This is a genomic window from Pseudomonas rhizozeae (genome assembly GCF_031583775.1).
Taxonomy (GTDB): domain Bacteria; phylum Pseudomonadota; class Gammaproteobacteria; order Pseudomonadales; family Pseudomonadaceae; genus Aquipseudomonas.
Genome location: NZ_JAVLSB010000035.1, coordinates 1 through 56,628, shown reverse-complemented (window position 1 = coordinate 56,628; position 56,628 = coordinate 1). Strand labels below are relative to the sequence as shown.

45 protein-coding genes and 1 pseudogene are annotated in these 56,628 nt (G+C 61.6%); 24 read left to right on the top strand and 22 right to left on the bottom strand.

The genetic code is table 11. The features are described from left to right. From RG836_RS11135 to RG836_RS11110, 6 genes and pseudogenes are all read right to left on the bottom strand, one after another. A pseudogene (locus RG836_RS11135) lies at positions 1–799 on the bottom strand (hypothetical protein); the annotation flags it as partial. Between the two features lie 15 nt (positions 800–814). After that, a complete protein-coding gene (locus RG836_RS11130) occupies positions 815–2,689 on the bottom strand; it encodes a hypothetical protein (protein WP_310845408.1) in 1,875 nt (624 codons plus the stop codon). A 113-nt stretch (positions 2,690–2,802) separates the two neighbouring features. After that, entirely contained in the window at positions 2,803–9,039 is a 6,237-nt protein-coding gene (locus RG836_RS11125; protein ID WP_310845406.1) for a hypothetical protein, read from the bottom strand. Between the two features lie 172 nt (positions 9,040–9,211). Beyond that, positions 9,212–13,219, bottom strand: a complete 4,008-nt coding sequence (locus tag RG836_RS11120) for an RCC1 domain-containing protein (RefSeq protein ID WP_310845405.1) — start codon at positions 13,217–13,219, stop codon at positions 9,212–9,214. Between the two features lie 230 nt (positions 13,220–13,449). Then, positions 13,450–13,845 (bottom strand): YbaN family protein, encoded by a 396-nt coding sequence (locus tag RG836_RS11115; protein ID WP_310845403.1) that lies wholly within the window; start codon positions 13,843–13,845, stop codon positions 13,450–13,452. 7 nt (positions 13,846–13,852) lie between these two features. Then, positions 13,853–14,440, bottom strand: coding sequence for a YecA family protein (locus tag RG836_RS11110; RefSeq protein WP_310845402.1), 588 nt, complete (start codon positions 14,438–14,440; stop codon positions 13,853–13,855). A 292-nt stretch (positions 14,441–14,732) separates the two neighbouring features. Here RG836_RS11110 and recQ point away from each other — a divergent pair, with 292 nt between their 5' ends. The 4 genes from recQ to RG836_RS11090 all read left to right on the top strand — a co-directional run bounded on the left by recQ (position 14,733) and on the right by RG836_RS11090 (position 19,770). Beyond that, the gene (recQ, locus tag RG836_RS11105) at positions 14,733–16,859 is read left to right on the top strand and encodes a DNA helicase RecQ (protein WP_310845401.1); all 2,127 of its coding nucleotides are present in this window, start codon (positions 14,733–14,735) and stop codon (positions 16,857–16,859) included. 118 nt (positions 16,860–16,977) lie between these two features. Beyond that, positions 16,978–17,412: a MarR family transcriptional regulator gene (locus RG836_RS11100; protein WP_310845400.1), complete on the top strand. Its 435-nt coding sequence runs from the start codon at positions 16,978–16,980 to the stop codon at positions 17,410–17,412. 126 nt (positions 17,413–17,538) lie between these two features. Beyond that, positions 17,539–19,419: a motility hub landmark protein FimV gene (locus RG836_RS11095; protein WP_310845398.1), complete on the top strand. Its 1,881-nt coding sequence runs from the start codon at positions 17,539–17,541 to the stop codon at positions 19,417–19,419. 63 nt (positions 19,420–19,482) lie between these two features. Then, on the top strand, positions 19,483–19,770 hold the full coding sequence (locus RG836_RS11090) for an Rdx family protein (protein WP_310845397.1): 288 nt from the start codon (positions 19,483–19,485) through the stop codon (positions 19,768–19,770). On the opposite strand, the gene RG836_RS11085 is transcribed toward RG836_RS11090, so the two are convergent. Then, on the bottom strand, positions 19,764–20,657 hold the full coding sequence (locus tag RG836_RS11085; protein WP_310845396.1) for a DMT family transporter: 894 nt from the start codon (positions 20,655–20,657) through the stop codon (positions 19,764–19,766). The genes RG836_RS11090 and RG836_RS11085 overlap by 7 nt on opposite strands. Before the next feature lie 164 nt (positions 20,658–20,821). On the opposite strand from RG836_RS11085, the gene RG836_RS11080 reads away from it, so the two are divergent. After that, positions 20,822–21,637, top strand: a complete 816-nt coding sequence (locus RG836_RS11080; protein ID WP_310845394.1) for a UDP-2,3-diacylglucosamine diphosphatase — start codon at positions 20,822–20,824, stop codon at positions 21,635–21,637. A gap of 37 nt (positions 21,638–21,674) precedes the next feature. On the opposite strand, the gene RG836_RS11075 is transcribed toward RG836_RS11080, so the two are convergent. Beyond that, positions 21,675–22,265, bottom strand: a complete 591-nt coding sequence (locus RG836_RS11075; protein WP_310845393.1) for an HD domain-containing protein — start codon at positions 22,263–22,265, stop codon at positions 21,675–21,677. Between the two features lie 118 nt (positions 22,266–22,383). Then, positions 22,384–22,695, bottom strand: coding sequence for an Mpo1-like protein (locus tag RG836_RS11070; RefSeq protein ID WP_310845392.1), 312 nt, complete (start codon positions 22,693–22,695; stop codon positions 22,384–22,386). 159 nt (positions 22,696–22,854) lie between these two features. Between RG836_RS11070 and RG836_RS11065 the strand changes: the two genes are divergently transcribed. Then, positions 22,855–23,916, top strand: coding sequence for an AraC family transcriptional regulator (locus tag RG836_RS11065; RefSeq protein ID WP_310845390.1), 1,062 nt, complete (start codon positions 22,855–22,857; stop codon positions 23,914–23,916). On the opposite strand, the gene RG836_RS11060 is transcribed toward RG836_RS11065, so the two are convergent. Further along, on the bottom strand, positions 23,873–25,327 hold the full coding sequence (locus tag RG836_RS11060) for a TrkH family potassium uptake protein (protein WP_310845389.1): 1,455 nt from the start codon (positions 25,325–25,327) through the stop codon (positions 23,873–23,875). The genes RG836_RS11065 and RG836_RS11060 overlap by 44 nt on opposite strands. A gap of 121 nt (positions 25,328–25,448) precedes the next feature. Between RG836_RS11060 and RG836_RS11055 the strand changes: the two genes are divergently transcribed. Next, on the top strand, positions 25,449–26,015 hold the full coding sequence (locus tag RG836_RS11055) for an NAD(P)H nitroreductase (RefSeq protein WP_310845388.1): 567 nt from the start codon (positions 25,449–25,451) through the stop codon (positions 26,013–26,015). Positions 26,016–26,124: 109 nt separating this feature from the next. Here RG836_RS11055 and RG836_RS11050 read toward each other — a convergent pair whose 3' ends face one another. The 6 genes from RG836_RS11050 to RG836_RS11025 all read right to left on the bottom strand — a co-directional run bounded on the left by RG836_RS11050 (position 26,125) and on the right by RG836_RS11025 (position 30,319). Continuing rightward, positions 26,125–27,465: a sensor histidine kinase gene (locus tag RG836_RS11050; protein ID WP_310845385.1), complete on the bottom strand. Its 1,341-nt coding sequence runs from the start codon at positions 27,463–27,465 to the stop codon at positions 26,125–26,127. A gap of 166 nt (positions 27,466–27,631) precedes the next feature. Then, a complete protein-coding gene (locus RG836_RS11045) occupies positions 27,632–28,084 on the bottom strand; it encodes an LTXXQ domain protein (RefSeq protein WP_310845384.1) in 453 nt (150 codons plus the stop codon). Between the two features lie 131 nt (positions 28,085–28,215). Further along, positions 28,216–28,893 carry a response regulator transcription factor gene (locus RG836_RS11040; RefSeq protein ID WP_310845383.1) on the bottom strand — a complete coding sequence of 226 codons (678 nt, stop codon included), beginning with the start codon at positions 28,891–28,893 and terminating at the stop codon, positions 28,216–28,218. A 7-nt stretch (positions 28,894–28,900) separates the two neighbouring features. Continuing rightward, on the bottom strand, positions 28,901–29,311 hold the full coding sequence (locus tag RG836_RS11035; protein WP_310845415.1) for an SH3 domain-containing protein: 411 nt from the start codon (positions 29,309–29,311) through the stop codon (positions 28,901–28,903). A 110-nt stretch (positions 29,312–29,421) separates the two neighbouring features. Then, positions 29,422–29,721 carry a YciI family protein gene (locus RG836_RS11030; RefSeq protein ID WP_310845382.1) on the bottom strand — a complete coding sequence of 100 codons (300 nt, stop codon included), beginning with the start codon at positions 29,719–29,721 and terminating at the stop codon, positions 29,422–29,424. A 1-nt stretch (position 29,722) separates the two neighbouring features. Next, positions 29,723–30,319 (bottom strand): septation protein A, encoded by a 597-nt coding sequence (locus RG836_RS11025; protein ID WP_310845380.1) that lies wholly within the window; start codon positions 30,317–30,319, stop codon positions 29,723–29,725. An 87-nt stretch (positions 30,320–30,406) separates the two neighbouring features. On the opposite strand from RG836_RS11025, the gene RG836_RS11020 reads away from it, so the two are divergent. The 8 genes from RG836_RS11020 (at position 30,407) to arfB (ending at position 37,551) form a co-directional block, all read left to right on the top strand. Continuing rightward, positions 30,407–31,270 carry a PHP domain-containing protein gene (locus tag RG836_RS11020; protein WP_310845378.1) on the top strand — a complete coding sequence of 288 codons (864 nt, stop codon included), beginning with the start codon at positions 30,407–30,409 and terminating at the stop codon, positions 31,268–31,270. Positions 31,271–31,283: 13 nt separating this feature from the next. Then, complete coding sequence (locus tag RG836_RS11015; RefSeq protein WP_310845376.1) at positions 31,284–31,913, top strand: L-threonylcarbamoyladenylate synthase; 630 nt, start codon at positions 31,284–31,286, stop codon at positions 31,911–31,913. 120 nt (positions 31,914–32,033) lie between these two features. Next, complete coding sequence (locus RG836_RS11010) at positions 32,034–32,732, top strand: segregation and condensation protein A (RefSeq protein WP_310845414.1); 699 nt, start codon at positions 32,034–32,036, stop codon at positions 32,730–32,732. A gap of 12 nt (positions 32,733–32,744) precedes the next feature. Then, complete coding sequence (gene scpB, locus RG836_RS11005; RefSeq protein WP_310845375.1) at positions 32,745–33,785, top strand: SMC-Scp complex subunit ScpB; 1,041 nt, start codon at positions 32,745–32,747, stop codon at positions 33,783–33,785. A gap of 38 nt (positions 33,786–33,823) precedes the next feature. Next, the gene (locus tag RG836_RS11000) at positions 33,824–34,012 is read left to right on the top strand and encodes a DUF1289 domain-containing protein (RefSeq protein WP_310845374.1); all 189 of its coding nucleotides are present in this window, start codon (positions 33,824–33,826) and stop codon (positions 34,010–34,012) included. A 153-nt stretch (positions 34,013–34,165) separates the two neighbouring features. Further along, entirely contained in the window at positions 34,166–35,407 is a 1,242-nt protein-coding gene (gene rluB / locus RG836_RS10995) for a 23S rRNA pseudouridine(2605) synthase RluB (RefSeq protein ID WP_310845373.1), read from the top strand. 247 nt (positions 35,408–35,654) lie between these two features. Continuing rightward, positions 35,655–37,067 carry an amino acid permease gene (locus RG836_RS10990; RefSeq protein WP_310845372.1) on the top strand — a complete coding sequence of 471 codons (1,413 nt, stop codon included), beginning with the start codon at positions 35,655–35,657 and terminating at the stop codon, positions 37,065–37,067. 70 nt (positions 37,068–37,137) lie between these two features. Then, a complete protein-coding gene (arfB, locus tag RG836_RS10985) occupies positions 37,138–37,551 on the top strand; it encodes an alternative ribosome rescue aminoacyl-tRNA hydrolase ArfB (protein WP_310845371.1) in 414 nt (137 codons plus the stop codon). Here arfB and RG836_RS10980 read toward each other — a convergent pair. The 6 genes from RG836_RS10980 to phhA form a co-directional block, all read right to left on the bottom strand. Next, positions 37,548–38,762, bottom strand: coding sequence for an MFS transporter (locus RG836_RS10980; protein WP_310845369.1), 1,215 nt, complete (start codon positions 38,760–38,762; stop codon positions 37,548–37,550). The genes arfB and RG836_RS10980 overlap by 4 nt on opposite strands. Before the next feature lie 104 nt (positions 38,763–38,866). Beyond that, positions 38,867–39,049: a hypothetical protein gene (locus RG836_RS10975; RefSeq protein WP_310845413.1), complete on the bottom strand. Its 183-nt coding sequence runs from the start codon at positions 39,047–39,049 to the stop codon at positions 38,867–38,869. Positions 39,050–39,125: 76 nt separating this feature from the next. Continuing rightward, a complete protein-coding gene (locus tag RG836_RS10970) occupies positions 39,126–39,260 on the bottom strand; it encodes a hypothetical protein (RefSeq protein ID WP_310845368.1) in 135 nt (44 codons plus the stop codon). 303 nt (positions 39,261–39,563) lie between these two features. Further along, complete coding sequence (locus RG836_RS10965) at positions 39,564–40,757, bottom strand: amino acid aminotransferase (protein ID WP_409078074.1); 1,194 nt, start codon at positions 40,755–40,757, stop codon at positions 39,564–39,566. Continuing rightward, positions 40,757–41,113: a 4a-hydroxytetrahydrobiopterin dehydratase gene (locus RG836_RS10960; RefSeq protein ID WP_310845367.1), complete on the bottom strand. Its 357-nt coding sequence runs from the start codon at positions 41,111–41,113 to the stop codon at positions 40,757–40,759. Before RG836_RS10960 ends, RG836_RS10965 begins: the two co-directional genes overlap by 1 nt. 103 nt (positions 41,114–41,216) lie before the next feature. After that, the gene (gene phhA / locus RG836_RS10955; RefSeq protein ID WP_310845366.1) at positions 41,217–42,002 is read right to left on the bottom strand and encodes a phenylalanine 4-monooxygenase; all 786 of its coding nucleotides are present in this window, start codon (positions 42,000–42,002) and stop codon (positions 41,217–41,219) included. 382 nt (positions 42,003–42,384) lie between these two features. On the opposite strand from phhA, the gene RG836_RS10950 reads away from it, so the two are divergent. The 9 genes from RG836_RS10950 (at position 42,385) to RG836_RS10910 (ending at position 56,338) form a co-directional block, all read left to right on the top strand. After that, entirely contained in the window at positions 42,385–43,944 is a 1,560-nt protein-coding gene (locus RG836_RS10950; protein ID WP_310845364.1) for a sigma-54-dependent transcriptional regulator, read from the top strand. Between the two features lie 315 nt (positions 43,945–44,259). Continuing rightward, entirely contained in the window at positions 44,260–45,000 is a 741-nt protein-coding gene (locus RG836_RS10945; RefSeq protein ID WP_310845363.1) for a flagellar basal body rod protein FlgF, read from the top strand. A gap of 45 nt (positions 45,001–45,045) precedes the next feature. Beyond that, on the top strand, positions 45,046–45,831 hold the full coding sequence (flgG, locus tag RG836_RS10940) for a flagellar basal-body rod protein FlgG (protein WP_310845361.1): 786 nt from the start codon (positions 45,046–45,048) through the stop codon (positions 45,829–45,831). Positions 45,832–45,882: 51 nt separating this feature from the next. Next, a complete protein-coding gene (gene flgH / locus RG836_RS10935) occupies positions 45,883–46,578 on the top strand; it encodes a flagellar basal body L-ring protein FlgH (protein WP_310845360.1) in 696 nt (231 codons plus the stop codon). Positions 46,579–46,605: 27 nt separating this feature from the next. Next, on the top strand, positions 46,606–47,694 hold the full coding sequence (locus RG836_RS10930; protein ID WP_310845410.1) for a flagellar basal body P-ring protein FlgI: 1,089 nt from the start codon (positions 46,606–46,608) through the stop codon (positions 47,692–47,694). 11 nt (positions 47,695–47,705) lie between these two features. Beyond that, positions 47,706–49,022 carry a flagellar assembly peptidoglycan hydrolase FlgJ gene (flgJ, locus tag RG836_RS10925; RefSeq protein ID WP_310845359.1) on the top strand — a complete coding sequence of 439 codons (1,317 nt, stop codon included), beginning with the start codon at positions 47,706–47,708 and terminating at the stop codon, positions 49,020–49,022. A gap of 10 nt (positions 49,023–49,032) precedes the next feature. Next, the gene (gene flgK, locus RG836_RS10920; RefSeq protein ID WP_310845358.1) at positions 49,033–51,093 is read left to right on the top strand and encodes a flagellar hook-associated protein FlgK; all 2,061 of its coding nucleotides are present in this window, start codon (positions 49,033–49,035) and stop codon (positions 51,091–51,093) included. Positions 51,094–51,106: 13 nt separating this feature from the next. Beyond that, positions 51,107–52,672, top strand: a complete 1,566-nt coding sequence (locus tag RG836_RS10915) for a flagellar hook-associated protein 3 (protein ID WP_310845356.1) — start codon at positions 51,107–51,109, stop codon at positions 52,670–52,672. A 93-nt stretch (positions 52,673–52,765) separates the two neighbouring features. Then, positions 52,766–56,338 (top strand): glycosyltransferase, encoded by a 3,573-nt coding sequence (locus RG836_RS10910; RefSeq protein ID WP_310845354.1) that lies wholly within the window; start codon positions 52,766–52,768, stop codon positions 56,336–56,338. The last annotated feature ends 290 nt before the right edge of the window (positions 56,339–56,628 follow it).

Here is a 56,628-nt window from a genome sequence, read left to right as displayed (position 1 = left end):
TGTCGACCACGATGCGCGTTTCCTGGCACCAGTCTTCGGATTGGTTGTTCACCAGGTCCCTGATCATGAAGGTCACGGCCAAACCCGCAGGGCCGGTGTCCTGCGCATCGAGAATGGTTTTTTCATCGGCGGTGATGACGATGGGATGGCCGGCAGGATCGTCGATCTGTTCCTGGGTCACGGGTGCCGAGCGTACGAACTGGCCGCCCCAACTCAAGGTGCAGACATCGCCCACGGCGATGTTCGGGTAGGGCCGCGGGCTGTCATTGCCGGGTTTGGCCCGGACGGTAATCTTGACCCCAGCCTTGGCAATGTCCTTGTCGACCCCATCGAGGACAATCTGCGGATCGATGTACATGTGCAACGCCGAGTGCACGCCTGGTTCGGGGTCCAGGTCCTGGCCGCCGGGGAGTTCGAGTTTGACGTAAAGCCTGAGCGGCGGGGTGAAGGTTTCAGGCGCCTGGTTGCGCCGCGTCACTCGGTAGCTCAAGGTATAGGAACCGCTGGGCAAGCGCCCCGGAGCCACCCACAAAATCGTCGGCTCGGTGATTTCGGTGGGGTCGCCGATGCTGTGTTGATCCACCGTGGCGTTATTGAGCAGCAGCTCAACCTTGTCGCCCAGGTCTTTGGTGGACCAGATTGGAATCTGCACCTTCAACCCCCGGTCCGGAAAATTGCCCCGGGCGGCAGCGAAGTTGATGCCCCACTCGCCGGATGGCAGCGCTGGCTCGGTGCGGCCGGGGATCGCGGGTTCGAGCAGGGTGGAGGACGAGCGGTTTTTTTCAGGCTGGATAAGCATGGCCATGCGCCCTCGCTAACGACCCACCGTGAACACTAAAGAATTGGACTGGCTGGTTTTGCCTGTTGCCACGCGCCAGATGCGGTACTTGACTTCCACCGTCTGGCCACGGTTCGCCTCAATGTGCTGCGCGACAAACGCAGCATTCAGCGCGAAATCCACATTCCTGCCTTCAGTCAAAGCGTTGATGGTTCTGGATTGCTCGGTCTCGCCGCTGGCTTCGCCGACCCAGGTGAAGGTCACGATGTCATTGCGTTTGGTCGGATTGTCTGCAGGGTTGGGCACGATCAGTCGGGTGGTGCCACCAGGTAAGTCATCGGGTTCCAGCACGCCATCCTGCTCACCTTGGAGAGTGGGCTTGGCCAGCTCGAATTGGCGCTCACCCACATCCAGCGCTTGAGCTGTGAGTGACGGACGTCGGATTATCTCGTCATCTTCACCGGCACGCAGGTGAGTGTAAGACAGGGTCAGCGTGCCACCTTCCAGTGTCTTGAGGTGCTTGCCCTCCACCGGAATGAAAAAGCCTTCCTCAGCCTGGATTTCATCTTCGCTTGGGAAATACCAATCAAGAAAAGGGTTGTAGGTGCTCAGGTCAGGGCGCAGGCCCAACCAATTGAGTTCGATCGCGTCTAGAAACATAAAATCCTTGTTGAAGGGAATGTTGACTTCAACTGCGGTCAGGTCCGGATCAAGCTTGCCTTCTTGCTCGTCTTCGATGAGGGGGGCAGCCAATTGCTCGACCTCACCGATGATGTTGATAAACCGCGAAGGGGATGTTTGCAAGGGGGTGCCGTTGCGCTCCACCGTGTAAAAAAAGCTCACCTGGGTTTTTGCCAACTCCCGGACCGCAACATTGGGAACACTGAGGAACAACAGAACGGGCGGGGTGTTAGTGATGGTTTTGCGGGTCTGGGTATGGTGGGGTCTGCCACCGTAAGTGGTACCTGTGAGATTCAGGATAATGGTGTCGTCGAGCTTGAATTCATCGACTGACTCCGCCCAGACCATGACCTCCAGGTCTTCACCCGCCAACTCGTCCAGATGCAGGTCAGAGCCATCGGTTCTGCTGATGATGGGGGCCAACAGTGGTGAGTCGCCGAGCTTGACCTTGATGTGCTCCGGGGTGCACCAGTCGGTGGAAACGTTGTTCACTTGATCCAGGACTCTGAACGTGACGGACATGCCCTCGGGTCCGGTGTCCCGGGCATCAAGGATCGCTTGTTTGCTGACGCTGATGACCAGTGGATGGTCATCAGGGCTGTCGATCTGATCCTGTGTCACCGGGTCCGACAACATGTACTGCCCGCCCCAGCTCAAGGTGCAGATGTCGCCCACGGCGATACCCGGGTAAGGGGCCTGGCTAGTAGCGCCCGGTTTGGCCTTGATCGTGACGTCGATGCCGTCACCGACGTTATCTTCGTTCACACCATCGCGCAGAATGTCCGGGTCGATCTCCATATGCAGCTCGGAATGCCGGCCTTCCTCAGGGTCCAGGTCTTCGCCTCCGGGTACATCCAGTTTTACCATGAGCTGCAGCGGCGGTTCGAACAGCTCTGGCGCCTCATTTCGCCGGGTGAAGCGATAGGTCAGCGAGTGCGAGCCGGACTCGATGACCTCGGGCGCAACCCATAACGTCGAGCGCGTTTCCACCTCAACGGCCTCGCTGATGAAGTGCTGGTCGACCACGGTGCCGTTCAGCAACAGCTCGATCCTGTCCCCCAGGCCCTGTCGCGACCAGGCCGGAATCCAGACCTTCAGCCCCTTTTCGGGGTAGTTGCCCTTTGCCGCGGCCAGGTTGATGCCCCATTCTCCGGAGGCCAGTTCCGTGCGATCGGGTACCTCCGGTTCGAGCAGCGCCAGAGAAGCTTTATTCGAGGGTTGAATGAGCATGATCGGAACTCCATTGAGGGGGAAGTCGATAGTGATTTAAAGACTCGTGAAGCCACTTCCGCTACTGTCAGATCTGACAGTAGCGACGAGTGGTTGAGTGTTGCCGCTAGCCACTACCTCAGGCCCATCCCTCGCGCGTGGCCGAAGTTGTCTGCCAACGGTGATTCGTCGCCGCCGCCAACCATTTGTTTGGTGTAGTAACGTCTGGTTATGACGGTGCTATGAACGGTATTGCTCCAGTAGTACCAAGCATTGCCTGGTTGCCAGCGGCCGTTATAAGCGTTGAAAATTTCCCGCAATTCACCAATGGAGGGAACCCGCGCGCCAGCCGCCGTCGCTGCTGCTGTTATCTGCGAGAGCGTGCCGGCGCCCAGGTCAAGGCATTGGATAGCTCCTGTAACGATCACCAAATACTGTTTGGATTGGTTAGCGGTGTCCCTGACCGAAATATAGGCTTGGCCTTTGCCACGCACGGTGACTCGCCCATTGGATTCGACGAAGGCCACTGCCGGGCTACTGGACGCATAGGTGTAAGGCGGGATGCCGCCGGACGCCACATGATGGACCGATGTACTGCCGTCAAAATTCGGCAGGACCCCACTGGGGGACATGTACACTTTCCCCGCCAGCGTCACGGTGTTGGTATTGAAATTAAGCGGCGGGATAGGTGACTCCACGGTAAACGTCCGAGCACCCGAAGTCTGTCCCGTGGTGACGGCTCTCGCGGTGATCGAGTGATTGCCGAGGCCCACTGATAAGTTGGTTGACCAGGTACGCGAGCTGTTGGCTGTGGCATACGGTCCGGCAACATTGTTGTCGTAGATCTGCACCTGATGCGACGGCGTGACCTGGCCTGTGAGGCTCACGGTCCGGTCGGTCGTCTTACCGCCGTTAGCCAGTTCCCCGCGTGAATCCTTGACCGACGTGATCTGCGGCGCAACGTGCGAGGCGACGGTGAATGGCCACGGCCCGCTGGTGCCGGGATTGACGGTGTATTCAGCACGGGCTGTCAGGCTGTAGTACTTGGCCGTCAAGCCACTGTAGACAAAGCTCCAGACCCTGTTTGCACCCACGTCCACCGTGCTTACCGGGGCGCCGCCATCCAGCACGGTGATGCGCTCTCCGGGCGTGCCGCCCCCGGTCGCCGTCACCGAGGTCTGGTAGGTGGTGGCGTTAGGTGAAACGTGCGCGCCCGCGCTGTCGACGACAGAGGTAATGCTCGGCTCAATCATCGCCGCCACGGTGAAGCTTCTTACGCCAGACTCCGGCTCGTTGCCGTACAGCGCTTTGGCGGTCAGTTGGTAAGGCTTGCGCGTCAAGTTCGTCAGCGTGTGAGTCCACGTACCACCGCCGGGCACGGGGATCGGGTTGCCAATCGGTGTGTTGTTATCTCGCAGCTGGATGCGTTCATTGGGGCTGGCCGGGCCGCTCAAGGTCACGCTGGTTTGGTAAGTGCTGCCGCCATTGCCGATGGCGGTGTTCTTGGCATCGATGACTGAAGTGATCTGCGGGGTGACGGCCTGTAAGACGTGAAAAACTCTCTCCACGCTGGAAACCGGATTGGCGTTGTAGAGGGCTTTAGCGGTAATGCGGTGCACGGTATAGGCCAGTCCTGTCAGACGATGCTTCCATACGCCGGCCCCATCGATATTCGCTTTGCCCTTGGACGCCGAGCCATCGAAAATTTCCACCTGCTCGTTCGGGAGGCCGGAACCAACCAGATCCACGAGGTTGTCGTAAGTCAGACCGTTGTGATCGACTTCTTTTTTGGAGTCGCGTACCGAGTGGATCTCCGGCCGCTGGGCCCTTTCCACCGTAAACGTGTGAGGGTCCGATTCCGGTTGGGTACTGTAAAGCGCCTTGACCTTGAGGGTGTGGGTGGCAATGGTCAGCCCGCTCAGCTCTCTGTCCCAGGTGCCGTTGGCTTTCACCGTCGTGACCGGAGACACGGCGGTGGCACCGTTGTACAACTGCACCTGCTGGTTGCGGTTGGCCGTGCCGGAGAGGGTCACGCGGGTTTCGTAGGTTTTGCCATTGTTCGGCACTTCGCCTTTTGAATCCTGTACCGATTTGATGATTGGCTGAACGGCCAACGCCACCTCGAACGTGCGCACCGGCGACTCCAGCCCAGGACCGTAAAGCGCCTTGACCTTGATGGGGTAGGTGGCGATGGCCAGCCCTGTCAGGACTCGGCTCCAAATGCCGTCATTACCTACGGTGGTGGCCGGCGCGATGGCAGTGCTGCCGTTGAATATTTGCACCTGCAGGTTCGGGTAGGCAGTGCCGGTGAGGGTCACGCTGGTTTCGAAGGTCACCCCGTTAGGGACTATCTCGCCTTTGGAGTCCTTCACTGATTCGATAACCGGTGCCTCGGCCCGCGCTACGACAAACCTGCGCACCGCCGATTCCGGTTCGTGGCCATACAGTCCCCGGACCTTGATGAGGTGGGTAGCAATGCTCAGCCCGGTCAGTTGCCGGGCCCAGTTACCTCCGTTGTCGACAGGGGTGACCGGTGGCACGGCGGAGCTACCGTCGTAAATCTGCACTTGGCGGTTCGGGTTGGCCGTGCCGGTGAGGGTGACGCGGTCATCAAAAGTAATACCGTCAGGTGCCAGTTCGCCTTTTGAGTCCGTCACGGTTTTGATAATCGGCTCCTCAGCCAGTTCGACCGTGAACCTGCGAGAGCCTGATTCCGGTTGGGTACTGTAAAGCGCCTTGACCTTGAGGGTGTGGGTGGCAATGGTCAGCCCGCTGAGGTCTCTGTCCCAGGTGCCATCGGCTTTCACCGTCGTGACCGGAGCCACGGCGGTGGCACCGTTGTACAACTGCACTTGCTGGTTCGGGCTGGCCGTTCCGATAAGGCTGACGAGGGTGTCGAAGGTCTGGCCTCCGTCCGCCACTTCGCCTTTTGAATCTTTTACCGAGCTGATCGCCGGCGTCACAGTCACCGCCACCTCGAAGGTGCGTATGGCTGATTCCGGTTCGTGACCATACAGCGCCCTGACCTTGATCGGGTAGATGGCGAAGGCCAGCCCCGTCAGGACTCGGCTCCAAATGCCGTCATCACCCACGGGGGTGGCCGGCGCGATGGCAGTGCTGCCATTGAATATTTGCACCTGCTGCTTTGGATAGGCCCTGCCGGTGAGGGTCACACTGGTTTCGAACGTCACGCCGTCGGGGGCAATTTCACCTTTGGAATCTTTTACGGATTCGATAATGGGCGGCTCGGCTCGCTCCACGCTGAAGCTGTGCACCGCCGATTCCGGTTCGCGACCATAGAGCCCCCGAACCTTGATGGCGTGAGTGGCGATGGCCAGGCCGGTGAGTTCCTGCGTCCAGTTGCCGTCGGTGTCTACCGGAGTGGCCGGTGGCACGGCTGTACCTTCGTCGTAAATCTGCACCTGGCGGTCCGGGTTGGCTCGGCCAGTGAAAGTGACGCGGGTGTCGAAGGTGATGCCGCCGGAGGCCACCGGTCCTTTCGAGTCGGTGACCGAATCAATGATCGGCGGCATCGCAAAGTTCGCGGTGAAGGTCCGGGGGTCGCTGCTGACGGGCACGGCGTCATACAGCGCGGTGGCGGTGATGCTATACAGGCGCTCCGTCAGGTTGACAATCCGCCGCTCCCATTGCCAGTCGGCACTGACATCAGCGATGCCCATTGACAGCGAACCGGCGTCGAAGAGTTCGATGCGTTCACCCCGGGTGCCGGTGCCTTTGAGAGTCAGCTCAGCATCGAAGGTGGTGCCGCCTTCCGCGACCTCCCCGCGAGAGTCGGCGACACGGGTGATTTCCGGCGTCAGGTAGTCATAGCGGGTGCGCACGCGCAGCGGTAAACGAGGGAATTCGATCGCGTCGGATTCCGCCAGGCTACGATCGAAGGCGACTTTACACACGACGACGGCGGGTGAGTCGTGGGCCAGTTTCAGCAGCTCACTGCGCAGCAAGGTTTCGCGCAGGCCATTCGCAGCCTGGGCCGCAGAGATCTCTTCACCCTTGAGCAACTCGATAACGTATGAACCGCCGGACAGAGCATCCCCTACCAATGAGAGCCAGGCCTTCTGCCGGGCCGCAGCGAAGGGCCAGGTGCCGACGGTCACGGTGGCATTGCCCGGGGTTTCCATCAGGTCGAGCACGCCGGCGACCGCTTCCGGCACCTGCGGGCGAGGCAATTCGGTGTCCGGATCCTGGAACGACAAGACGTTCACGCTCCTCGGTTCGGAGGGCGTCCGAATGCCGTAGCGCAACACATCGTAATCGACCAGCACCGTACGCCCGATATTGGCGCCGACCACCGTGGCGGGCAGGTGAAACTGGACGCTGCCGCTGTCATGCCCCGGCAGTTCCAGGTCAACGGAGCTGCCGGCACCGGGCGTGCCGACCCAACGCAAGGCCACGACGTCCAGCGCCGGATTCATGCTCTCGTAGCCGGCCTCGATATCAACGCCACCCAGCGCGGCCATCGGGTTCAGATCGCCGTCCGGGGCCTGCAACACATCGGGTGGCGGCAGTTCACCCACCAATTCGCCGATCAGCAGATCCAGCATTAACGAATAGCTGTAGCGTTTGGTGGCGGCGCGCCACAGGACATAGCGCACTTTGACGCGCCGGCCGATGTTGGTGATCACATAGTCGGCGCGCACCCGGAAAGGTATGCGTTTGCCCGCCGTAAGCGTGGTAATCGGCACTGAGTCCTGCCAACTGCCCCCCGGGCCCGCGCCGAGCCAGTCACACGTGAGGATGTCGCCGGCCGCCGTGCCGAGGTAATCGACCCGGACGGTCACGAAATCACCCACCTGGGTCGGGTCGAGGATGTCGGGCGGATCGGCCTCCACGACGACGGGCACGGGCAATTCGCCACGCATTTGCCCCACTCGCACCAGCAGGTGTTCGGACCTGCTCACTCCATGGCTCGACATCTCATCGTTCGACACCCGATAAGACAGGTCAAGGCTGCCGTCGGCGAGCACGCTGATGTGCTCGCTGCCCACATAAAACTCAATGCTTCCAACGGCTGCTTCATTGGCGCTGACCGTGTGCTGGTCCTCATGCACATACGGTTGCCCATTGGATTTTCGCCCGAGCCAGATCAGGTTGATGAAGTCACCGTTGGTCATGCCAGGGTAGGCGACATCCACGGTCGCGATGCGTGTGCTGGGTTCCAGCGTGTCACCCAGCACTTCGCGGATGACCGGTTGGGGCAGCAACCAGATATCGCCAATAACGTCGGCGTAGGCGCGGTGCGAGCGAATCGGCGGGCTGCCATCCGCTTTGTTCAGGGCGTAAAAGACCGACGCCGAACCCATGGCGGCGGCTCGGACGATGTCGTAAGGCACGTACAGTTCGAGAATGCTATCGGTCTCGTCCACCGTTTTAGACCCGGTGTGATACAGCGGCCGACCTTCGCGAGGTACGCTCGTCCAAGTCAGCATCACCGTGTCGCCCAAGTCAAAATCCGCTGGCCGTGCGCGCACGTAGACCGTGACGTCTTCCTTATCAAGCAGCTCAAGATCAATGATGCCGTCGTCGGCGTTTTTGATGATGGGCGCTTCCAGCTTGGTTTCACCCGCCTCGACCAGCACGGACGCGGTTTTCGACATTTCCATCGCGAAGTTGTTGACCTGGTCGTAGACGTCGTAGCGCACGGTCAGTGCAACGCTATCGCCGGCGGCAAGAATCGTCGCCTGGTCGGCGGTGATGACGATGGGTTCGCGGCCCTCGGCCTGCGCCTGGTTGACCCTGTGGGGCGCTATCCACACGGTGCCCCACTGCACGGCAACCGAGTCGCGCAGGGCGATGCCGCGATAGGCCTCGACGGTCAGGGGCACTCCGTTCTTCGCCCGCTCGGCACTGACGCCGTCGCGGATGACGTCCTCGGGTAACAGCACCGGTTTCAGATGGGAATGACCCGGCAGGTGCGGGTCAGTATCAACACCGGCCGGCCGATCCAGTTTGACCAGCAGCCGCAGCTCGCTCGAGGGCGGCTCCGGCGCGCTCGCGCCGTTGCGGGTCAATTGGTAGTACACCGGTTCGACCCAGCCAAGGGTCTCAAGGACCGGGGCAATTGGCAGGTAAAAAAACAGCGGTTTATCGACCTCGTCCGGCTGCACTTCCAGGTCGAAAACTTTTTTCCCGCCCCAGTAAACGTCGTGCTTGTCACCGGCCTGCATCGGGTTGTAAGCCGGGATGGCACATAACAGTCCTGCCGGTGAATCCTCGACCGCATTGATGTTGATCCCGCCATCGCCGTCGACCACTGGCACGCTCAGGTTGGCAATCTGCAACGGACGCATGGCCAGGGGCGAGGTCTCGGTTTCAATACGCGGAAACAGGTACACGGAGAAGGCTGTCATGTTGCGCACTCCTGGCCAATGCTCAAAGAAAACGGATCGTTTTATTGGGCGGTAAATAGACGCCGAGGACTACTGTCAGATCTGACAGTGCGGACGAGCGGTTGGTGATGTTCATCACGCGGCGTACCGCGGCTCGCTGCCCTGATCGGACAGCGAGCCGCAGCAGGCTGGTTCAGTGTTCCATCAGCCAACGGCTGGCTTGCAACGCCAGGCCTCGTGTGGCGGGTGTGGCGTGATACGACACCTTGCCCGCCAGTCGGTCTTGCACCGCACTGCTGTCGCCACCACCGCCGTCGTGGCCCCAGGTCACGACGCGACCGTCGACGGTCAGCGCGGTGAACCCGTGGGTGTTGGCGTAAAGCGCGCGGACGTCGCTCAACTGGTCGATCACCTTGGCGGTACTGCCGCCTACCGCTTCGTTGCCCCAGGCGACGACCGTGCCGTTCTTGCGCAGCGCCGCGAAAGCCTGGGATGAACCGACGACCTGGACGATGTCGTCGAGGGTGGCAATGTCCGCAGGCACGTTGCCGCCTTCAGCGGGAGTGCCCCAAGCCACGACATGGCCGTTACCCCGGCGGGCGGCGAAGGCGCGCCAGGTGCTGCTGACTTCGACGATATCGGTCAAGGTGCCGATCAGTGGGTCGACGGTGCCGCCGCAGGCGGGAGTGCCCCACGCCACGACTTGCTCGGTTGCGCGCCGGGCGACAAAGGCCTGGGTGTTGGCGCAGCTCAGCTCGATGATGTCGGTCATGGCGGCGATATCGTCCGGTACCTTCGCGCCATAGTTTTCGTGGCCCCAACCGACAATCCTGCCGTTGGCTCGGTAGGCGGCGAATGCGCCGCTGCTGCCCAGCACTTCGCGGATGTCCGTCAGCCCCCCAATGTCGTCAGGCACTTTGGCGCCATGGGTTTCCAGTCCCCAGGCCACCACCTGACCGACGTCTCGGATCGCGGCAAACGCCGAGCCGGCTGCGACGATCTGTTGAATGTCTCTGAGCCCACCAATACCTTCCGGGACCTTGCCTCCATTGGCTTCTGTGCCCCAGGCAGAAACACTGGCGTTTTTTTTCAGCGCGGCGAAGGCCGTGCTGTTGCCGACCACCTGTGCGTAGTCGAGCGTCGCCGGCGTCGGCGTGGTGCCTCCCGTGGTCGGGGTGCCCCAGGCAACGACCGCCCCGTTGGCACGTCGGGCGGCGTAGGCACTGCCGGTGCAGCTGACTTCGACGACGTCGTCCAGAGTGATGATCGTGGAGGGAATAGTGGCGCCGTGCGCGGCGTTTCCCCAACCCGTCACATCGCCCACGTCACGATGCGCGACGAAGGCGGCAGTCCCGGTTATCGTGGTGTCATTGCCGTTGCCAATGATATTGGCCGGGTTGAGCGTGACCAGATCGTCTGCCGTGCGGACCCGCAACGGTAGATGCGGCGCGGTGTCGCGCCAGGTGGCAGCGGTCTGCCAGGTGTCGTCCCCTTCGTATTGCCATTCGGCCTGCAAGGCCTGGCCGGTGGCGGCATTGAAAGCGCTCAGCATTCGCGAGGCGCCGGAAGCGCGGGAGGTGCTGCGATTGAAGCGCGCGCCCATGATCTTCAGTTGACCCGAACCAATCACCTTGCGCACATCGTAGACCGCCGGCAATGACGGACCGTCAGTGGCCCCGGTTTTGCGCTTGATGGTGTATGTCAGCGACACGGTTCCGCCGTCATTGGCGTTGACCACGGCGTAGGGGATTTTGATGACATCCAATTCTTTGTCTTGCTGACTTGCCAGTACGGTATGCGGGTAGGACTGAGTGGTCTTGCCATCCCATTGCACGATCACTTCATCATCGGTTTTCAGCTCGGCCGATGCCCCGATCACCACCGTGGCACCATTGGGATAGACGCCGTCGGGATTCAGTTGGTCGCCCTTGGCTTCCCGGATCCACGGCACGGGCAATCGCACGTTTTGCTGCTCGACGCGCAGGGTGTAATCCTCGCCAAGCGCCTCGCCGCCCTCGGACAATTCCACCCGGTAACTGAGGGTGATGGTTTTGTTGCGACTGTTCAGCACGGTGGAAAAGGGCACCGTGAACTCGACGGGTTTGCCCTTATCGCTGCTTGTCACGGCCTTATCCTGCTCGTGCGTGACTAACTCGTCGGTAGACTGCCACTTCATATAGAAATGGTCGCCGACGTTTTCTTCCCGGTTGGCGGAAATCTGCACGGTGGCGCCGCTGGGCGCGTTGGCCGGATCGAGTACACCGTCGGGCGCCTGCAGTACTTTGGCCGGCGGTAGCAAGGCGCCCTCCGCTGTGCCGATGATCATGGTCAGCGGGTTCGAGTAGCTGGTCTTGCCTGTTTCTGCGCGCAGGATCTCGTAGCGCACGGTGACCTGCTTGCCGCGATTGGGCTCGATGTGCTCAGCGACGAATGCTGTGGTGAGCGTAAAGGGCACATCTCTGTCCGCGATCAGGGCATTGAGCGTGACAGAGTCCGTTTTGAGTCCGCTCACCTCACCTGACCAAAAGTAAGTGACCTTGTCTCTGGCTTTGGTCGGCACGGTGATGGGTCTGGGCGCAGTCAGTTTACTGGCGCCGTTGGGCAGATCGTCCGGCTCCAGTGCGCCGTCTTGCTCTCCCAGGACGATCGGTTTGACCAGCTCGTACTGAGGCTCACCGACGTTCAGCAGTGGCGCATGCCGGGAACTGCGCGTAATGATTTCACCGTCGTCGTCAACGCTCAGCAAGTTATAAGACAGGTCCAATGAGCCGCCTTCCAGCGTTTTCAAGTGCCAGCCATCGACCGTGATGAAGAGGTCTTCCTTGGCCGCTTCATCATCATTGCTCACAACGTACGGCTCCAGCGCTGGATCATGGGTGCTGCCGTCAGGTCGCGAACCCAGCCATTTGAGTTCGATCACCATGCCCGCTTTCATCACCGGGTCAAACGGAATGCGAATTCTCGTGCTAGGCAGGTCGGGGTCAATGGCGCCGTCCAGTGCGTCCTCTGCAAGGGGCGCGTCCAGGCGTTTGGCTTCGCCGACGATGTTGACGAAGCGGGTTTTGGAACGGTTTACGACGCTGCCGTTGCGTTCCACCTCATAGGAAATACTGGCTTGGGATTTGGCCAGGGCGCGCACATCCTGGTTGAGCAGATATCCATCGAGAACCAGTGGGGGCTCCTTTGTGATCACCTCACGAACGCGGGATTCGAACGTGCTTCCAGTTTGCGTGACACCCCTGAGGGTAATGATGATGGTGTCGTTCAGCGCAAAATCCACATCGCCACCATGGTTCACCGCCCAGACCTGGATATGCACGTCGTCATCACCCAGGGCATCCAGGTCGAGAACATTGCCATTGGCTTGATCGACGACCGGCGCTTCAAGCCGCGTGTTGCCGGTGTCCACTTCGATACGGGTTTCTTTGCACCAGTCTTCGGATTCGTTGTGCACCAGGTCCCGAATCATGAACGTCACTGCCAGGCCCTCAACGCCCGTGTCTCCCGCGTCACTGATGGTTTTTGCATCGACTGTGATGAGGATCGGGTTGTCGATCGGATTGCTTATTTGTTGCGCCGTCACCGGGTCGGAATAAACGAGCCATCCGCCCCAGCTCAGCTTGCAGACATCCCCCACGGCAATGTTGGGGTAAGGTTGGGACGAGCCGCTGTCGGGCTTGGCGGTGATTTTGATGTCAACGCCTTTTTCGGCGGCCTCTTTGTCCACGCCACCGTTGACGATTTCGGGGGCGATGAACATATGGAGCTCGGAATGCTGGCCTTCCACGGGATCCAGGTCCTGTCCGCCGGGCAACTCGAGCTTGACATAGAGCTTGATGGGGGGCGTCAGTGTCTCGGGGCCCTGGTTGCGCCGAGTCACCCGGTAGGTGAGGGAGTGCTCACCGGTTGTGAAGTGCCGTGGTGCGACCCATAGGGTGACGCGTTGGTCCACTTCTGTTTCTTCGCTGATGGAGTGTTGATCGACCACGTTACCGTTGAATAGCAGCTCGACCTTGTCGAACAAATCCATGGAACCCCAGGGCAGAATGTGTACCTTCAGGCCTTTTTCCGGAAAGTTGTCCAGGGCCGCTGCCTTGTTGATTCGCCATGCGCCGGAAGGCAAGTCGGGCTCTGTGCGGCCGGGAATTTCAGGTTCCAGCAACGCCAGCGGTGCGGGCTCTTTCTTTGTTTGAACGGTCATGAACGGCACTCCAGTCGAGGAATCGGTGACGGAGTGATTTAAAGTCGCGGGGAGTCGCCGTCGCTACTGTCAGATCTGACAGTAGCGACCAGTGGTTGAGCCGTCGGGTACGATGTCGGGTGTTCAGCAGACTGCTGCTCGACCGCTGCAATTTGTCCGCGGGCGGCAGTTGGCATTCGTCAACTTCCAGAGCAGCAGGGTGCCTGTTTCAGTCGGGAGTCGAGGGATGATCAGGGCTTGCGCAACGTTTTCTGCCTGAGAATGTAGACCGTCACCAGCACCGCGCTGGTCAGCATAAAGGCTCGCGCCCACGGCATCGGCACCAGGTAGCAGGAGAACAGGATGCTCGCCCACATCAGGCCGATGGCGTAGACCTTGCCCTTGAGCGGAATGCCGTTGCCTTCGAGGTAGTCGCGGATCCACGGCCCCAGGCGCGGGTGCTGCACGAGCCATTGGTAGAAACGCGGCGAGCTGCGGGCGAAGCAGGCGGCGGCCAGCAGCAGGAAGGGCGTGGTCGGCAGCACCGGCAGGAAAATCCCGATGACCCCCAGCGCCACGCTCAACCAGCCAACGGCCAGCAGCGCGTAGCGCAAGGTCGGGGAGCGGTTGACCTTGGGCTCAACCACGGCGGACTTAGTGGTGACGTGGCTTGAGGATCGCCGGTTTTTCGTCTGGCGCATTGCACAGCAGGTACAACGCGGTCAGCGCTTCGGGGATCTGCACGATCATGTCGTCCATCAGATTGGCATCGGCGGCGATGTCGGAGAACTCCGGTTGCTCGTCGAACAGGCCGGAACCGACCATGATCGGCAGAAGCATTTCGCTGACTTCGTCTTCGGCGGTTTCGAACCAGGCCGCTTCGCGCAGGAACACACCTTCCATAAAACCGATGCACCAGCCGCGCAGGTCGGAATCATCCGGCTCTTCGCCGAGGTCGAGGTCGCACGGCAGCTCGAATTCTTCATCGGCGGCCAGTTGGCGGGCGATGTGGGCCTTGAGCAGGATCAGCGTTGCTTCGATCGATTCGCGCTGGGCGTCGTCGGCGTAATGCGGCTCTTCGGCAAACAGCGCGTCGATCCACTCACGGTCGGGAACGCTTTCCGAGCAGATCGACAACGCAGTCAGGTAGCCGTGGGCGGCCACGTAGTCCAGCGCCTCGTCATGCAGTTCATCAGCGTCGAGGAAAACTTGCAGGCGGGTTAATTGCTCAGCGAAGGACATTAAAGGGCTACCTTGGGGGAATAAACAATGCGGGAATTCTAGGCCTTCTTGAGCGCTCAGGCCAGCCGCGAGGCAGATTTGCCCTTCAAGCGCCGCTTTATCGAACTTGGTTGCAGGAGCCTTAAGTCTTATCAGCGGCACCCTTTGCAGCAGAGCGCTCGGGTATACTCCCGCGTTTTGCGATGCCCTGGGGGCGCCGCGGCAGTCGTAATGCTCACTTACGATTTGCCCGTGCAGCCTCGGCGCTGGTGTACCAGCCTTGCAGGGATGTTTCGGTGATTTTGGAGTTTTTATGCTCGAACAGGCTCAACGCGTCCTCAAGGACATCTTCGGCTACGACAGTTTTCGTGGCCGCCAGGGTGCAATCATTGAGCGCGTGGCCAATGGCGGTGACGCCCTGGTACTGATGCCGACCGGCGGCGGCAAGTCGCTGTGTTTCCAGGTTCCGGCGCTGTTGCGTGAAGGCCTGGCGGTGGTGGTATCGCCGCTGATCGCGCTGATGGACGACCAGGTCGCCACCCTGGAAGAGCTGGGTGTCGCCGCCGCCGCATTGAACTCGACCCTGAGCGCCGAGCAGCAACGTGACCTGGCGGCGCGGATCAAGCGTGGCGAAGTGAAAATGCTCTACCTGGCGCCTGAACGCCTGGTGCAGCCACGGATGCTGGCGTTTCTGCAAAGCCTGGAAATTGCCCTGTTTGCCATCGACGAAGCCCACTGCGTGTCGCAATGGGGCCACGATTTCCGCCGCGAATACCTGCAACTGGGGCAGTTGGCCGAGCTGTTCCCCAATGTCCCGCGCATTGCCCTGACCGCCACCGCCGACAGGCGCACCCGCGAAGAAATCGTCGAGCGCCTGCAACTGAACAACGCCGAGCGCTTCCTGTCGAGCTTCGACCGGCCGAATATTTTTTACCGCATCGTGCCCAAGGAACAACCGCGCAAGCAGTTGCTGGCGTTCCTCACCGAGCGGCGCAGCGACGCCGGCATCGTCTATTGTCTGTCGCGCAAGAAGGTCGATGAAGTGGCGGTGTTCCTCAGCGAACAGGGCTTCCCGGCGCTGCCGTACCACGCCGGCCTGCCCAATGAAACCCGCGCCCATAACCAGAAGCGCTTCCTCAACGAGGAAGGCCTGATCATGGTCGCCACCGTGGCGTTCGGTATGGGCATCGACAAGCCCAACGTGCGCTTCGTCGCGCACCTCGATTTGCCGAAATCCCTGGAAGCCTATTACCAGGAAACCGGTCGCGGCGGTCGTGATGGCCTGCCGGCGGACGCCTGGATGGCCTACGGCCTGCAAGACGTGGTGATGCTCAAGCAAATGCTGCAAAGCTCCGAAGGCGACGAGCGTCACAAACGCCTGGAACAGCACAAACTCGACGCCATGCTCGCGCTGTGCGAAGAAACCCGCTGCCGCCGCCAGACCCTGCTGGCGTACTTCGACGAAGACATGCCGCAACCCTGCGGCCACTGCGACAACTGCGTCGATGGCGTGCAGACCTGGGACGCTACCGAACCGGCACGGCAAGCACTGTCGGCCATTTATCGCACCGGCCAGCGCTACGGCGTCGGCCATCTGGTGGAAGTGTTGCTGGGCAAGGACACGGAAAAGGTCCGCTCGGCCGGGCATCAGCACCTGGCGGTATTCGGCATCGGCAAGGACCGCGCCGAAGGCGAATGGCGCTCGCTGTTCCGTCAACTGGTGGCCCGTGGCCTGGCCGACATTGACCTCGAAGGCTACGGCGGCCTGCGCCTGAGCGACAGCTGCCGGCCGCTGCTCAAGGGTGAAGTGAGCCTGGAACTGCGCCGCGACCTCAAGCCGCAAACCACCGCCAAAAGCAGTAAAAGCCAGGCGAGCCAACTGGTGCGTGGCGAAGAGCGCGAACAGTGGGAAGCACTGCGCGCCTTGCGCCGCAAACTCGCTGAAGAACACGGCGTGCCGCCTTATGTCATCTTCCCCGATTCGACCCTGCTGGAAATGCTCCGCAGCCAGCCCGGCACCCTGGCCGACATGGCGCGGGTCAGCGGCGTGGGCGCGCGCAAGCTCGAGCGCTATGGCGAGGCCTTCCTCGAAGTGCTCGGCGGCCAGGCCGAGGCGCCGAAAGTGGTGGCCGACCTGCGCCACGAACTGATCACCCTGGCCCGCGCCGGCATGACGCCGATGCAGATCGCCGGCCAGTTGCAGTGCTCGGAAAAGAACGTCTACAGCATGCTCGCCGAGGCGATTGGCAAGCAGCAATTGTCTCTGGAGCAGGCGCTGGACTTGCCGGAAGACTTGATGGGCGAAGTGCAGGACGCGTTTCTCGATGGCGAAGGCGAGCTACCGCCGGTCGCGGAAATCGCCGCGTTGTTCGCTGGTCGCGTGCCGGAGGGCGTGTTGTATTGCGTCAGGGCGGCGCTGCAATCGGAATTCGAAATGTGAAGACCTGTTTCACAGATGTAACGATTCAGTACAGAGCAAGCCTTGCCTCCAGCCATAAGCCATGCTTAGCTGACTAATAATTAGTTTCACTCTATTTCAGTCTAATCATGAGTTTTTTATGCCGTTAACCGATCAACACCGTTTTGGCATGCAACTGGCGCAGATGTCCCGCGGCTGGCGCGCCGAACTGGATCGCCGGCTGGCCGGTCTGGGGTTGTCCCAGGCGCGCTGGCTGGTGCTGCTGCACCTGGCCCGTTTTGAAGAAGCCCCGACCCAGCGTGAGTTGGCGCAGAGCGTTGGCGTCGAAGGGCCGACCCTCGCCCGGTTGCTTGACAGCCTCGAAGGCCAGGGGCTCGTGCAGCGCCAGGCCGTGGTGGAAGATCGCCGCGCGAAGAAGATCATGTTGTGTCCGCCGGCGCTGCCGTTGATCGAACAAATCGAAACCATTGCCACGCAACTGCGCAAAGAATTGTTCGTCGGCGTCGACGAAGAGGATTTGCGGGTGTGCATGCGTGTTCACGGTCACATTCTGGGCAATCTGGAAAAATCTTGAGGCATAACCTCTTCCCAGACTTTTGAGATACCACGCCGGGCCGTCTATAAGAACTAGTAGGCAATATCGTGTTCGTACCGGATGTACGACACCTACTGGTGGTTGAGGTCAGTTAAAGGGATGCTCATGCTCGAGAGTTTACGGGTTGCTTTACGCCGTTGTGCCGCGCCGCTGTTGGCCGGTGGCGCGATGTTTTACTGCACAGGGGCGACCGCGCTGGGCCTGGGGGATCTCACGCTGCACTCGGCGCTGAACCAGCCGTTGCGCGCGGAGATCGCCCTGGTGGATGCCGCCGGTCTGAGCGAGGCGGATTTATCGGTGAGCCTGGCGACGGCCGATGAGTTCGGCCGTGCCGGTGTCGACCGAGTGTTTTTCCTTAACGACCTGCGCTTCACCCCGATCGTCAAAGGCAATCGCAGCCTGATCCGCGTCACCTCCAACAAACCGGTCAAAGAGCCCTACCTGAATTTTCTATTGGCGCTGAATCAGCCCAATGGCCGGGTGTTACGCGAGTTCACGGTGCTGATCGATCCACCAGGGGCGCCGGGCATTGTGCCCCTTGCCGATGAACCGCCGGCTACCGCCCAGTCTTCGGAATTCCCCAGCGTGACGCCCCCGGCACCGGCCAAACCGGCGAAAGCGCCAGCCAAAACCGTGCCCAGCCCAGCGGCGACGCCGCCGGCCAATGAGTTGGCCGCCGAACAACTGGCCGCCAGCGTGTTGCAAAACCAGCAGTTGCAGACGTCCGTCGATGAACTGAAAAAGCAGCTGCAGGATCGCGATGAGCAAATCGCCGCGCAGCAAAAAGCCCTGACGGAACTGCAAACCCGTTTGGCCGAAATCCAGCAGGCACCGCCCGCGCCGTCAGTGGTCCCGACCCCGGCCCCCGAAGCTGCCCCGGCGCCGGTAGCGCCTGTCGAGCCAGAAAGCGATTCTGGCAACGGCATGCTCCTGGCCGGGCTGCTCGCCGTGGCTTTGCTGGTGTTGCTGGGGCTAGTGATTCGCCGTCGGCGCCAAGCCTCTGCGCCGCCAATCGCGGACCCGATACCGGAGCCATCGGCTTCCCGTGAATCGGCTCTGCATGAATCCCCACGGCACGAATCGATGCTGCAACACACCACGCCGCTGCACGCCGCGCACCACTTGACCCTACACCACGACTCAACCCCCGGTGCCGACGTGCTGGAGGCGGTGGGGATTTATCTGGCTTACGGTCGGCTGTCGGAGGCGGCGGTCCTGCTGCGCGAAGGTTTGCACAAAGAGCCCGAGCGCATCGACTTGGCGTTGCAACTGCTAGAGGTGTTGGGCCGCCAGGGCGACGTCGACGGCTACAACGCCCATGAACAAAGTCTGGTGCAGGCGGGCGTTGATGCCGAAGTGCTGGCGGAGATCCGTGCGCGTTACCCAAGGCTGGCGCCGCTGCCCGCCGCTATCTCGGCGGCCGTTCCGACCGCTGCACCCATTACGCCGGTCATCGCCGCTGCGGCACCGATTGCGGCAGCGGCGGTGGTACCGCCCGCCGTGGTCTCGAGCCAGGACGACTTCCAGCTCAACCTGGATGACCTGTCAATGGATGCCAATTGGGACTTGATCAGCCCGTTCGACCACGCGCCCGCCGCTGCGCCCAAGGTCGAGCCCGCGCCGGCGTTTACCAGCAACTTGCATGTGCTGCCCGACGTCTTCGAGTTTTCCAAGGAGCCGCCCGAGGCTGAACTGGAAGAGCTGGAGTGGGTGGCCGATCCGGAGGCGCAAGCCCTCGACGACGGCTTCCTCGATGAATTCGCTGATGACCGGCAAACCCTGGAACTCGAACCGCTGTCCCTCGACACCGGAGATGATGATTTCAGCGATCTCGCTGCGGCGCCGGTCGGCAAACTCGAACAGGCGCAGACCTGCATCGACGACGGTGACATCGACAGCGCCATTGCTCTGTTGAATGAGTTGCTCAGGGAAGGTGACGATCAACTGAAGCAGACCGCGCGCAGCTTGCTGGCGGGCATTCGATAAGCTCGGAGCCGGCGCTGAAGGCGGCTATGATGCCCGGGCCTTTTTGCTCAGGAGTTGCTCGCCGTGTCTGCCCCTAAACCTGAAATTGTCATTACTTACTGCACGCAATGCCAATGGTTGCTGCGCGCCGCGTGGCTGGCGCAAGAACTGCTCAGCACCTTCGCCGAGGACCTGGGCAAAGTCTCACTGGTGCCCGCCACGGGTGGCCACTTCAGCATTACCTGCGACGGCGTGCAGATCTGGGAGCGCAAGGCCGATGGCGGCTTTCCCGAGGCCAAGGTGCTCAAGCAACGGGTTCGCGACCAGATCGACCCGCAGCGTGACCTCGGTCACAACGATCGGACTCAGTGAGACGCCGCCTCGGCGGCCACGGTTTTTTTATTTGAGCCGCCGGACAGTCGACTGGAAATCACGATCGCGAGGATGATCAGCGCGCCACCGAGCAACATGCGCACGGTGGGGTTTTCATCGAACAGCAGCCACGCCACGGTGATGCCGTAAACCGGTTCGAGGGCGAAGACCACGGCGGCGGTGCGGGCCTTGATCACCGCGAGGCTGGCAACGAACAGGCTGTGGGCGACCCCGGTGCAGAACACCCCGAGCAGTGCGATCCACAACCAGTCGATAGCGCGCACTTCGCTCAAACCCGGCGCGGCCACCGGCAACAGACACAGCGCGACTACCACGTTCTGGCACAGCGCCGCTTGCACCGGGGGGATGCGCCCCGAGCTGGCGCGGTTGGTCAGCGATAGCAGGGCGAACAGCAAACCCGACGCCACCGCCCAGAGCAAGCCAACCGTGGCACCGCTGGCCAGGTCGAAATCCGGCGTGACCAGTACCAGGCCAATACTCACCAGCACCACCAGCAGAATTTCATTGGCGCGAATGCGCTCGCGGAAAATCAGCCCTTCGAGCATCACCGTGAACGCGGGGAAACTGGCGAAGCCCAAGGTGGCGATGGCCACCCCGGCGACCTTCACCGCAATAAAAAAACTTACCCAGTGCCCGGCCAGCAGCACGCCGCTGAGTAGCAAACGGCGCCAGTCCACCGCATGCAGTTTTTGCCAACCGCTGGCGCTGGCAAACCGCATGAAAAAAGCCAGGGCCAACACCGCGAACCCGGCGCGACCAAACACGATGATGGCCGGGGAGGCCGCGGCCAGTTTGCCGAACACGCCGGTCAAACCGAACATCAGTGCGCCAATGTGCAAGGCGCCAAGGGCGGTACGGGGAGTCATTGCAATCCTTGTTCGACAGATTCAGGCCGGCGGGCAGGCCGCCAGTCTACACCGGGCTGCGGCGCTTTCGTCAGGCCGCCGGCTGTCACACGACTGACCTGCGATTGTCATGGGCCATTAACCGGCCGGGCGCAAGCTGGCGAAAACATCGCAGAGGGTTGTCCATGACCAGCGCCGAGCTCGCCAGACCCAGCCGCAAACAACGTGTGCGAACCCTGTGGATTTCCGATGTGCATCTGGGCACCCGGGATTGTCAGGCCGAGCACTTGTCGCAATTCCTCAAGGGCTACCACGCCGACAAGATTTACCTGGTGGGCGACATCATCGATGGCTGGAAGCTGCGCGGCGGCATGTACTGGCCGCAGGCGCACACCAACGTGATCCGGCGCCTGCTGACCATGGCCAAGCGCGGCACCGAAGTGATCTACGTCACCGGCAACCACGATGAATTCTTGCGCCGCTACTCCAAGCTGATCCTCGGCAATATCCAACTGGTCGACGAAGCCGTGCACGTCACCGCCGATGGCCGCCATCTGTTGGTGATCCATGGCGATCAATTCGATGTCATCACCCGCTACCACCGCTGGTTGGCGTTCCTCGGCGATTCCGCCTACGAATTCACTCTGACCCTCAACCGCTGGCTCAATCACTGGCGCGCCCGCTACGGTTATGGCTATTGGTCGCTGTCGGCGTACCTCAAGCACAAGGTCAAAACCGCGGTCAGTTTCATCAGTGATTTCGAAGAGGCCATCGCCCACGAATGCGTCAAACGCGAACTGCACGGGGTGGTCTGTGGGCACATCCATCACGCCGAGATTCGCAAGGTTGGCGAGGTGGATTACCTCAACTGCGGCGATTGGGTGGAATCCTGCACGGCGCTGATTGAGCACTGGGACGGCTCAATCGAGCTGTATCGCCTGGCGGACGCGCAGGCGCGGGAAGCGTTGCTCAAGGCTGAAAAAGTCGCGGAGTTGGCCTGACCCCGCAGACCCACAAAGAACATGACTTTCGGGACTATCAAGCCGGCGCATGCTCCTGCATCGCTGCCTTGTAGATCGAGTTCTTCGGCTGGGCAAACAGCCGTTCCATCATCGGCTCGAAGAAGCTCAGTGGCAGGGTGTCGTAGTTCGGGTCGAAAGCCGCGGCGTCGTATTTTGCGCAGAATTCGATGGTCGCCTGGTACTGCGGGTGGGCACTGAATTGCTCGCGCAGGTGGCGGTCCATGCCCAGGTAATGAAAGAAGTAGTAGCCTTGGAAGATCCCGTGTTTCTCGACCATCCACAGGTTGTCCGGGCTGACGAAAGGCTTGAGGATCGCCGCGGCAATGTCCGGGTGATTGTAGGAACCGAGGGTGTCGCCGATGTCGTGCAGCAATGCGCAGACCACGTATTCCTCGTCGCGACCGTCCCGCCAGGCACGGCTGGCGGTTTGCAGCGAGTGGGTCAGGCGATCGACCGGAAAGCCGCCGAAGTCACCCTCCAGCAATTTAAGGTGCGCGGTGATGCGCGACGGTAGCTGTTTGGCGTAGGCGCTGAAGTCTGCGGCGATGATCGCCCAGTCTTCCGGCGTGCCGTCCTGCATATGAGTGAAACGGGCACTGGCATTCATTGGCGATCCTCTTGTTCTACTTCCGGGGATGCCTTGAGTGTAGAGCTTGGATCCATGGGCGCAGTGTCTCGCCAGGCCTGCTTGGTGTCCGGCCAGGCCTGGGCGGGGCAGAAGAGGTTTAGAACGGTACCTTGCCGAGAATCATGTCGCGATACATGGCGAAATCACCCAACAAGCTGTACAGCGGATGCTGGAAAGTCGCCGGCCGGTTCTTCTCGAAAAAGAAGTGCCCGACCCAGGCGAAGCTGTAGCCGGCCAGGGGCAGCGCCAGCAGCAACAACCACGCGCCTTTGCCGATGGCCATGGCCAGAATGAAAATCACCAGGCTAGTGCCGATAAAGTGCAGGCGCCGGCAGGTACTGTCGCTGTGTTCGCTGAGGTAATACGGATAGAACTCAGCAAAGGTGTTGAATTGCTTGACGTTTTCCACGGCGACGATCTCTGTGTGAGGTGTTCTGCTGATCAGATGTTCTGCGGGGAGCTTATTTGAGTCTAGAGTGATAACTGGTAACCACCAGTGACAATAGGCGCCACTTTAGTATCCTTCGCAAATCGGCCGTGGACGCGGCTACTCAAGACAGACAACGCCATGAGCGAAAGAACGACTTCTGCAAGCTGGGCGATGGGGATTGTCAAAGCACTGGAAATGGACGGCCTGGATTGCCGGGTACTGTTCAAGCAGCTGGGGCTCGACTACGCGGCGCTGGATGATCCGGACGCGCGTTTCCCACAGGATTCCATGACACGACTCTGGCAGCGTGCGGTCGAGCTGTCGGGCAACCCGGCCATCGGCCTGAACATGGGCAAGGTGGTGCGACCGGCCTCGTTCCATGTCGCCGGGTATGCGCTGATGTCCAGCCAGACCCTGGCCGAAGGCTTCCAGCGTCTGGTGCGTTATCAACGGATCATCGCCGAAAGCGCCGACCTGAGTTTTCGCCTGCTGGCCGAAGGTTATGCGCTGATCCTGACGGTGCACGGCGATCACCTGCCTCCTACCCGGCAAAGCGCCGAAGCCTCACTGGCCTGCGCACTGGCGCTGTGCGGCTGGCTAACCGGGCGCACCTTGCAGCCGCGCAAGGTTTTGATCCAGGGCAACCAGCCGCTGGACCTCACGCCTTATAAGGAAGCCTTTCACGCACCGCTGGAATTTAACGCGCCGTATGACGCGCTGATCTTCGAGCGGGCCGACATGGAAGCGCCGCTGCCCACCGCCAATGAGGCCATGGCGTTGTTGCACGATCGGTTTGCCGGGGAATACCTGGCGCGCTTCTCGGAGAGCCGCGTGACCCACAAGGCGCGGCAGGTGTTATGCCGTTTGCTGCCCCAGGGCGAGCCCAAACGCGATACCGTGGCCCAGACCTTGCACCTGTCCCAGCGCACTTTGCAGCGGCGTTTGCAGGAGGAGGGCACCAGTTTCCAGACCTTGCTCGACGACACTCGCCGCGAACTGGCCGAGCAATACCTCGCGCAACCGAGCATGACCTTGCTGGAAATCGCCTACCTGCTGGGCTTCGCCGACCCGAGCAATTTTTTCCGCGCCTTCCGCCGCTGGTTTGACGCCACACCCGGCGAGTACCGGGTGCGTCTGCTGCAAGCGCCGCAGCGGGTCAGTGACGCCAAAACGCCGGAATACACAGCACGAACACCGTGATGATCTCCAGTCGGCCGAGCAACATGCCGAACGACAGAATCCACTTCGCCGCGTCTGGCAGGCTGGCAAAGTTACCCGCCGGGCCGATGGTCTCGCCCAACCCTGGGCCAACCCCGGACACGGTACTGGCGGCACCGGTCAGGGCGGTCATCCAGTCGACACCCAGCAGTGAGAGCAACAGGGCAATCACACAAATGGTGATGGCGAAGAAGAACGAAAAGGTCAGGATCGAGCGCACGATTTCTTCATCGAGGCGGTGACCGTTGTACTTCTGCTTGATCACCGCGCGCGGGTGAATCAATTGGTTAAGGTTGGCCTTGAGCAAAATGTAGGCGACCTGGAAACGGAAGATCTTGATTCCTCCTGCGGTCGAGCCAGAACAGCCGCCGATAAAGCCCAGATAGAAGAAGAACATCAGCGAGAAATTGCCCCACAGGCTGTAGTCCCCCAGCGCGAAACCGGTGGTGGTGACCACCGAGGTCACGTTCAACGCCACATGGCGCAATGCGTCCAGCCAATGCAACTGGGTGGTCCACCAATACCAGGTGCCGAGCACCAGCCAGGTCACCAACAGCATGCCGAGCAAACCCTGGACTTGCTGATCCTTGATCAGCGCCCGACGGTTACCGCGCAAGGTCGCGACGTACAGGGTGAACGGCAGGCTACCGAGAATCATGATCACCACCGCGACCCAGTGCACCGCCGGTTGCGGCCACTTGGCCAGGGACAGGTCGGAGGTGGAGAAGCCCCCGGTGGAAATCGCCGACATCGCGTGGTTGATCGCGTCGAACAGGCTCATGCCGGCCCACCAGAACGCCAGGCTGCCGAGGATGGTGATGCCGACGTAGGCCGCAACGATCAGGCGCGCCACCATGTGCGAGCGCGGCATGACCTTTTCCGAGCGGTCCGAGGATTCGGTCTGGAACAGCCGCATGCCACCGATGCGCAACAGTGGCAGGATCGCCACCGCCATGCCGATAAAGCCGATGCCCCCGATCCAGTGCAGCAGCGAACGCCACATCAGAATGCCCGGCGACATGTCGTCCAGGTGATTGAGCACCGTGGAGCCAGTGGCGGTGATCCCGGACATGCTTTCGAAGAACGAGTCGGTGTAGCTGATGTGCTGGGTCAGCAAGAACGGCAGCGCGGCGAAAATACACACCACCACCCAACTGCTGACGGTCAGCAGGTACATGTCCCGCGGGCGCAGGTGCACGTGCTCGGGACGGCCGGGGATGACCAGGGCCAGGCCGGCGAGGAAGGTGATCATGCTGGCCCAGAGAAACGACGGCAGGTCGCCGGTGCGTTCGAAGATGATCAGTGTCGCCATCGGCACGACCATGGCGATCGCCAGGGTGATCAGGAAGATGCCGATGATAAAACCAATGATCCGTAAGGTCGGCAACGCCATGAAGTCCGCTCGGGCTGATAGGGAAGGGCGCCATTCTACCTGCGGGGCAGGGCATGTAAACCGGCACCATCGGGACGCTTGCAGCTAGAATAGCCGCACATATTCTTCAAGGAGGTGGCCGATGCAGGCTCTCGACGCTTTGCTCAACCGTGTTTCCGTTCCACGCCTGGTCGATCCGGCACCGACCGCCGAACAGCGCGAGGCCCTGTTTGCCGCGGCGATGCGCGCGCCGGATCACGGGCATTTGCAGCCTTGGCGTTTCTTGACCGTCGAAGGCGCGGCGCGCGAGCAGATGGGCGAGTTGCTGGCCGAAGCGGCAAAACAGCAGAGTGGCGAAGTCACAGAGGCGGCCATCGACAAGGCGCGCAACGGTCCCCTGCGCGCGCCGCTGGTGGTGGTGGTCATCGCGCGCTTGCAAGAGCACGTTAAATACCCGAAGGCCGAACAGTTGCTGGCGGCCGGGTGTGCGGCTCACGGCATCCTGCTGGCTGCTTATGCGCAAGGCATCGGCGCCGTTTGGCGCACCGGAGAGCTGGCGTATTCGGCGCACGTCGCCAAAGGCCTGGGCCTGGCGGAAGGGGAGAAGGTTATTGCCTTCCTCTACCTCGGCACCCCGCAGAAAGAACCGCGAGTGGCGGAGAAAGTCGACCTGAGCGAGTTTGTCAGCGCCTGGAACGCCAAGGCCTGACGATATCGATCAAAGGTGGGAGCGAGCCTGCTCGCGAAGGCGCTGTGTCAGTCAACGTTAATATCCACTGGACTGACGCTTTCGCGAGCGGGCTCGCTCCCACATAAGGTCAGGGTTGAACGACCGCCCCCGGCACCAACGGCAATTCCAGGCTGGCGATAAACCCGCCCTGCGGATGATTGGCCAGGATCAGGCAGCCGCCATGTCGTTCCGCCGCGCGGCGGGCGATAGCCAGACCCAGACCGTGGCCTGGGGCGGTTTGCCCCGGAGCGCGGTAGAACGGCTCGCCTAACTGACTCAAATGCTCTTCTTCAACCCCAGGCCCATGGTCGCGCACGCTTATCACGATGCGCTCGCCCTGGCGCAGCGCGAGCATTTCGATCGGCTGGCCCTCCGGGTTGAAGCGCTGGGCGTTGCGTAGCAGGTTGTCCAGCGCACGTTCGATCATGGTCGGCCAGCCGCGCAGGTTGAGGTTGTGTTCGGCCTGCAGGTGCACGTCCTGTTCCGGCGAACCCAGTTGCGCGTCCTTTTGCAGGGTGATCAGCAGGCTATTGAGGTCGACCTCTTCGGCGCTGGCGTTGTCGGCGTCGACCCGTGCCAACACCAGAATCTCGCTGATCAAGGCTTCCAGTCGGTCGCATTCGCGGGTCAGGCGCGGCCATAGGCGCTCGCGTTCTTCCGGTGATGCACGCTCGGCCAGCGCCAAGGCGATACGCAGCCGGGCCAGCGGCGAGCGCAGTTCGTGGGAGACGTCGCGCAACAGTTGCCGCTGGCTGCCGATCAGACTTTGCAGACGGGCGCCCATACGGTTGAAGTCATTGGCCAACACACCGAATTCATCGCGCCGTGCCGCCAGCCGCGCCAGGCTGTTTTGCTGATAAGTGGTCTGGCCAAGATCATGCACGGCCACGCGCAAGCGACTCAGTGGCCGGGTGATGGACAGGGTCACCAGTAAGCTGAACAGGGTCAGGACTACAAGGGCGATGCCCAACGCACTCAAGGGCCAGAGCAGGCTTTCGCGGTGCCAGGCGTCAAGTTCCGGGTGCGGGATGCGGTAGATCAGCAGATAAGTGTCGCCGGTTTTTTCGCTGGTGTATTCGTCGGTCAGGCGCCGCCAGGGCAGGCGTCGATCATCGTTGTTCTGCCGGGCTTCGAACGCGGCGGCGCGGCGCGGGAAGGTGCCGCGGACCACCGGGTCGCCAGTCTCGTTGAGCACTTGCACGTCGATGTGATACTGGCGCTTGCGCTGTTCGAGGATGTCCTGCGCGGCTTCTTCGCCCTGGGCTTCGTAGGTCTGCGTCCACTGCTCGGCCAGGGTGTTAAGGCCGGGGTGGCGACTGAGTATCCAGGCGTCCTGGTTGAGCATGTGCCCCAACAGGATCGACAGCCCGGCAACCAGGGCAATGGCCAGCCAGAAACTGGCCAGGATGCGCCAGAACAATGAACGCACAGGGAATCCTCAAACAGATACAAATCCATGTGGGAGCGAGCCTGCTCGCGAAGACGGCTTATCAGGCAACAGAGACGTCGTCCGGTAAACCGCTTTCGCGAGCAGGCTCGCTCCCACTTTAAAGCCGAATCCGACGGGGTTAGCCGTCGGACCCAGGGTCACTTCATTATTGCGCTTTCTGTGGCTGTTGCGCTTTCCAGGCCTTGAACTCGGCCCATTCGGCGCGGCGCTCGGCTTGTTTCTTCTGGATCGCGTCAAACTCTTTCTGCTGTTCAGGCTTCAGCACCGCGCGGACATCGGCCTGGGCTTTCTGGTGCTTGGCGGCGATCTCGTCCTTCAAGGCTTTCTGATCGGCCGGCGACAGCTTTTCCAAGTATTTGTCGACCAGTTGCTTACGGTCGTGCATTTGTTCGCCCATGATCTTGCGAATCTGCTCGCGTTGTTCGCGGCTCAGGTCCAGTTGGCTGTAGGGACCTTTGCCGTGCATGCCGCCGTGCATCTGACCACCGTGGCGTGGGCCGTCGAGCGGGCCACCCAATGGGCCTGGACCTTCCGGCACGGCCATGGCAACGGTTGGCAGCGCGGCAGCGAACATCAGAGCGATAAGAGTCTTGCGCATGGTGTATCTCCTTGTCTCGTTCCCGGTACGTTCCGGATGAGTTCAGATTACGGAGATCAAGGTCAGCGGCGGTCAGCGGATCGTAAAGCTTGGGTAAAGACGATTTCGTACCGCGCTGACAAAACTGACAGTCACAGGCTGTAGTAATAGCCGCGACTGCGCAGCGCCACGATGCGCGGTCGGCCGTCGGGGTGCGGGCCGATCTTCTTGCGCAGGTTGCTGACGTGCATGTCCAGGCTGCGGTCGTACAGGGTCAGTTTGCGGCCGAGGGCGATTTGCGCGAGTTCTTGCTTGTCCAGCGGTTCGCCGGGCTGCTTGAGCAAGGCTTCGAGCAAACGGCTTTCGGACACCGTGAGGGTGAATTCCTGCTCGTCGATGCTGACCACGCCGCGCACCGGGCTGAAACACAGATCGCCCAGTTCCATTTGGCTGGACACCGCCGCCGGGTGGCTGCGGCGCAACACGGCGCGCAGGCGGGCGGTCAGTTCGCGGGGGTCGCAGGGTTTGGCGAGGTAGTCGTCGGCGCCGAGTTCCAGGCCGAGGATGCGATCCAGCGGTTCGCCGCGAGCCGAGAGCATCAGCACCGGCAAGTCCGGGTGATCACTGCGCAATTGCTTGAGCAGTTCCAGGCCGCTGCCGTCGGGCAGCATCACGTCCAGCACCACAGCGGCGGGGGAGGTTTCGGCCAGTGCCCGGCGGGCACTGTGGCCATCGTGGCACGCACGCACCTGGAAGCCTTCCTGGCTTAGCCAACTGCTCAAGAGCTCACACAGCTCCTGATCATCATCAATTAGTAACAGCTCGCTCATGTCTCACTCAATTTAGCCATTGTCGACGTTTTCGACTTGCCCCACTGGCGAAGATACCGCAGAGCAAAGCGATTAGCGCTACTCCACCGCCGGTGACGAACCACTGCTGCTGGTCGGTCAGCAGACGCGGGCTGGTGCTGGCCTGGGCTTCCTTGAGTTGCAGCTTGAGCCGCTGGTTCTCTTGGCGCAACCGGCTCAACTGAGCACTTTCCCGTTCGCTGTCGGCGTTTTGCAGTTGCTTGTTCAGTTCTTCCCGTTGCTGCTCGCTGGCTTTCAAGCGTTGCTGCAATTCGTTGATCTGGCTGCCGGCGCTCAGCGACAGCGGCGTCGAACTGCCACCAGGGGCGCTGTCTTCACCGTGGGCGGGGGCCACGACCAACAACGTCAAGCACATCAGACACAGCGGACCCTTGCGCATCATGACTCCAATTTCCAATCGAGTTATTGGGCATGTTGTCGGCAGGCGAACGGAAATAATGAGCGATTGAGAGCACGATGAACCGATAAAGGTTCATCGTGACAGGGCGTTTACGGCAGGACTTGCTTGAACGGCTTGACCGAGACGTTGGCGTAGACGCCGGCGGCGATGTACGGATCGGCGTCGGCCCAGGCCTGGGCGGCGCTCAGGGACTCGAACTCGGCGACGATCAGGCTGCCGGTAAAACCCGCGGCACCCGGATCGTTGCTGTCCACCGCCGGGTTGGGGCCAGCAAGCACGATGCGGCCTTCACCCTTGAGCGCTTGCAGGCGCTCCAGGTGCGCCGGGCGAGCGGCGAGGCGGGCTTCCAGGGAGTTGGCGACGTCTGTGGCAACGATGGCGTAGAGCATGTCAGTCCTCGGTTTTTGGCGTTGTGGTGTCGGCGTCGTGCAGGTGGCGGGACAAGTAGATGCCTTGTGCGACCAGGAACAGCAACGTCATGCCCAGGCTGCCGAAGACTTTGAAGTCGACCCAGTAGCTCTGGAACGTGAACGCGACGAACAGGTTGGCGGCGCCACAGAACAGGAAAAACGCGATCCAGGCGATGTTCAAACGCAGCCAGACCGGCTCCGGCAAGGTCAGCGCGTGGCCCATGATGCGTTTGATCAACAGGCGGTCACCAACGAAATGGCTGCCGATAAAGGCCAGGGCGAACAGCCAGTTGACCACCGGGGCTTTCCACTTGAGGAAGGTTTCGCTGTGGAACGCCAGGGTCAGGCTGCCAAAGACCAGGCAAGCGATCAGGGTCAGCCACTGGCTTTTCTCCAGCTTGCGCTGAGTAATGAACAAAGTGCCGTAGACCACCAGCGAACTGATGATCAGCATCGCGGTGGCGCTGTAAATACCGCCTACAGTCAATTCATGGCCGGCGATGTCGACGGTCCGTGGATCGATTTTGTAGACGATGAAAAACAGCAGGAGCGGGATGAAGTCGATGAATTGTTTCACAGTGGCAGCCAGAAGCAGGATGTGGCGGCATAATAACAAACATATGGGCGCGCGATAGCGCCAGCTGATTTGAGGTTACACATCCCCGTGAACGTTGATTTGCACTGCCATAGCACGGCCTCCGATGGCGCCCTGGCGCCCGCGGTACTGGTTGCGCGTGCGTTCGAGAACGGCGTGCGAGTCCTGGCCCTGACCGATCACGACACCCTCGAAGGCCTGGATGAGGCCCGCGCCGCCGCCACCGCGCTGGGCATGCAACTGGTCAACGGCGTTGAATTGTCTTGCACTTGGGGCGGCGCGACCATTCATGTGTTGGGTTATGGCTTTGATGTCCAGGCCCCGGCGCTGGTCGACGCCATCGCCAAATTGCACGATGGCCGCTGGCTGCGGTCCGAAGAAATAAGCCGCAAACTCGAGCTCAAAGGGATGCCTGGCGCGCTCGACGGCGCCCGGGCGATCCAGCAGGAACTGGGTGACAGCGGCAACGCGCCGGCCCGTCCGCATTTCGCCGACTGGATGGTGCAACAAGGTTTCGTCAAGGATCGCGCCGAAGCGTTCCGCAAATGGCTCGGCGCTGGCAAGCTGGGGGACGTCAAGCAACACTGGCCAACCCTCGAAGACACGGTCGCGACGCTGCGTGCGGCCAATGCCTGGGTCAGCCTGGCGCATCCCTGGCATTACGATTTCACCCGCAGCAAGCGGCGCCGCCTGATTGCCGACTATATTCAAGCAGGTGGCCACGCGATCGAAGTAGTGAATGGCCATCAGCCTGCGGAGCAAGTAGGTAGCCTGGCGATTCTTGCTCGTGAGTTCGGTCTGCTGGTCACGGCTGGCAGTGATTTCCATGGCCCTGGAGGCTGGTCCGAGATTGGCGAGTATCGCCCGCTCCCGGATGATCTGCCGCCGCTTTGGTGTCGATTCAAACATGACGCAGCCGTCATCACCGTCTGAACAGGTAGAGAACGTGAGTCAATTTTTCCAGATTCATCCGGAAAACCCGCAAGCGCGCCTGATCAAACAGGCGGTGGAAATCATCCGCAACGGCGGGGTGGTGATTTATCCCACTGACTCTTCCTACGCCATCGGTTGCCAGATCGGCGACAAGAATGCCGTGGAACGGGTGCGACGATTGCGCGGCCTCGATGACAAGCACAACTTCGCGCTGATTTGCAGCGACCTGTCGCAACTGGGCATTTTCGCCAAGATCGACACCGGCACCTTCCGCATCCTCAAGGCCCATTTGCCGGGGCCGTACACCTTTATACTCAACGCCACCCGCGAAGTGCCGCGCCTGCTGCTGCACGCCAAGAAACGCACCATCGGCCTGCGGGTGCCGAGTCACCCGATCGCCCTGGCCTTGTTGGCGGAACTCGGCGAACCGCTGATGAGCGTGACACTGATCCTGCCGGGCGAGACCGACCCGATGAGCGATCCCTACGAAATGCGCCAGATCCTTGAGCATCAGGTCGACCTGATCATCGACGGCGGCTTCGGCGGCATCAAGGCTTCGACCGTGATCAACCTGGCCGATGGCGAGCCGGAAGTGATCCGTGTCGGCTGCGGCGATCCGGCACCGTTTATGGTCGAGGCCTAGATGTCGGCAGTGGAAACCGTCGACAGCCAGGCCGACGCGCAGCAGGAACTGCCCTTTGCCATGGTCTATGGCCAAGCGGTCTTGGAAATGCCGCTGGATCTGTACATCCCGCCGGATGCCCTGGAGGTATTCCTCGAAGCCTTCGAAGGCCCGCTCGATTTGCTGCTGTACCTGATCCGCAAACAGAACATCAATATCCTCGACATCCCGGTAGCGGAAATCACCCGCCAGTACATGGGTTATGTCGAGTTGATGCAGTCGGTGCGTCTGGAGCTGGCCGCCGAATACCTGGTGATGGCGGCGATGCTCGCCGAGATCAAATCGCGGATGCTGCTGCCCCGCGCTGAAACCATCGAAGACGAAGAAGACGACCCGCGCGCCGAACTCATCCGCCGCTTGCAGGAGTACGAACGCTTCAAGGCCGCCGCCGAGGGCATCGACGGCTTGAGCCGGGTCGGTCGCGACGTGCTGGTACCCAAGCTCGACGCCCCTGAAGCACGGGCGCGCAAGCTATTGCCGGACGTCAGCCTGGAAGAATTGCTGATGTCCATGGCCGAGGTACTGCGCCGTGGCGACATGTTCGAAAGCCACCAGGTCAGCCGCGAAGCCCTGTCGACCCGCGAGCGCATGAGCGATGTGCTCGATCGCCTCAAGGGCGGCGGTTTCGTGCCGTTTATCGAACTGTTTACCGCCGAAGAAGGGCGCCTGGGGGTGGTGGTGACCTTTATGGCGATCCTCGAGCTGGTCAAGGAATCCTTGGTCGAGCTGGTGCAGAATGAGCCGTTCGCGGCGATCCATGTCCGGGCCCGAGCCGAATAACGAGCACATTCAATGAATCTGACTGAACCCCGCGAGCTGGCGCCGCTGCTTGAAGCTTTTCTGTTGGCCTCGGGAAAGCCGCAATCGCTTGAGCGCCTGTTTGAATTGTTCGAGGAAGGCGAGCGCCCCGAGCCGCCGGTTTTCAAAAAAGCCCTGACGCTGCTGGCCAAGTCCTGCGACGGCCGCGCCTATGAATTGAAGGAAGTCGCTTCCGGCTATCGCCTGCAAATTCGCGAGAAATTCGCCCCGTGGGTCGGCCGCTTGTGGGAAGAACGCCCGCAGCGTTATTCCCGGGCGATGCTCGAAACCATGGCGCTGATCGCCTACCGCCAGCCGATCACGCGCGGCGAGATCGAAGACGTTCGCGGCGTGGCGGTCAACAGCCACATCGTCAAGACCTTGCTGGAGCGCGAGTGGATTCGCATCGTCGGCTATCGCGACGTGCCCGGCAAACCGGCGATGTTCGCGACAACCAAGGGTTTTCTCGATCACTTCAACCTGAAAAACCTCGACGACTTGCCGCCGCTGGCCGAACTGCGGGAAATGGAAGCCGAACCGGTGCTCGACTTCGACGACGCGCCGGTGCCCGCCGGATTGCAGGAACTGGCCGACGCCACCGAGCCGGAAGAACCCAAGGACGAAACCAGTTTCCATACGCTGCTGCTGGAACTGGACACCATGGAGGAGGGGATCAAGACCGACTTCGACGACCTGCTGCGCGACGGTGCGGTGAGCGACAGCGAGAAGGACATCGCCCAACCGGTGCTGACGCCTGAGTTTGACGCTGAAGTTAATCCTGAACCCGAAGCGGTGGTGGAAACCGAGGTTGAGGTCGAAGACGATGACGACGTACTGCAACCGGTCCCAACCCCGGAGTTCGATGCGGAATACGAAGAGGAGCCGGAAGAAGACATTCTCGGCGTCGCCGAAGCGCGGGAGAAACTGCTCGCCGCTGTCGCCGCCCTGCAAAAACCTGCGTTGAGCGACGAAGAAGCCGAAGCCCTGGCGTTGGCCGAAGCCATCGAAGCAGAACGCCGCGGTTTCGACGACTGACAGCCTCCCATAAGGTTTTGTGTTGAACGGAGTAACCAATGAGCTCAACCAAAGACCGGTGCATCAGCCTCTGCAAGTTCAACGATGACATCTGCATCGGCTGTGGCCGCAGTAAACGCGAGATCAAGGCCTGGAAAAAACTCGACAAGGCCGACAAGCGCACGGTGCTGGCGGAAGCGGCGCTGCGCTTGATCAAACTCGGTGCCACCGGTCGGCGGAAAAAATAACCTGGCCTCGATCAGCTAGTCTCTGATGCGCGAACGCGTGCATGAGCGTATGATTCGCGACCCTTCGGCGATCCCTTCGCCCAAGCGTTGAGCTTTCAACACCTCAGGCCCCATCCACGGCGGCCTGACCTGACCACACCGGGAGGTGCCCAGATGAGTATCAAAGACCAGAAAGACGACCAGGAAATCGGCCCAGCAGGCGAAAAGCTGCAGAAAGTCCTCGCCCGTATCGGCGTCGGCTCGCGCCGTGACGTGGAAGCCTGGATCAGCCACGGCCGGATCAAGGTCAACGGCAAAGACGCGACCCTCGGCTTGCGCGTCGATCTGCATGACGCCATTACCATCGATGGCAAGGTCATCAAGCGCGAAGAAGCCGCCGAGTCGGTTCGCCGCGTGATCATGTACAACAAGCCCGATGGCGAAATCTGCACCCGTGACGACCCGGAAGGTCGTCCGACCGTGTTCGACAAGATGCCGCGCCCGAAAGAAGGTCGCTGGATCAACATCGGTCGTCTCGACATCAACACCACCGGCCTGCTGATGTTCACCACTGACGGTGAGCTGGCCAACCGCCTGATGCACCCGTCCTACGAAATGGACCGCGAATACGCCGTGCGTGTGCGGGGCGAAGTCGACGACGAGATGATCGAACGCCTGAAGGCAGGCGTCGTCCTTGAGGACGGCCCGGCCAAGTTCACCGACATCAAACAAGCACCCGGTGGCGAAGGTTTCAACCACTGGTACCACTGCGTAGTGATGGAAGGGCGTAACCGTGAAGTGCGTCGTTTGTGGGAATCCCAGGGGCTGGTGGTCAGCCGCCTGAAGCGCGTGCGGTTCGGCCCGGTGTTCCTCAACTCGGACCTGCCGATGGGCCGCTGGCGCGAAATGAGCCAGTACGAAGTCGACATCCTCAGCGCCGAAGTCGGCCTGACCCCGGTGGCGATGCCGCAAATGACCGCCAAGGGCAAGGACAAGCTCGAGCGCATGCAGCGCAAATCCTCGCGTCCGGTCGGCAAGACCGAGCGCGTGCGCACCTTGCGTCCGGCAGCGGGCGCCCCGGCGGCCGGCCCACGGGCCCCGCGTGAGCCGCAGATCGAAGGCGAGCGTCCATCGCGCAAGCCTGTCGCGCCACGGGCTGATGGCGAGCGCGGTCCACGCACGCCACGTCCGGCCAACGGTCGCACCGAGCGTGGCGAAGGCCGTGGCGCACCGGCCGGTCGCGGTACCCCGGTAGCCGACCGTCCGGCCGACACCAAGCGCCCGGCCAAGCCAGCGCCGAAGTCCAAGCGTCCGGGCATCGTCCTGGTCGACAAGGACACTCCGTCGGGCAAGCGTCGCGGCGCACCGGCCGGTTCCGGCCAGCGTCCGGGCTTCGGTCGACGTAAGCCGGAGTGAAGCGGCGGTAAGCTTCAAGTGAAACGCCAACCTGCAGGTTGGCGTTTTTTTTTGCCGCGCCGTAACTGACACCTGGATACAAGCCGCGCCTCGCAGCGGCGAAGCACGGGTGTACAATGCGCGGCGTTTTACCTGTGACCTCCTGCGCACCTGCGCAATACTCAAGGCTACCCGTCTTGTTCACTCCGTCGCGTCACGAGCGTGTCGGGTTCGATTTCGTCACAGATAAAAACAAAACAGGTGACGCATGACCGTTGTAAAAACGCTGGACCCTCCTTCAGGCGAACTCAAGCGCGGCCTGAAAAATCGCCATATTCAGCTGATCGCCCTCGGTGGCGCGATCGGCACCGGCCTGTTTCTCGGCTCGGCCGGGGTGTTGAAATCCGCCGGGCCGTCGATGATTCTCGGCTACGCCATCTGCGGCTTCATCGCGTTCATGATCATGCGCCAGCTCGGTGAAATGATCGTCGAAGAGCCAGTTGCCGGCTCGTTCAGCCACTTCGCCCACCAATACTGGGGCGGCTTCGCCGGGTTCCTGTCGGGCTGGAACTGCTGGATTCTGTACATTCTGGTCGGCATGTCGGAGCTGACTGCGGTCGGCAAATACATCCATTACTGGGCGCCGGAGATCCCGAGCTGGGTCACCGCCGCCGCATTCTTTGTGCTGATCAATGCGATCAACTTGGCCAACGTCAAAGTCTTCGGCGAGGCTGAGTTCTGGTTCGCCATCATTAAGGTGGTGGCCATCGTCGGCATGATCGCCCTTGGCAGCTACTTGCTGGTCAGCGGCCATGGCGGCCCGCAGGCGTCCGTAAGCAACCTGTGGTCCCACGGCGGCTTCTTTCCCAACGGCATCAGCGGTCTGGTGATGGCCATGGCGATCATCATGTTTTCGTTCGGTGGCCTGGAAATGCTCGGCTTCACTGCCGCCGAGGCCGATCAGCCGAAAACCGTGATCCCCAAAGCCATCAACCAGGTGATCTACCGGATCCTGATTTTCTACATCGGCGCGCTGGTGATTCTGTTGTCCCTGACCCCGTGGGACAGCCTGCTGGAAACCCTCAACGCATCCGGCGATTCCTACAGCGGCAGCCCGTTTGTGCAAGTGTTCTCGATGCTTGGCAGCAACACCGCTGCGCACATCCTCAACTTTGTGGTGCTGACGGCCGCGCTCTCGGTGTACAACAGCGGCACCTACTGCAACAGCCGCATGCTGCTGGGCATGGCCGAGCAGGGCGACGCGCCGAGAGCCCTGGCCAAGATCGACAAGCGCGGCGTGCCGGTGCGCTCGCTGTTGGTCTCGGCGGCAGTCACGCTGATCGCCGTGCTGCTCAACTACCTCATCCCGCACAGCGCACTGGAGTTGTTGATGTCGCTGGTGGTGGCCACCCTGGTGATCAACTGGGCGATGATCAGTTACTCGCACCTCAAATTCCGCCAGCACTTGAACAGAACCGGGCAAACCCCGCTGTTCAAGGCGCTGTGGTACCCCTACGGTAACTTCATCTGCCTGGGGTTCGTGGTGTTCATTCTTGGCGTGATGCTGCTGATTCCGGGCATTCAGGTCTCGGTGTACGCGATCCCGGTGTGGCTGGCGTTCATGTGGATTTGCTATGGCATCAAGAACAAACGCCGCGCGCAATCTGCACTCAAGACTTGAGTGCAGATGTGGGAGCGTTTTCCCCAGATGTATTAGGGTTACCTAGGTACCACTCGGAGGACCCGATGCCATGCTGGTGATTTCCAACAATGTGCAGTTGCCCGACAGCGAGATCGAGCTGACGGCCATCCGCGCCCAGGGCGCCGGCGGGCAGAACGTCAACAAAGTCTCCAGCGCCGTGCACCTGCGCTTCGACATCCCGGCCTCGTCCTTGCCCGAGTTCTATAAGGAGCGGCTGCTCGCCTTGCGCGACAGCCGCATCACCGGCGACGGCGTGTTGATCCTCAAGGCCCAGCAATATCGCACGCAGGAAGCCAATCGGGCTGATGCGCTGGAGCGGCTGGTGGAGTTGATTCTCAGTGCCACCAAAGTCGAGAAGAAACGTCGTCCGACCAAACCGACCCTCGGCTCGAAAACCCGGCGCCTGGAATCCAAGACCAAGCGCGGCAGCATCAAGGCCGGGCGCGGTAAGGTGGATTTCTAGGGCGCTTTTCGTTCTTCCCGGTACTTTTCGTCCAATTGCCGTGGTACCTGGCGATACAGGTACACGCTCAGCAGCAGGCCACCGAGCGCCGCCAGGGCGGCAAACAGGAAGATCGAGGCGAAGCCGAAACCGGCGGCGATTGCGCCGGCCAGTGGTCCGGTGATCCCTAGCGACAAATCAATGAATAGCGAATAAGCGCCGACCGCCGCCCCGCGGCTGGAAGCGGGCACCAGGTTGACCGCTTCCACCCCCAGCGCCGGAAACACCAGTGAAAAGCCGAAGCCGCTCAGCGCCGCACCGGCCAGCGCCCAATGCGCGTCTGGCGCCAGCCATAGCAGCAACAGGCCCAGGGTTTCCACCGACAGACAGGCAATCGCCACGCGGAAACCGCCGAGACGGTTGATCAAGTTGCCGAACAGCAAGCGGGCGCCGATGAAGCTGGCACCGAACAGGCTCAGGCACAGCACTGCGTTTTGCCAGTGCTGAGTGGCGTAGTACAGGGTGATGAAGGTGGCGATGGTGCCAAAGCCGATCGATCCCAACGCCAGGCCGCAGCCGTGGGGGAACACGCGCCCGAGCACGTGCATGAACGGCAGGCGCTCGCCGGCGACGATCGGCGCCGCGGTCTTGCGCCAGGCCAGCGCCAGGCCGAACCCGGCGAGAAGAATGATGCTCACGCCCATGCTCCACAACCCCAGGGTGCTGACCAGCAACACGCCCAGCGGTGCGCCGATGGCGATCGCGCCATAGCTGGCAATGCCGTTCCACGAGATGACCTTGGCGGTGTTGGCCGCGCCGACTCGGCCAATGCCCCAGCCGATGGCGCCGGAACCCACCAGGCTTTCTGCGCTGCCGAGCACCAGGCGGCCGAGCAACAGGCTGATCAGGCTGAGCAGCGGCAGGCTCTGGGTCCAGGCGGAAAGCAACATGAACACACCGCTCAAGCCGCACCCGGCGAGGCCGTAGATCACCGCCAGTTTGCTGCCCTTGTTGTCGATGATTTTCCCGGCGTAAGGCCGGCTGAGCAGGGTGGCCAGGTATTGCACGCTGATCACCAGCCCGGCGATCACCGCGCCGAAGCCCAGGTCGCTATGGACGTACCCCGGCAACACCGCCAACGGAATGCCAATGTTCAGGTAGCCAATGAAGGTAAAAAGGACAATGGAGACAACTTGCAGCGTGACCGCCAGGGGGCGCTGGGTTTCAGACATGGGTAAAGATCCACGGGACAGCGAGATAGACAGGCTGCTAATGATAGCGGCGCCAGCCAGGCAGGGTCGGGGAAAAAGTAAAACTATTTGCCGAGTGGCGAGGTTCAGGGTTTGGCCGGGGCGACCAGTTGGGTCGTGACCAATGCGGCGAGGGCGTTTTCTTGAGTACCGAAGCGGGCCAGGAGCGCAGCCTGTTTTTCCGCGGAGAGGCGATTCCAGATGTCGATCATTTTTTCGGTGGTGCCAATCAGCACATTGGCCTGGGTTTCGCTGAAGTCGTCGCTCATGGTCGGTGTCTCGGGGTTCAGGCGGTGTGGAAAGCGCATCTTAGCGCTTTCCACACGGTCTGGTACGGCGGGTGTTTCAGTCTTTACTGTCAGCCTTGCGACTGTCGGTGGCTTCTTTCTTCGGCTCGGCCTGTTGGGCGCCGGCTTGTTGCGGGGGTGTCTGCTCAGTTTCGTGCAGGCTTGGGAAGGGGAGATTAGGGATCTCGTGCATGATTCGCGCTCCTCGCAAAGTCTGTTGATAGATCTGGTAGATCCGCGCTTTTACAAAGCCTGGGCAGGATACAGCAGGACAAATGACAATCAGACTTTTATCTCAAATTTCTGCGACGGATGGCCGCACCCTCAATGCCTGACACGATCCCTGTGGCGAGGGAGCTTGCTCCCGCTGGGCTGCGAAGCGGCCCCAACGAGATTGCTGCAGCGTGATCGTCGTACAGGGGCGTTTGGATGTGCGGGTGCTGCGCACCCGAGCGGGAGCAAGCTCCCTCGCCACAGAATGCAAGGGCGGCGGGCTTTACTTGCACACCTGCGCAATCGCCTCGGCCAGCGAGTCGAGGCGTGTGGCGTCGATCCCCGCGACGTTGGCCCGGCCGGTGCCGACCATGTACACACTGTGGCTGTCGCGCAGTTGTTTGACCTGCTCCGGCGATAAGCCAGTGTAGGAAAACATCCCGCGCTGTTCGCCAATATGTGCAAAGCGTTCGCGCAAGCCATGGGGTTCGAGGGCTTGCAGCAGGCTGCTGCGCAGTTGCGCGATGCGCGTGCGCATGCCTTCCACTTCATCGGCCCACAGGGTTTTCAGGTCCGCGTCACCGAGGATGGTCGCGACCACTGCGGCGCCGTGGTCCGGTGGCGTCGACCACAGGTTGCGGGCGATATTCGCTAATTGGCTGCGCACGTCGATCAGCTTTTCGGCGCTCCGGGTGCAGACGATTAATGCGCCGGTACGATCGCTGTACAGGCCGAAGTTTTTCGAACAGGAACTGGTGATCAGCAACTCTGGCAGTTCGTTGGCGAACAGCCGAACCGCCCAGGCGTCTTGCTCGAGTCCGTCACCGAAACCCTGGTAAGCGAAGTCGATCAGCGGCAGCAAATCACGGCTGCGCACCACCTCCAGCACCCGGCGCCAGTCGTCGTGGGACAGGTCGAAACCGGTCGGGTTGTGGCAGCAGGCATGCAGCAACACCACATCGCCCTTGGGCACCTGACGCAGGGCCGCGAGCATTGCTTCGACATCGAGGCGGTTGTCACTGCCCACGTAGGGGTAGTGGCTGACCTTGAGCCCGGCGATGTTGAAAATGGTTTCGTGGATCGGCCAGGTCGGATTGCTCAGCCAGATGCCGCGCCCCGGCAGGCACTGTGCGATGAAGTCGGCACTCAGGCGCAGGGCGCCGGTGCCGCCTGGCGTCTGGGTGGCGCCGACCCGTTGCGCGGCGATCAGCGGCGAATCGGCGCCGAGCACCAGCGCGTTGATTTGCCGGCCAAACTCGGCAAAGCCGTGACCGCCGATGTAGGTCTTGCTGCCCTGGCGGTCCACCAGGCGCTGCTCGGCCAGCTTCACTGATTGCAGCACCGGGGTCAGGCCCTGGGCATCTTTATACACGCCGACGCCAAGGTCGAATTTGCGCGGATTGGGATCCTGCGCGTAAGCCTCCATCAGCCCGAGAATCGGGTCTCCGGGTACTCGACCAATGGCGTCGAAGTGCATTATTTACGGCCCTCTGCGTCCTTGGCCACGTCGTCGGTGCGCGCGGCCATGATGAAATCGTTGCGGTGCAAACCTTTGATCGAATGGCTCCACCACGTCACAGTGACCGAGCCCCACTCCGTCAGCAGGCCAGGGTGATGGCCTTCAGCTTCGGCGATCGCGCCAACGGCGTTGGTGAACGCCAGGGCGTGCTTGAAATTCTTGAACAGGAAAACTTTTTCCAGCTGCATGACGCCGTCGCGCACTTCGATGTTCCAATCCGGAATCTGCTTGAGCAGGACCGGCAGTTCTTCGTCGCTGACCTGTGGAGCATCGGCGCGGCAGGCTTCGCAATGGGCTTGGTTCAAAGTGGACATGATCGGTTCCTGAAATCGAAGGTATGAAAACGCTCGTCAGTGCCTTCACGCTAAAGCAAAGCGTGGCCCGGCAACAGACGCAGTTTGTGTCGAAATGATCGGGTCACGCCGCCTTGGGCGGAAATTTCGGCGCGTGCAGACCCAACTGCATGCCTCGCTCGACCATGCCCATGATGTCTTCGTGGGCGAGGTCGAACAGGCGCTTGAGGTTCGGCAGGACGAAATACACCGGTTGCAGAATGTCGATGCGGTACGGCGTGCGCATGCACTCCAGCGGATCGAACGCGTGGTGTTCCGGTTCGCTGGACAGGCTGTAAACCGTTTCTTTCGGCGACGAGAGAATGCCGCCGCCGTAAATGCGCTGGCCCTGGGGTGTATCGACCAGGCCGAACTCGATGGTCATCCAGTACAACCGCGCCAGGTACACCCGTTGTTCCTTGGTGGCTTGTAGGCCGAGTTTGCCGTAGGTGTGGGTAAATTCGGCAAACCAAGGGTTGGTCAGCAGCGGGCAGTGGCCAAAAATCTCGTGGAAAATGTCCGGCTCTTGCAAATAATCCAGTTCTTCGCGGGTACGGATAAAGGTCGCCACCGGAAACTGCTTGTTGGCGAGCAATTCGAAAAAAGTCTGGAAGGGAATCAGTGCCGGCACGCGGGCAACTTGCCAGCCGGTGGTCGCACCGAGGACCTGGTTGATTTCAGCCAATTGCGGAATGCGGTCGTGGGGCAGGCCGAGTTTTTCGATACCGTCCAGATACTCCTGGCACGCACGCCCTTCAATCACTTTCAGTTGACGAGTGATCAGCGTGTTCCACACTGCGTGTTCTTCAGCGGGGTAGTCGATAAAACCTTGCGCGTCGGGCTCGCGGGCCACGTACTGCGTCTGCTTCATGCTGCTCTCCTGCGAGGGAATTCGTTGTTGTTTTAAGCGGCTATGCAGCAAGAGATAACCCGAAGCGGGGGGAAGTTGCAGTGGGAGGCGCCCCTGATGTGTGGGAAATTTCCCAGGCGATCGTAAAGTTTTCGTTACAAAGAAAGAGTGATCGCGCAAAGACTTGGCAAGCGAGGTGGGAATCTACCGTTAGCTGTCACATAATCTTGACAGTTATCTGTGCCTAGCCAAAGAAAATGGCGCAGAACTTTCTTTTGGGAGCGAGCCTGCTCGCGAATTCCGTCACCTCTCGGGTGAATTTGCCGACGCGTTCGCGAGCGGGCTCGCTCCCACCGTACTCTCGGCTGTCTCACACCTTAAACATCGTTATCCGGGCCTTTATATGCGTATCAAAGTCCATTGCCAGAACCGCATCGGCATCCTGCGCGACATTCTCAACCTGCTCGTCGAGTACAACATCAACGTAGCCCGTGGCGAAGTCGGCGGCGAGCACGGCAACGCGATCTATCTGCATTGCCCGAACCTGATCAACCTGCAATTCCAGGCGTTGCGCCCACAGTTCGAAGCCATCGCGGGGGTGTTCGGGGTCAAGCGGGTCGGGCTGATGCCCAGCGAGCGCCGGCACATGGAGTTGAATGCTTTGCTCGGCGCTTTGGAGTTCCCGGTGTTGTCGATCGACATGGGCGGCTCGATTGTCGCGGCCAACCGGGCGGCGGCGCAGTTGCTGGGGGTGCGGGTGGATGAAGTGCCGGGCATTCCGCTGTCGCGCTACGCCGAGGAGTTCGACCTGCCGGAACTGGTGCGCGCCAGCAAATCGCGGATCAATGGGTTGCGGGTCAAGGTCAAGGGCGATGTGTTTCTGGCGGACATCGCGCCGTTGCAATCGGAACATGACGACAGCGAAGCCATGGCCGGTGCGGTATTGACCCTGCACCGGGCGGACCGCGTCGGCGAGCGGATTTACAACGTGCGCAAACAGGAATTGCGCGGCTTCGACAGTATTTTCCAGAGCTCGAAAGTGATGGCCGCCGTGGTCCGTGAGGCACGGCGCATGGCACCGGTGGATGCTCCGCTATTGATAGAAGGCGAAACCGGCACCGGCAAGGAATTGCTCGCTCGCGCCTGTCACCTGGCCAGTCCGCGTGGGCAGTCGCCGCTGATGGCGCTCAATTGCGCCGGGTTGCCAGAGTCCATGGCCGAGACCGAGCTGTTCGGCTACGGCCCCGGTGCGTTCGAAGGGGCGCGTGCCGAAGGCAAGCTCGGGCTGCTGGAATTGACCGCGGGCGGCACCTTGTTTCTCGATGGCGTCGGAGAAATGAGCCCGCGCTTGCAAGTGAAATTGCTGCGCTTTTTGCAGGACGGTTGCTTCCGCCGTGTCGGCAGTGATGAGGAGGTGTACCTCGACGTGCGGGTGATCTGCGCAACTCAGGTGGATCTCTCCGAATTGTGCGCCCGTGGCGAGTTTCGCCAGGACCTGTATCACCGTTTGAATGTGCTGTCGTTGCACATCCCGCCGTTGCGCGAATGCCTCGACGGTTTGCCGCCACTGGTGGAGCACTTCCTCGACCAGGCCAGTCGGCAGATCGGTTGCCCGCTGCCGAAACTGGCACCGGCGGCGCTGGAACGTTTGCGTCACTACCGCTGGCCGGGCAACGTGCGGCAACTGGAAAACGTGTTGTTCCAGGCGGTCTCGTTGTGCGAGGGCGGCACGGTGAAAGCCGAGCACATTCGCCTGCCGGATTACGGCGTGCGTCAGCCGCTTGGCGAGTTTTCCCTTGAGGGCGGGCTGGACGCAATCGTTGGGCGCTTCGAGAAAGCGGTGCTGGAGCAGCTCTATGCCGAACACCCCAGCAGCCGCCAACTGGGCAAGCGGTTGGGGGTTTCGCATACCACCATTGCCAATAAATTGCGCGAATATGAGGTGGGCAAGACCGATGCCTGAGTCCGCCCTGCGCTAGGGTTGGACGACCGCTTCTATGGTGAGGGGGCTTGCCCCCTCGCCACAGAAGTAGGTGTCGCTCGGCCGTTTCTTTCACCACCGTTTTTTATATCGGCCAGGCTCTGGCCGGCCCTTGCCACAAACCGGCATAACACCGCCGGTTTTTCGTCTCTGGGACAAATCCCTTTTTCCGCAAAATCCCCTCAAGTCCTTTGTTTGCCGGGCCCGGCGGCGCCAAATTAAAGTTGGTCTGCTATTTGCTTATGGCTCAGCAGTACAGCAGTGGGCGGCAAACGTCCGGCATGCAGAGGAAAGACTGTGGACAAGTACCTTTATGTGGCAATGACCGGGGCCAGCCAGAATGCGCTGGCGCAGAAGGCGCATGCCAACAACCTGGCCAACATTTCCACCAACGGTTTTCAGAAGGACCTGGAACAGGCCCGTTCGATGCCGGTGTTCGGTGACAGCTTTCCGGCGCGGGCGTTTGCCATGACCGAGCGTCCGGCCACGGACTTCAGCCCCGGCTCGCTGGTGGAAACCGGCCGCGACCTCGATGTCGCCGTCACCGGCAATGGCTGGATCGCCGTGCAGAACCCCAATGGCGGTGAAAGCTACGTGCGCACCGGCAGCCTCAACATCGACGCCCTCGGCGTATTGCGCGCCGGCAACGGCATGCCGGTGATGGGCAATGGCGGTCCGATCGCCGTGCCGCCCGAGCAGCAAATCGAAGTCGGCGAAGACGGCACCATCAGCATCCGCGCCATGGGCGAAGGCCCGCGGGTGATGGCCGAAGTCGACCGGATCAAACTGGTCAACCCGGACTTCAAGAACATGACCAAAGGCCTGGACGGTTCGATCCAGACCAAGGACGGCCGCCCTGCGCAGGCCGATGCCGACGTCAAGCTGATCTCCGGTTTCCTGGAGTCGAGCAACGTCAACGCCGTGGAAGAAATGACCTCGGTGCTGGCCCTGGCCAAGCAGTTCGAGCTGCACATCAAGATGATGAACACCGCCAAAGACGATGACCAGGCCATGGCTCGGGTCTTGCAGATCAGCTAATTACCAGAACGTCGCGCCGTAAAACAGGCGCACGAGGAGAATCGAATGCTTCCGGCTCTATGGGTTGCCAAAACCGGTCTGTCCGCCCAGGACACCAACCTCACCACCATTTCCAACAACCTGGCCAACGTGTCGACCACGGGTTTCAAACGTGACCGCGCCGAATTCCAGGACTTGCTCTACCAGATCAAACGCCAGCCGGGCGCTCAGTCGACTCAGGACAGCGAACTGCCTTCGGGCCTGCAAGTGGGTACTGGTGTGCGCATCGTTGGCACCCAGAAAAACTTCAGCGCCGGCAGCCTGCAGACCACCGAGCAGCCGCTCGACCTGGCCGTCGACGGCCGCGGGTTCTTCCAGATCCTGCAACCGGACGGCACTACGTCTTACACCCGTGACGGTACGTTCCACCTCGACTCCAATGGCCAGATCGTCAACGCCAGCGGCTTCGCCCTGGAACCGGCGATCGTGATTCCGCCTGATGCCCAGACGTTCACCGTCGGCCGCGACGGCACCGTGTCGATCACCGTGCCTGGCAACCCGGCCGCGCAAGTGATCGGCAACCTGCAAACCGCCGACTTCATCAACCCGGCCGGCCTGCAAGCAGTGGGTAACAACCTGTTCCTGGAAACCGCCGCCAGCGGCGCGCCACAGATCGGCACGCCTGGCCTGAACGGTTTCGGCAGCACGCTGCAGAACACCTTGGAAACATCCAACGTCAGCACCGTTGAGGAGATGGTCAACATGATCACTACCCAACGCGCCTACGAGATGAACTCCAAGGTGATTTCCACCGCCGACCAGATGCTCTCGTTCGTAACGCAGAATCTGTAATCAGTCTATGAGGCGGCCATAAGGTCGCCTGCAACACCGTGAGGTAGGGTCATGAAACGCTTTGTATCTGTTCTCGCACTGAGTGGGATCGCCGTGCTGACGGGCTGTGTCGCCCCGGCGCCGAAGCCCAATGACCCGTATTACGCCCCGGTGTTGCCGCGCACGCCGCTGCCGGCTGCGGCCAACAATGGCTCGATCTATCAGGCCGGGTTCGAGCAGAACCTGTACAGCGATCGCAAGGCGTTCCGGGTCGGTGACATCATCACCATCACCCTGAACGAGCGCACCCAGGCGAGCAAGAACGCCAACTCGCAAGTGGCCAAGAACAGCAAGACCGGCATCGGCCTGAGCTCGTTTTTCGGTGGTGGTTTGAACACCAATAACCCGGTGGGCGGCGGTGACCTGAGCCTCGACGTCGGCTACGAAGGCAACCGCGCGACCAAGGGTGACAGCAAGTCCGGGCAGAGCAACAGCCTGACCGGTTCGATCACCGTGACGGTGGCGGACGTGCTGCCCAACGGCATCATTGCCGTGCGTGGCGAGAAGTGGCTGACCCTCAACACCGGCGACGAGCTGGTGCGCATCGCCGGCATGGTCCGCGCCGATGACATCGCCACCGACAACACCGTGTCGTCGACCCGCGTCGCCGATGCACGCATCACCTATTCGGGCACCGGTGCGTTTGCCGACGCGAGTCAGCCAGGCTGGTTCGACCGTTTCTTCCTCAGCCCGCTGTTCCCTTTCTAGGTGGCTACGTTGAATCTTAAACACCTGATGGTGGCCGCTTGTTTGCTGTCCGCGGCCTTCGGTGCTCAAGCCGAGCGGCTGAAGGACATCGCCAGTATTTCCGGCGTGCGTTCCAACCAGTTGATCGGCTACGGCCTGGTCGTCGGGCTTAACGGCACCGGTGACCAGACCACGCAGACCCCGTTCACCCTGCAGACCTTCAACAACATGCTCTCGCAGTTCGGGATCAAGGTGCCGCCCGGTTCGGGCAACGTGCAGTTGAAGAACGTTGCCGCCGTGTCGATCAGCGCCGATTTGCCGGCGTTCGCCAAGCCTGGGCAACAGGTGGATATCACCGTGTCCTCGATCGGTAACTCCAAAAGCCTGCGCGGCGGCACCTTGCTGCTGACGCCGCTCAAGGGTATCGACGGCAACGTCTACGCCGTGGCCCAGGGCAACCTGGTGGTCGGTGGTTTCGACGCCGAAGGTCGCGACGGTTCGAAGATCACCGTCAACGTTCCGTCGGCCGGCCGTATCCCTGGTGGTGCTTCGGTGGAGCGTTCGGTGCCGAGCGGTTTCAACCAGGGCAATAGCCTGACCTTGAACCTCAACCGGTCCGACTTCACCACCGCCAAACGTATCGTCGACAAGATCAATGACCTGCTCGGCCCTGGCGTCGCCCAGGCGATTGACGGCGGTTCGATCCGTGTCAGTGCGCCACTGGATCCGAGCCAGCGTGTCGACTACCTGTCGATCCTGGAAAACCTTGAAGTCGATCCGGGTCAAGCGGTGGCGAAAGTCATCATCAACTCGCGCACCGGCACCATCGTCATCGGCCAGAACGTGAAAGTTTCGCCGGCGGCCGTGACCCACGGCAGCCTCACCGTGACCATCACCGAAGACCCGATCGTCAGCCAGCCCGGCCCGCTGTCCAACGGCCAGACCGCGGTGGTCCCGCGCTCGCGGGTCAATGCCGAGCAGGAACTCAAGCCGATGTTCAAGTTCGGTCCGGGCACCACCCTCGACGAAATCGTTCGTGCGGTGAACCAGGTCGGCGCGGCGCCGGGTGACTTGATGGCGATCCTTGAAGCACTGAAACAGGCCGGCGCCTTGCAAGCCGACCTGATCGTGATCTGAGGCCGACCACCATGGATATGCGCAAGAGCGGTCTGGTCAGTAGCAGCGATTCGGGGGCGTATTCGGACCTTAATCGTTTGAACCAGCTCAAGGTCGGCGACAAGAACAGCGACGGCAATATGCGCAAGGTTGCGCAGGAATTCGAGTCGCTGTTTCTCGGTGAAATGCTCAAGTCCATGCGCTCGGCCACCAATGCGCTGGGCGAAGACAACCCGCTCAACACCCAGGCGGCCAAGCAGTATCAGGAAATGTACGACCAGCAACTGGCGATTTCCATGTCCCGTGAGGGCGGTGGTATCGGCCTGGCCGACGTGCTGATGCGCCAGATGTCGAAGAACAAACCGTTGGCGCCGGGTGAGGCCGCGGCCGCCTCGGCCGCCTCGGCCGCCAAGCAGGAAGCGGCGAAACTCGCTGTGCCGACCCCGGTTGCCGCCGGTACCGTGGGCACTGACGGACCGCTGTCGCGGGTCAATGGCCAGCGTCCGTTGTGGGCCTCGCGCGCAGTCAAATTGCCGGCCGGCGTGGGCGAGGGCGGGCATGCCAATGACATGGCGCTGATCAATCAGCGGCGCCTGGCCTTGCCGCCGAAACTCGCCGATCGTTTGCTCGCCGGCCTGGTGCCTTCTGCCACCAACACCGCTGCGACCGCCGCCACCAGCCTCAACAAAGTCCCGACGCCGCAGGCCGCCACCGCGTCGATCGGCAGCGGTTCCGGCCCGCTGTACAATGGCGACTGGCTGGCCTCGCCGAACGATGCCGCCCCCAGCGGCCGCATGCAGGTCTACGGCCGCGCCATGGCGCAGATCCCGCTGGCCCCGGCGAAGAAAGCCTTCAGTTCCGCCGACGAATTCGTCAACACCATGCTGCCGATGGCCAAGGAGGCCGCCGAGCGTATCGGCGTCGATCCACGTTATTTGGTGGCCCAAGCCGCGCTGGAAACCGGTTGGGGTAAATCGGTGATGCGCGCCCAGGATGGCAGCAGCAGCCACAACCTGTTCGGCATCAAGGCCAGCAGCAACTGGAAGGGGGAATCGGCCCGCGCGATCACCAGCGAATTCCGTGATGGGGCGATGGTCAAGGAGACGGCCGAGTTCCGTTCCTACGCCTCGTACAAAGACAGTTTCCATGATTTGGTGACGTTGCTGCAGACCAATAATCGCTATCAAGATGTGGTGAAGTCGGCCGATAACCCAGAACAGTTTGTACGCGAGTTGCAAAAAGCCGGGTATGCCACTGACCCGAACTACGCAAGCAAGATCTCGCAGATAGCCAAGCAGATGACCAGTTATCAAAACTACGCTTCGGCGGGCGTTCCAACGAATTTATAAGGTCTGAACCATGAGTTTGCTCAATATCGGGATGTCGGGACTTTCCGCTAGTCAATCTTCGCTGATGACCACCGGTAACAACATTGCCAACGCCGACACCGCCGGTTACTCGCGCCAGCAGACCGTGCAGGGCACCAAAGCGTCGAACCCGTACGGCAACGTCTTCATTGGCACCGGTACAACCCTCGCCGACGTGCGCCGGGTGTACAACGCCTACCTCGATGCGCAACTGCAGACCACCACTTCGCTGAACAGTGACGCCGCCGCGTATGCCGGGCAGGTCAGCCCGCTCGATGCGTTACTGTCCGACAGCGGCACGGGCCTCAATGGCGCCCTGACCAAATTTTTCGCCTCGGTGCAAAACGTCAACGCCAAGCCCGGCGACGATGCTTCGCGTCAGTTGCTGCTCAGCGACGCGAGGGCGTTGAGTGATCGATTCAACTCGGTCTCCAAGCAGTTGAACACGCAGAGCACCAATATCAACGGCAACCTCACTGCGATGACCGACCAGGTCAACAAACTGGCGGCCACCGTCGCTCAGTTGAACCAGCGGATCGCGGAAGTTTCCGGCGCCGGTGGTTCTCCTAACGAATTGCTCGACGCCCGTAACGAAACCATTCGCCAGATATCCACCTTCACCGGTGCGCAAGTCATTGAGCACGATGGCAGCCTCGATATCTATCTGGGCAGCGGCCAGCCGCTGGTGGTAGGCAACACCGCCAACACGATTTCCGCCGTAACCGACAAGAACGACCCGTCGCGCATGTCGATCATGCTCAATCGCGCCTCCAGCAGTGTGAACATCACCTCGGTGATAAGCGGTGGCGAGATCGGTGGCCTGTTGCGTTATCGCAGCGAAGTGCTGGACCCGGCGATGAACGAACTGGGGCGTGTGGCGCTGGTCGTGGCCGACCAGATGAACAGCATCCAGGCCCAGGGCATCGACAAGAACGGCGACTTCGGTGCCACCCTGTTCAGCAGCATCAACAGTGCCGCGCAAGTGGCCCAGCGCAGCATCGCCACCGCCGGCAACGTCGGCACCGGCAACTTCGAAGTCAACATCAAAGACTCGGGCAAGCTGACCATCAACGATTACAAGGTCACCTTTACCAGCGCCACCGACTACACCGTGCAGCGGTTGCCGGAAGGCACCGCGATGGGCGCCTTCAGTACGCTGACCAACCCGCCACCGGTGATCGATGGCTTCTCGATGAAGCTCAGCGGAACCGCTGCGGCCGGCGACACGTTCAAGCTGACCCCGACCCGCAACGCGTCGGCCAGCATCAAGACCGAAATGACCGACGCCAAGAAGTTGGCAATCGCCGCGCCGCTGAGCGCCTCGATCGTCCCCGGCGCCACCGGCACCCTGACCATCCCGGCCAGCGGCCAGCCGACGCTGACCAGCAACTACGACATCTACGATTCCGCCACCACCACCCTGCTGCAGAACGGCCTGAAAACCTCGATGCCGGTGAAAATGGTGTTTGGCGCGCCCTCGGCCGACGGCACCACCCAGACCTACCAGGTGCTGGACGCCAAAGGCGTGGCCATCGGCACCGGCACTATCAAGCCGGGCGAGAACAACAAACTGACCGTGACCGTGCCGCTCAAGGACGCCACGGGCGCGCCAATCATGGACCCGGGCCCGCCCGCCGTGCAGCGCACCGCAACCTTCGACATGACCGTCGCCGGCCAGCCGGGCGCAGGCACCGCGATCGACATCAACATCGCGCAGCCAGGCACTCTCGATAACCGCAACGGCACCGCGCTGGCCGGTTTGCAGACCAAGCAGACCGTCGACACCGGTTCCGCCAGCAAGGGTATTTCGCTCAGCGATGCCTACGGCAAACTGGTCGAAGGCGTCGGCGCCAAGGCCGCCCAGGGTAAGCTCGACACGGCTGCCACCGGCGCCATCCTCGCCAACGCCAAGGGCGCTCGCGATTCGTTGTCCGGCGTCGACCTCGACGAAGAAACCGGCAACCTGGTCAAGTACCAGCAGTACTACACCGCGTCTTCGCAGATCATCAAGGCTGCGCAAGAAATCTTCAGCACCCTGATCAACAGCCTTTAAGGAGTCGTAGTCCATGCGCATTTCCACCGCCCAGTTTTACGAGTCCTCGGCTGCGAACTACCAGAAAAACTTCTCCAACGTGGTCAAGAGCAGCGAAGAAGCCAGCAGCCTGGTGCGCGTCAACACCGCCGCTGATGATCCGGTCGGTGCCTCGCGCTTGCTGCAACTGGGCCAGCAGGCTTCGATGCTCAGCCAATACCAGGCCAACACCAACACCCTCAAGGCGACCCTGGGTCAGACCGAGTCGGTGATGACCAGCATCAATAACGTCTTGCAGCGCGCCAAGGAACTGGCCATCGGTGCCGGCAACGCCGGTTACACCGACGCCGACCGCCAGGCCAACGCCACCGAGCTGGGCCAGATCGAAGAACAACTGCTGAGCCTGATGAACACTCAGGATGAAAACGGCAAGTACATCTTCGCCGGCTCCAAGGGTGAAACCCCACCGTTCTCGCGTAACAGCGACGGCACCTACAGCTACAACGGCGACCAGGTGACCCTTGACCTGGCGATCGGCGACAGCATGTCGATGGCCACCAACAGCACCGGTTGGGAAGTGTTCCAGCAAGCCATCAACACCAGTCGCAGCGAGGTCAACATGACCGCGCCGGCGGTCAACGATGGTCGCGTGGTTCTGTCCAACGGCCAGGTCTCGTCGAACGTCAGCTACAACAGCAAATTCCGTTCGGGCGAACCCTACACTGTTGATTTCGTCAGCGGCACGCAACTGCGGATTCGCGATTCTGGCGGCAACGATGTGACTGCCGAAGCCAGCCAGGGCGGCGCGTTCAGCGCGTCCACCGCGGCGGGCCAGACCGTGTCGTTCCGTGGCGTCGACCTGACCCTGAACATCAACCTGGCGGCCGGCGATGACCCGGCGGCCGTGTTGCCGGGCCACAGCTTCACCCTGGCAGCCAAGCCTGACACCTTCACCGCAACGCGCAGCCCGGGCAACCCGACCGGCACGCAAGTGACCGGCAGCACCATCAGCAACCCGGCGGACTATCACGCCAGTTTCCCGACCGGTGCGGCAGTGATGAAATTCACCGGTGCCAACACCTTTGATCTGTATGCCGCACCCTTGACCGCCGACAGCCAACCGGTGTCGTCGGGCACGGTAGTGGCGGGTGTCGCCACGGCCTCTGGCGTGAGCTTCACTTTGTCCGGCGCGCCGGCCGCTGGCGACCAGTTCAGCGTGTCGGTCAATACTCACGAAACCCAGAACATTCTGGACACCGTGAACCAACTGAAAACCGCGCTGAGCACGCCAACCAATGGCGATCCGATCCTGACCCAGAAATTCCAGGCAGCACTGGCTTCGGGCCTGGGCAACCTGGCGAGCGGCAACGATCAGTTGTCCAGCGCGCTGAGTTCGGTGGGGGGGCGCGGTTCGGCGCTGGATACCCAGAACGACACCAACCAAAGCCTGGTCCTGGCCAACACCCAGACCCAAGGCAGCATCCGCGATTCCGATCCGGCTGAAGTCATGACCCGCCTGACCTTGCAGACCACCATGCTGCAAGCCTCGCAACTGGCGTTCAGCAAAATCGCGCAGTTGGGCTTGTTCAACAAGATCTGAGTCTGTGCCTGTCGAGCCGCCAACCGTCTTTTACCAAGCGGTTTCGCAGCCTCTGCCTGAAAGGGCAGGGGCTCGCCGCTCGAGAGTTTTGTCGTGAACCACACCCCTCTAGTCAGCATCGTCATCCCTGCCTTCAATCCGCGCTTCTTCAGTCAGGCGCTGGAAAGCTCACTCGCGCAGACCTACCCGAATCTGGAAATCGTCATCTGCGACGATTCGCGCTCCGATGAAATCAAGGACATCGTCGACGCGTTTACCGACCCTGCGCACCCGGTTCGCTACCTGCGCAACCCCAAGCGCCTGGGCCTGCAACAGAACCTGTTGCGTTGTGTCGAGGCGGCGAACGGCGAGCTGATCAAAGTGCTGTGCGACGACGATCGACTGTTCGCGCCGAGCATCGAAATGCAAGCCAGGGCCTTGATCGATCATCCCGAGGCAAGCCTGGTAGCGGGCCTGCGGATGATGAGCGACGCTAACAACTTCATCCTGCCGCCACGGGTCGACAACTGCCGTTTTTCCCCTGCGGATTCGTTGCTCAAGGGCGACGACATGCTGGCGATTGTCGAGAGCACGCCGAAGAACTTCCTCGGCAATTTCAGCTCGACCCTGATGCGTCGGGCCGATGTGCTGGAGTTGTTGCCGGCATTGATTCAGGAAGGTTCGGGCTTTGTCGCGATGCTCGATTTCGCGCTGTTTGTGTGCCTGCTGCGGCGCGGCAATCTGGCAGTGGTCAACACCGTGCTGAGCACCGAGCGCTTGTACCCGGAGCGCCTGAGCAAGACCTCGGAGATGGTGCGTGCCGCCGCGCAGGAATGGGAATGGCTGATGCAGATGCTCACCGGCCGTGGCGGCGAGTCCGCGCCGGCGTCGGGTTGGGTGCGCTACGTGGAAATGAGCAAGGCTGCCGATCAGCCGCGCCAGTGGGAAGAGCTGTGCGTGACCCGGGTGCTGGGCAACCGCAACACGGTGGTCAACGGCCGCGTGGGCGGGACCAGCGAAAGCTATGCCGAGTACTACCGCGAGTGGCTGGCGATACGCCGATTCAACCCGGCGGAGGCACGCCACCTGCCGGAATTCATCAGCCGCTGGGCGTCACGTCCGAACCTGGTGCCGATCATCATCGACGACCAGGCTGACAGCGCCGGGCTGCGCGCCACCCTGGCCAGCCTCGATGCGCAACTCTACCCGCCGCAAGCGGTGCTGGTGCTGTCTGAAGGCGACTGCCCGGCCAAAGAAAACGTCCTGCACTTGCCGCTGGAAACGAACTGGTCGCAGCAGCTCAACGGGTTGGTGCCGCAATTGGAAGGCGCGGACTGGTTTTACCTGTTGCGGGCCGGTGACAGCTTGCGCGATTCGGCGTTGCTGGTGTTGGCCGAGCGCATCGTCGGCACACCGCACATGCTCTGCGCCTACAGTGACGAAGGCGCGCTGGTCGAGGGCGAATCCATCGAGCCGGTGTTCAAACCAGGCTTCAACCTGGACCTGATGCGGGCTTATCCCTACGTTGGTCGCGCCCTGGCGTTCGATCGCCAGCGGTTCATGAGCCTGGGCGGTTTCGAACCGGCGCTGGGCGAGCTGGCACCTCACGATCTGCTGTGGCGGTTGGTGGAAGAGGCCGGCGTGCATGCCATCGAGCACATTGCCGAGATTCAGGTGGAGTCGACGCAGACCTTCGCCGACTGGCTGTCGTTGCCTGAGGTGATAGAAGGCAGTGAGGCACTGGTCAGCGCGCACTTGTCGCGCATCGGTATCGAACACCGAATTCGTGCTCAGGAATTGCCGCTGCTCAAGCGCATTGACTACCTGCATGCGCAGCGGCCGGTGGTGTCGATCATCATCGCCGCAGGCGCCTCACTGGCCGCGTTGCAGCGCTGCACCGAAAGCCTGATCGAGCAGACCCGCTACAGCGAATACGAAATTCTGATTGTCGACGAAGGGCGCGGTGATTCGGCCATGGCCCAGTGGCTGGACGCGATGTCGCAACTGGGCGCGGCGATGCTGCGTGTGCTGCGTTACGACGGGTACCCTGGGGAAGCGGCGGTGATCAACTTCGCGGCTCGCCAGGCCCGTGGCGAATACCTGCTGACGCTGAGCCCGCGCAGCGTAATCTGCGCCGGCGACTGGCTCGGCGAACTGCTCAACCACGGCCAGCGCCCGGAAGTCGGCGTGGTCGGCGCACGACTGCTCGACGCGCACGGGGCGATCGTCTCCGCCGGTTTGATCCTCGGGCTGGCCGGCCCGGCCGGTTCGCCCTTCCTCGGCGAGCACGCCAACTCCCGCGGCTACCTGCAGCGCCTGCAAGTGGCGCAGAACTGGAGCGCGGTCAGCAGCGATTGTCTGCTGGTGCGCAAGGACGTCTTCGACAGCCTGGGCCAGCTCGACGAGGCTGAATTCAACCTCGGGCTCAGCGGTATCGATCTGTGCCTGCGCGCCGACAAGAACGGCTATCTGATCGTCTGGACGCCGTTTGCCACGGTCATGATGGGTGAAGCCAGCGCCCCCGCGGTGCCTGCGGATAACGTGCAAGAACAGGTGCTGGAGCAGGAACGGTTCTACAGCAAATGGCTGCCGAAAATCTCCCGCGATCCGGCCTACAGCCCGTCGCTGAGTCTTGGCGTGGCAAGCTTCAGCCTGGAGCCTTCGCTGCGCAACAACTGGAATCCGTTTTGTCATCGCGACCTGCCGCTGATCCTCGGGCTGCCGGTCAACGAGTCTGCCATCGGCCATTACCGCGTGACCGCACCCTTGGCCGAGCTCGAAGCAGCCGGACGGGTCATTGCGCGGGTGGCCTACGAGTCACCCTCGACCGTGGAGATCGAGCGCCTGTCACCGGACACCATCATCCTGCAGGGTCGCTACAGCGATGGCTCGGCGGCCGACATCCTGCGCATGAAGAAATACTCCAATGCCCTGCGGATTTTCGAGCTGGACGACTACATCGTCAGCACGCCGAAGAAGAACAGTCATGCCCGCAACAAACCGGTCAACACTGAACAAATGCTGCGCGACGGCATCGCCCTGTGCGACCGCGTGGTGGTGACCACCCAGGCCTTGGCCGATGTGTTGTCGAGCATGCACAACGAGATCCGCGTGGTACCGAACATGCTGCCACCGCAGCCATGGGCGACCCTCACCAGCCAGCGCCGCACCGCAAAAAAACCGCGGGTCGGTTGGGGTGGCGGCACCAGCCACACCGGCGATCTGGAAATCATCGCTGACGTGGTGCGCGAACTGGCCGATGAGGTGGAGTGGGTGTTCTTCGGCATGTGCCCGGACGCCCTGCGCCCGTACATCCATGAATTCCATGGCACCCTCGATTTGCAGAGCTACCCGTACAAACTGGCCAGCCTCAACCTCGACCTGGCGTTGGCGCCGTTGGAGTTTCATATCTTCAACGACTGCAAGAGCAACTTGCGTTTGCTGGAGTACGGGGCTTGCGGCTATCCGGTGATTTGCACCGATACCCGGGCCTACGAAGGGTATTTGCCGTGCACCAAGGTTCACAGCAACAGTACCGAGGAATGGCTGGCGGCCATTCGCATGCACCTGGCGGATCCGGAGGCCAGTTATCGCATGGGCGATCAACTGCGCGAGGCGGTGCATCGGGATTTCATGCTGCGCGGGGATAATTTGCAGCATTGGTTGTGGGGGTGGTTGCCGGATTGATTGGTCCTTGGGACAGGCGTGGACGGGTTGGCGGTTGTGCACGATTCAAACCTGTGGGCCGTCAGCCAATAAAATCCGGATGTACCCCAGTCCAAATGTGGGAGCGAGCCTGCTCCGGGCGGCGTTCCGACGAAGGCTATGCGGCTGGCGCTGGTGATTTTGAGGGTGTACATATCCGTTGCTGCGGTAACGGCCACTTATGGTTTCGCCCTTACGGCGAGTCCCTTTTTCAGACGCCAAAAAGGAACCAAAAGGCTGCCCCTGATGTACGGCCCCTCGCTAAGGCTCGG

What these genes read in the sequence shown, in the direction of transcription:
- RG836_RS11130 (WP_310845408.1), bottom strand. Translation starts at nt 2,689, where the DNA reads ATGCTCATTCAACCCTCGAATAAAGCTTCTCTGGCGCTGCTCGAACCG.
- RG836_RS11125 (WP_310845406.1), bottom strand. Translation starts at nt 9,039, where the DNA reads ATGACAGCCTTCTCCGTGTACCTGTTTCCGCGTATTGAAACCGAGACC.
- RG836_RS11120 (WP_310845405.1), bottom strand. Translation starts at nt 13,219, where the DNA reads ATGACCGTTCAAACAAAGAAAGAGCCCGCACCGCTGGCGTTGCTGGAA.
- RG836_RS11110 (WP_310845402.1), bottom strand. Translation starts at nt 14,440, where the DNA reads ATGTCCTTCGCTGAGCAATTAACCCGCCTGCAAGTTTTCCTCGACGCT.
- recQ (WP_310845401.1), top strand. Translation starts at nt 14,733, where the DNA reads ATGCTCGAACAGGCTCAACGCGTCCTCAAGGACATCTTCGGCTACGAC.
- RG836_RS11100 (WP_310845400.1), top strand. Translation starts at nt 16,978, where the DNA reads ATGCCGTTAACCGATCAACACCGTTTTGGCATGCAACTGGCGCAGATG.
- RG836_RS11095 (WP_310845398.1), top strand. Translation starts at nt 17,539, where the DNA reads ATGCTCGAGAGTTTACGGGTTGCTTTACGCCGTTGTGCCGCGCCGCTG.
- RG836_RS11085 (WP_310845396.1), bottom strand. Translation starts at nt 20,657, where the DNA reads ATGACTCCCCGTACCGCCCTTGGCGCCTTGCACATTGGCGCACTGATG.
- RG836_RS11080 (WP_310845394.1), top strand. Translation starts at nt 20,822, where the DNA reads ATGACCAGCGCCGAGCTCGCCAGACCCAGCCGCAAACAACGTGTGCGA.
- RG836_RS11075 (WP_310845393.1), bottom strand. Translation starts at nt 22,265, where the DNA reads ATGAATGCCAGTGCCCGTTTCACTCATATGCAGGACGGCACGCCGGAA.
- RG836_RS11065 (WP_310845390.1), top strand. Translation starts at nt 22,855, where the DNA reads ATGAGCGAAAGAACGACTTCTGCAAGCTGGGCGATGGGGATTGTCAAA.
- RG836_RS11060 (WP_310845389.1), bottom strand. Translation starts at nt 25,327, where the DNA reads ATGGCGTTGCCGACCTTACGGATCATTGGTTTTATCATCGGCATCTTC.
- RG836_RS11055 (WP_310845388.1), top strand. Translation starts at nt 25,449, where the DNA reads ATGCAGGCTCTCGACGCTTTGCTCAACCGTGTTTCCGTTCCACGCCTG.
- RG836_RS11045 (WP_310845384.1), bottom strand. Translation starts at nt 28,084, where the DNA reads ATGCGCAAGACTCTTATCGCTCTGATGTTCGCTGCCGCGCTGCCAACC.
- RG836_RS11040 (WP_310845383.1), bottom strand. Translation starts at nt 28,893, where the DNA reads ATGAGCGAGCTGTTACTAATTGATGATGATCAGGAGCTGTGTGAGCTC.
- RG836_RS11035 (WP_310845415.1), bottom strand. Translation starts at nt 29,311, where the DNA reads ATGCGCAAGGGTCCGCTGTGTCTGATGTGCTTGACGTTGTTGGTCGTG.
- RG836_RS11030 (WP_310845382.1), bottom strand. Translation starts at nt 29,721, where the DNA reads ATGCTCTACGCCATCGTTGCCACAGACGTCGCCAACTCCCTGGAAGCC.
- scpB (WP_310845375.1), top strand. Translation starts at nt 32,745, where the DNA reads ATGAATCTGACTGAACCCCGCGAGCTGGCGCCGCTGCTTGAAGCTTTT.
- RG836_RS11000 (WP_310845374.1), top strand. Translation starts at nt 33,824, where the DNA reads ATGAGCTCAACCAAAGACCGGTGCATCAGCCTCTGCAAGTTCAACGAT.
- rluB (WP_310845373.1), top strand. Translation starts at nt 34,166, where the DNA reads ATGAGTATCAAAGACCAGAAAGACGACCAGGAAATCGGCCCAGCAGGC.
- RG836_RS10990 (WP_310845372.1), top strand. Translation starts at nt 35,655, where the DNA reads ATGACCGTTGTAAAAACGCTGGACCCTCCTTCAGGCGAACTCAAGCGC.
- arfB (WP_310845371.1), top strand. Translation starts at nt 37,138, where the DNA reads ATGCTGGTGATTTCCAACAATGTGCAGTTGCCCGACAGCGAGATCGAG.
- RG836_RS10980 (WP_310845369.1), bottom strand. Translation starts at nt 38,762, where the DNA reads ATGTCTGAAACCCAGCGCCCCCTGGCGGTCACGCTGCAAGTTGTCTCC.
- RG836_RS10975 (WP_310845413.1), bottom strand. Translation starts at nt 39,049, where the DNA reads ATGAGCGACGACTTCAGCGAAACCCAGGCCAATGTGCTGATTGGCACC.
- RG836_RS10970 (WP_310845368.1), bottom strand. Translation starts at nt 39,260, where the DNA reads ATGCACGAGATCCCTAATCTCCCCTTCCCAAGCCTGCACGAAACTGAG.
- RG836_RS10965 (WP_409078074.1), bottom strand. Translation starts at nt 40,757, where the DNA reads ATGCACTTCGACGCCATTGGTCGAGTACCCGGAGACCCGATTCTCGGG.
- RG836_RS10960 (WP_310845367.1), bottom strand. Translation starts at nt 41,113, where the DNA reads ATGTCCACTTTGAACCAAGCCCATTGCGAAGCCTGCCGCGCCGATGCT.
- phhA (WP_310845366.1), bottom strand. Translation starts at nt 42,002, where the DNA reads ATGAAGCAGACGCAGTACGTGGCCCGCGAGCCCGACGCGCAAGGTTTT.
- RG836_RS10950 (WP_310845364.1), top strand. Translation starts at nt 42,385, where the DNA reads ATGCGTATCAAAGTCCATTGCCAGAACCGCATCGGCATCCTGCGCGAC.
- flgG (WP_310845361.1), top strand. Translation starts at nt 45,046, where the DNA reads ATGCTTCCGGCTCTATGGGTTGCCAAAACCGGTCTGTCCGCCCAGGAC.
- flgH (WP_310845360.1), top strand. Translation starts at nt 45,883, where the DNA reads ATGAAACGCTTTGTATCTGTTCTCGCACTGAGTGGGATCGCCGTGCTG.
- RG836_RS10930 (WP_310845410.1), top strand. Translation starts at nt 46,606, where the DNA reads ATGGTGGCCGCTTGTTTGCTGTCCGCGGCCTTCGGTGCTCAAGCCGAG.
- flgJ (WP_310845359.1), top strand. Translation starts at nt 47,706, where the DNA reads ATGGATATGCGCAAGAGCGGTCTGGTCAGTAGCAGCGATTCGGGGGCG.
- flgK (WP_310845358.1), top strand. Translation starts at nt 49,033, where the DNA reads ATGAGTTTGCTCAATATCGGGATGTCGGGACTTTCCGCTAGTCAATCT.
- RG836_RS10915 (WP_310845356.1), top strand. Translation starts at nt 51,107, where the DNA reads ATGCGCATTTCCACCGCCCAGTTTTACGAGTCCTCGGCTGCGAACTAC.